Raw genomic sequence first — 57,671 nt, 5'->3', positions numbered from 1 at the left:
CCAGGCGTACAGCTCGCCGTTGATCGGCGAGAACGAGTCGCCCCACAGCCACCACTCGTCGCGGGTGTGGGACTTCACCACGATCGGCGCCTCGATGCCGCCGCTGATCACCCCGGAGGTGTAGGTGGTGAAGCCGCCGGGATCCAACGTCGACGACCGCGCCCCGTAGAGCCTGCCGTCGACGAAGCTCTTGTAGTACAGGTAATGCGTCCCGCCGTGACTGTGCATGGTGCCGTCCAGCACGTCGAAGCCGGGATCGAAGAACAGCTCCGGCGCGCTGACGGTGTGGAAGTCGGTGGTGTGGTTCACGTACAGCGCGTCACGGCCGTGGTGACGCGCGGAGTACAGGATGCCGTACCGCCCGCGGGCGGCGTCGAAGAACGACTCCGGAGCCCAGGTGTGCGTGGGCATGGAGTGCATGCGCAGCCGTCGATAGCCGGTGAACGACCGCAGATCGGCGGAGTCCCAGACATGGATGTACTGGTTCTGTCGAGTGAAGTCGGTCCCGAGCAGATCGGTGGCCACGACGACGAAGCCGCCCGTGTGTCTGCGCAGGATGTGCGGATCACGCAGACCGCCGGTGCCCGAGGCGGGGGTGGCGACGGGCTCGCCCTGGTTGAGCGGAATCCAGGTGAGGCCGTCCAGACTGACGGCCAGGTGCAGCGCGTAGCGGTCGGCCAGCCGGGACGGGGACTCGGTGAAGTAGCCCATCACGTAGGCCTCGTCGTCGACCGCCGCCAGGGCGGTGTGGCGGCTCGTGCCCGCCAGGACGACGGCGGACAGGCCGAGAGCGAGGACGGTGCGGCGGTGCGGCATCGCGGGGCTCCGGAGGTGTCGGGTGTGACGGCCCGCGAGGCGCGTGCACCGCGGGCCGTCCTGGTCGGGAGTGTGGTGTGGTCAGAAGGTCGACTCGCCGGACGGCGCGGGCAGCGTCGTCCCCAGGCGCACGGGGACGCCGAAGTCCGGAGTGCCGTCGGCGTTCCAGGTGAACCGCTGTGCGCGGGTGGAGCGGTTCATGTCGCAGCCGCCGCTCGCGGAGTCGTTGGCGTGGTAGACGATCCAGCTCTCGGTGCCGTCGGGCGAGGTGAAGAAGCCGTTGTGGCCGGGGGCGAACACGCCGTTGCCGTCGTGGCGCTGGAACACCGGGTTCGGCGACTTCGTCCAGTGCGACCGGTCGAGCGGGTCGGAACCGGTGAGGGTGAGCAGCCCGAGCTTGTAGTCCGGACCCCAGCAGGCACTGGCGGAGTAGACGATCATGGTGCGGCCGTCCTGATACAGCGGTTCGGCGCCCTCGTTGACGGGGTGCGTCTGCCGCTCCCAGGGCAGCGTCGGCTGCGAGATCGTGCGCCGCGCACCACTGATCGTCCACGGGTTGCTCAACGGGGTGATGGTCAGGCTCTGCGTGCCGTCCATCGCGCTGCCCAGCAGGTACAGTCGCCCGTCGTGGCGGAGGATGCTGGGGTCCAGTTCCCAGGTGTCGCCGAGGTCGGCCTTGAAGGAGTACGGGCCCATCGGATCGGTGCCCGCGCTCTCCAGAACGTGCAGGCGCTGAGTGGGATTGAAGTCCTCGACGTCCTGCCCGGCCACGTAGTACAGGTACCAGCGGCCGTCGATGAGGTGGAATTCCGGTGCCCACATGTTGCAGCAGCCGTTCGGGCGTCCCGACAGGTCGAACACGACCTGGTCCGCCGCACTGGCCAGCCCGGCGAGCGTGCGAGACCGGCGCATGGTGATCGTGGAGTTCCACGTCGTGGTGGCCAGATAGTAGAAGCCGTCGTGGTACTGCAACCACGGGTCGGGACCGTTGTGCTTGATCGGGTTGGCGAACGTTCCCGGCGGCGTCGCGTCCGCTTGGACGAGTCGCCACTGCTGATTCTCCCCGCCGGTGTCGGGCCACTGCACCACGCGCGCGCCGTCGTCCGTGGACCATTCCCAGACGTCGGCGGCCTTGCCGCTCACCCGGTTGATCAGGCGAACGTGTCCGTCCGGGGACTCGGCGAGCCGGAACTGCTGGCTCGGCCGATTCGCGTCGGTGTTCTGCACCAGATCCACCGCGTCGGCGGTCGAGACGAACTCCAAGACCTTGTCGCTGTGGTGGGACCGCAGCCGGTACCAGCCGCCGCCGGAGTCGAGGAACCGCCACTGCTGCCAGGCGCCGTCGTTACGGCTGTACTGAGCGATGCGCGCGCCGTCTCCGGTGGCCAGCTCGTAGACGTCCAGCGCCTTGCCGCTGTGCCGGTTGACCAGGACATACGATGCGGCAGGGTCGACGGCGACGGCCGCGGCGGCGGGCGGGGGGGCCGGGACGGCGCCGACGGCCAGGATCGAGGCGACGAAGACGATCGCGGCACGCCATCGGCCGCGTCGGCGGTGGTTGATCGGTATCACGGTCTTCTCCCTGCGATCTCGTGCACGGGCGGTCGATCCTTGCGATGGAGCGCCGAACGGCGCAGCGGGAAACGGAGCGGAACGATTCGGCGGTCGTGGTCCGCGAATCCCTGGTCGGGTGGCGAATAATCTATGGAAGACAATTCATAGCGAATCAATCGTGGTCGGACAAGCGGCCTTTCGGTGTTCGCTGTCAGTTCTGTCGAAGTGATTCGACGATCCGATCCGCGAATTGTTCGTCGCGTCGTCGAACAATGGTGTGGAAGGGGAGTGCCGCGGCTCGGCCGCTGCGGGAGGAGTCGCCCCGACGGCCTTGACCGGACGTGGCGCGGCCGGTTCGGCGGCGGGGTGACACGACGAGTCGTCGCCGCGTCGCTCGCGGCGTGGCACGGTCCGCTCGACTACTGTCTGGAGAACATGTCCAGCCTTGTCGACCTGCCCGGGGTGGTGCGCGCCGCCCGCTCTCGTCGTGTCGTGTCGTGGGGCGGGGCCGCCCGGTGAGCGGGCGGCGGGAGGAACGTCGGCAGGCAGCCGGTCTGGCGGCCCGACTGCGGCATGTGGTGGCGGGCGAGGTCGACGACGACACCCGGCGGCGCGCCGAGTACTCCACCGATGCCTCGAATTACCGGGTCGTCCCCGAGGTCGTCGTGTTCCCGGCCGCGGCCGACGACGTGCTCGCGACGCTGGAGACCGCCCGATCCTCGGGCGTCGCGGTGACGGCGCGCGGCGGCGGGACCTCCGTCGCGGGCAATGCGATCGGCCCCGGCGTCGTGCTGGACTTCTCCCGACATCTCGGCCGGATGCTCTCCCTCGACGCGGACGCGGGGACCGCGACGGTGGAGCCGGGCATGATCCTCGCCGATCTCCAGCGCGCCGCCGCTCCGCACGGCCTGCGGTTCGGACCCGACCCCTCCACCCACTCCCGCGCCACCCTGGCGGGCATGATCGGCAACAACGCCTGCGGGCCGCACGCCGTGGCCTACGGTCGCACCGCCGACAACGTGCGGTCGCTGGACGTCGTCGACGGGACGGGCCGCCGCTTCACCGCCGCGGCCGACGTCGACGCGGTCCCCGGTCTCCGCGAACTGGTCGGGTCCCGACTGGACGTGCTGCGTACCGAGCTGGGTCGCTTTCCCCGGCAGGTGTCGGGCTACTCGCTGGAACATCTGCTTCCCGAACGGGGACACAGCCTCGCGAAGGCGCTCGTCGGCACCGAGGGGACCGTGGCGATCACGCTGGCCGCCACCGTCGACCTGGTCCCGATCACGCCGGCTCGCGTCCTCGTCGTCCTCGGCTATCCGACGATGCCCGACGCGGCCGACGCCGTGCCGCGGCTGCTCGCCCACTGTCCGCTGGCCGTGGAGGGACTGGACGCCCGGCTGATCGACGTCGTTCGTCGCCATCGTGGCGCGGCGGCCGTGCCCGCGTTGCCGCGCGGCGGCGGCTGGCTGATGGTCGAGGTCGGCGGCGCCGACACCGCCGCCGCCGAGGCCTCGGTGCGCGCGCTGCTCGCCGACGCCGAGGCCGTCGACGCCGTCGTGCTGCCCGCCGGGGCGCAGGCGGCGGCCATGTGGCGGATCCGGGAGGACGGCGCGGGACTGGCGGGCCGGACCCCCGGCGGCAGACAAGCGTGGCCCGGCTGGGAGGACGCGGCGGTGCCGCCGGAGCGGCTCGGCGCCTACCTGCGGGAGTTCGAGTCCCTGATGGACTCCTACGGCGTCGAGGGCCTGCCTTACGGACATTTCGGCGACGGCTGCGTGCACGTGCGACTCGGCATCCCCCTGGAACGGGACGGGTCGGTGCTGCGTGCCTTCGTGACGGACGCGGCCAGGCTCACCGCCGCGCACGGCGGCTCCTTCTCCGGTGAACACGGGGACGGTCGGGCCCGCGGTGAGCTGCTGCCGCTGATGTACTCCCAGCGTGTCATGGACGTGTTCGCGGGATTCAAGGCGCTGCTCGACCCCGACGACGTCCTCAACCCGGGGATCGTGGTGCGCCCGCGCGCCGTCGACGCGGACCTCCGTCGGCCGAGGGCGCTGCCGCTGCTCGCCGCCGACGGCTTCGCCTTCGCCGCCGACGACGGCGATCTGACCCGCGCGGTGCACCGCTGTGTCGGAGTGGGCCGATGCCGGGCCGACGACAGCGCGGCGGGCGGGTTCATGTGTCCGTCGTTCCTGGCGACCCGCGATGAGAAGGACTCGACGCGTGGCCGGGCCAGGGTCTTGCAGGACCTGGCGCGCGGCTCGCTGATCTCGGGCGGCTGGGCCGCCGAGGAGGTCCACGAGTCGCTGGACCTGTGTCTGTCGTGCAAGGCCTGTGCGAGCGACTGCCCCGCCGAGGTGGACATGGCGCGGTACAAGTCCGAGGTGCTGCACCGCAGATATGCCGGGCGGTTGCGGCCGGCCAGTCACTACAGCCTCGGCAGGCTGCCGCTGTGGCTGTCGATCCTGCACCGGCTCGGGAGGATCGGCCCGACACTGGTCAACGCGGTGTTCGCCGCCGGGCCGCTGCGGCGTCTCCTGCTGGCGCCGGCAGGCGTCGACAGCAGACGACGGGTCCCCCGGCTTGCCGCCGTGCCCTTCCGCCGCTGGTGGCAGCGCCGGTACTCCCGCCCGACGCTGGATTTCGGCGGCGCCGCGACCGAGGCGGCCCTCGGCCGTGTCGCGGTCGAACGGCCGGCGTTGGGCGAACGGCCGCCGTTGGGCGAAGGGCCGACCGGGACGGGGTCGACCGGAGCGGAGGCGACCGGGGTGAAGTCCACCGGGCCAGGGCCGGCCGCGACGAAATCGGCCGGCGCGGGGCGCGCGACCGGTGGGCCGAGCACGCCGCGCGACGCGGAGGTGATCCCGGGTGATGCGGAGGTGATCCCGGGTGACGCCGGACTGGACGGGTCGCCCCCGGCCGCCGACGGCACCGAGGAGACGGCCAGATCGGCGGCGCGGACCGGTCGGCGTCGAGACTCCGTCGACCTGACCGAGCACGACGCCCGGCCGCCGGTGGTGCTGTGGGTCGACACCTTCACCGACGGATTCGACCCCGCGATCGCCCGGGCGGCCGTGGACGTGCTCGGCCGGGCGGGCCTGCGCGTGATCGTGCCCGCGCGGCAGGCGTGTTGCGGGCTCACCTGGATCAGCACCGGTCAGCTGCCCGCCGCCCGCCGGAGACTGCGAGAGCTGCTGTCGATCCTGGGCCCGTACGCCGCCCACGGCGTGCCTGTCGTCGGCCTGGAACCGTCTTGTCTGGCGGTGCTGCGCTCGGATCTGATCGAGCTGCTTCCCGACGATCCGCGCGCCCACCAGGTCGCCCGCGCGGCGACCAGCCTCGCCGAGCTGCTCACCGAACGCTCGACGTCGGCGACGCCGTGGCGGCCGCCGGATCTGACGGGCGTCACCGTGCTGGCACAGCCGCACTGTCATCAGCACGCCGTCTACGGCTATGAGACGGACCTCGCCTTGTTGGCGGCGGCGGGCGCGCGAACCACGCGGCTCGCGGGCTGCTGCGGGCTGGCCGGGAACTTCGGCATGGAACGCGGGCACCACGACGTGTCGGTGGCGGTCGCCGAGAACGCCCTGCTGCCCGCCCTGCGCGAGCACACCGAGGACGTGGTGTTCCTCGCGGACGGCTTCTCCTGCCGCACCCAGGCCGAGCAGCTCGCAGGCGTGCGCGGCGTCCACCTGGCGCAGCTGCTGGCACGCGGAGTCGACGACCGGGCGTGAGCATGTGTATGTCAGCCTCTAGGACGGCAGCTAGAATGTCGGTGTCGACCGCTGTGGACGGACACATTAGAGGATGCTCGTGTAGCGACTGGAAATTTTTCTACTCTGCGCTAGTGCGGCCTGTTGTCTGCGAATATTGCCGACGGTTTCCATTCTTGCTGTAGAGAGGTTGAGAGGTTGGCCGTCTTTACGTTTGATTCTTGTTCTCGTACGACGGCCCGCCTCTGGACTTGGGTTGGTATCAGGTTTCCTTTTGTTCGCTAAATGGATCAAGTGCTGGATCTTCGACGGGTGCGATTCCCGCAATTTTCGCCAAATCGGCGCCGCTTATGTACTTCTTCTTGTTTGCAACGTCGGATCCGTTGATGATGATCCCTTCGGCGGCCAATTCCTCAGAGATTTGTTCTACACTGTCGTATCCGGCAATTCTTGCGTCGTTTGAGTGGCTGCCGTCTAGGCGAAGTACTCGATGCCCGCCTTTGCATGCGATCGAGGAAAGCCATTTTCCGATGGTGTTATGGTGGACGCCCACGGCTTGTCCTATGTCGCCATAAGATGACCAACGGCCGCGTGGAATTGCTCCAAGGACCTGCTTCATCAGAGCGATCTTCTGGGTTTTATCGATGGAGATCTCGGAGTCTAGTGGTCCTGGCCAGATGGAGAGAACCCTCTGAATCATCAGTTCACTTCTGTGTTCGATCTGCTCTCTTCCCCAGCTTGAGTAGTTTGAGATCTCCTTATTCATTGCCAGGCCGCTGGCGGCGAGAATCTTCGATTTCTCTCGAAAGCTCTTATTGGACAGCTTCCCGTTGTACGCTGACAGGGTGAGGTTGCCTAGGGTGTGCAGTAGTGCCTGGTGTAGCTCGGCTGCCGAATCGTACTCGCCTAAATCTGATTCCAGCGTTCGAATCCATTCCTCGTTGAGCGTTTGTGGAAGCAGATGCTCGACGGTGAGTGGTGACCTGGTGTAGTCTACTGGCTCGGAATTCGCGAAACTTTCCTCGATGCTTTGCAGCACGAAGTTCTGTTGAGCCTTCCTGCCTTTGTAGTAGAAGGGCTCGAATTTCAATGCCTCGCGGATCTTCTCGTCGGTGGGAAATCGCCTTCGCTGTCCAGACAAGATTGGCAGAATGTTCTGCACTACGGGAAGCTTCTTCCCCAACATCTTTGCGAGGTTGTTGAAGTGGATGTTGTTCCCTGTGCTCCTTGATCCGACGAGCATTTGGCGAACCATGTAGCTTTCCAGGATCCTGAGAGATTCCGAGGCTTGTTGGGCAGTGATGAAACCCTTGTCGTGGGATATTACGACGAGGAGTGACACTGGGTGAACTGTTTTTGATCCCCATCGCTGAAGACGATCTAGAGCTTCCCGCAGCTCAGGAGTTGCGTTCTCATTCGGGTGGACGACGCGCCTTAGCATCATCGCTTTATAGTGGAGATCTGAGATCCATGCTTCAATATCGTCTTCTTCTGTAATGGCTTCAAGCAGGTTCTTTTGTGTTGCGTATGCTGATCCTAATCTGGGGTGATCAACGCCGCGGAGGATGAGGTCGAACCAAATGAGATCCACCAACTCTTGGTCGGTCAGCATTTTCTGCATGGGAAGCCATAAGTTTCCGTATACGCGGTCAGCCCTGTCTGAAAGTCTCATGAATAAATAATTGCGCAACAGGTCGCCTTGCGTAAGCTTGAGTCCTCTGTCGTTCAGTGACTCGAAGATCCGATAAGCGTTATCTCCTTCGTGTGTGCAGATCTCAACGAAGGCTAGCCGGGTTGTTATGGCTTCTTCGATTTCGCTGATTTCGAAGTACCCGGAACCCGCCAGTTCGGCTACCTTCGTTCGGAAGAAATTGTATGCGACGCCGATTCCGTCTTCGCCTCCAGTGTTGTGAATTTTGTCGACAAGGGCATTCCAGGAAGGTCGGTCTATCTGAGTTGGCACGAGCTTATAGTGAACATTCCTGTTAAACTTGCTTTTAAGGTAGAATGAATTTATGTTTCGGGCCAGCTCTTCGTCGATTTCTTCTGCATAGTCTCTTATTGCGCATAGGAGAATGCTTAGCGTTGTTAGGCGCTGCTGTCCATCGATTACGAGCCAGTGTGGCACGGACGAGGTATGCGATGGGCTTGGAGAAAGGACGATGGAACCCATGAAATGGCTTTCCGTGTCGTCTGATTCAAGGAGGCTGATTATGTCCTGCCATAATTGTTCCAGCTGCTCGATTCCCCACCTGTAAGATCGTTGATAGAGGGGTATTGTGAACTTCTTAGACCCTTGAAGAATTGCCTGAAGTGTTGCTTCGGTGGCCTTCAATGTGCTCCCTTTCTGGTGCGATTGATGAAGGATAGCAGCGCTCGAACCATGACTTGCAACTGCGAGTCATGGGAAAAGTGCTGACTGAAACTTTCATGCTGACCCTTGGGTTCGCTGAGTGTTGCATGAAGGGAGAACGGACCGGCCGGCGGATGCGGTAGGAAATTTTCTGTCCGCAGCTGTGTATCCAACAGTGTGAGAGATGAAAAGTGATATGCGCGATGCCGATCGTCGTGATCAGCACTTCCGTCTCTACTGAGCAACAGTGGCTACCTGTCTCCGCTGCTGAGATCACCCTCTCCGGCGTGTGGGCTTAGGGAGCTTTGCCTGGCGAGCGAGCCGTAGCACTTCCATCCAGCCGCTGTGTCAGACGTTCTCGATGGTGAGGGCATCGATGCCACAAGGAACCTGACGCTGGTTGGCTCGCTGGTCATTCCGGCTCTGGGCTAGCGGAGTGATGCTCGCAGTCAGGTGCATCGAGCGTCGCTTGTGGGCCCGCGCCCTGCTGCGTAGACCTGCATCGGAGCCGAGTCGGAGCCGTATAACGATCACCTGGCGTCGGCGCGACCGACGAGACGATGTCGAGGGCGAGGACGTATCAGGACCTCGTACACGGGACACGCTCCTGCACAGTGGCCGGTCGGGGTGCGAGGCACAGTGTTCCGGCTGCTGTCTTACCTGGTCAGAACTACCGGCCGGCAATGTCCGGGCCGATGGCCGCCCGATGACCTCCTGCGCGGATCGCGCCGGTCATACCGTCGCCCCACCGAATAGATCAGCAGACGGGAGACGGGAACATGGGACCGAATCGACGACGGCTCGTCGGGATCGCGGGCGCCGTGACGCTCGCCCTCGGCGTCGCCGTGGCACCGCCCGCGGCCGTGGCGCAGGACGAGCACGCGGCGACCCAGGCGGCACTCGATCTCTACCGGGAGGTGGGCGGACCGGGCGCGGCCGTCTACGCGGGCGACGTCGAATCCGCGTGGACGCTGACCTCCGGAACCGCGAAGATCGGACAGCAGCGGCCGATCACGACGACCGACCACTTCCGACACGGAAGCCAGTCGAAGACGTTCACGGCGGCGGTGGTGATGCAGCTCGTCGACGAGGGGCTGGTCGCGCTGGACACGCCGATCGAGACCTACCTGCCTGGCGTGGTGACCGACAACTACGACGGCGGGGTCATCACCACGCGCCAGCTTCTCGCGCACACCAGCGGCATGGTGCGCGACCCCCGCGACGCTCGGCCGTCCCCGGACGGCACGTTCGAACTGGCCGAACTGGTGCGCTCCGCCATGGACGAGCCGCCGCAGGACGCCCCCGGCGCCTCGGTGCGGTACTCCAACGTCGGCTACCTGGTGCTGGGTCTGCTGATCGAGGAACTGACGGGCAAGCCGGTCGGCGACGTGATCACCGAGCGGATCATCGAGCCGCTCGGGCTGGAGGGCACGTCGTTCCCGGCTCGGGGCGAGCGCGCGCTGCGGGACCCGTTCGTGCCCGGCTACCTCATCGTCCGGGTCCCGCCCCTCGTGTTCTGGACCGAGGTCACCACCTCGACCGAGCTGTCGGTGTGGGCGGCCTCCGGCGGGATGGAGTCCACACTGGAGGACTCGGTCAGGTTCTTCCAGGCTCTCCTCGCCGGGGACGTGGTCTCGGAGAGCGCGCTCGCGGAGATGCGGGACACCGTGCCCTACCTGAACGGCTACGGCATGGGACTCGGCCTCAACGACCGACAGCTCTCCTGCGGCGGCACCGCCTGGTTCAAGCACGGCGCCCTCGGCACCGGGCACACCTCGGTGACGGCGGTGACCGACGACGGTCGATTCGCCTCCCTGGTCACCAACGCCATGGTGACCACCGAGGTGGCGACGGCACGGGCCGACGCGGTCTTGGACGCGGCGCTCTGCGAATGACCGGCACGGGCAGGCGCGGACCGCGCCTGCCCCGCTTCTCGGTCCGGGAGGCAGCCTGCGCACCGTCGTGACAGCCGCGATGGTGCGCATCGCGGTGCGTGGCGGCAGGCCGGGGACACGCGGCGGGTCGACGGCACGTACCGGCGTAACCGCCGCGCACTCCTGCCACCGGCTGCCGGGCGCGGTGCCGAGGCAGAAGGTCACCGGTCCCGGCGCCAGGCGGTCCTCTCGGTGAGTGACGACCATGGCTGCATTCGGGGCCGCTGGACCACGCCGTGTCGGGCACGACGCGGTGGAGGAGTGCTCGTCTCAGGGAGTGCCGATACCAGCGGCGTGCGGCGGTCTGCGGCGGCCGCCGCACCCGTCATGATCACGGGCGGGCACATCCGACAAGCCGCGTGCGGCGCCTCGGGCGATCACGACGGCGGGGGATCGAGTGGCGGCCTGCGGCTGTCGCCTGCCTGCTTCGTCGCCGCTCCCGCTGCTCCCGCCGGGTTCGCCGCTCCCGGCTGCTCGAGCATGACCAGGTAGCCGTCGAGCATGCTCGCGCCCGCGAGCAGGTCGCGGCTGCGGGCGGTCAGCCGGTCCTGCCAGGAGCGGAGGAAGACCGCCAACGGCTCCCCGCCGCCCGCCTCGCGCAGCGAGTCGAGGAACCGGGCGACCTGAGCCGGCGGACAGCCGCCTCGGCGGAGTTGCCGCGCGATCTCCGCGTCGCGCACGCAGTCGGGGCCGTACCTGCGGTAGCCCGTCGCGCGGTCGCGTTCGGGGTGCAGGATGCCCCGGGCCTCCCAGGCACGCAGTGTCGCCGGGTGCACGCCGAGCCTGCGGGCCAGCTCGCCCACGGTCAGCGGTCGGCCGTCGATCGGCCGGGGCGGTGTGGTGGTCAGGCCGTTCAACGCGGCCGCGACCCCGGCGCGGGTGTCGCGCTCGGCGAGCAGTGCGACGTGCGCGGCGTCGATGAGGCGATAGGCGGCGTCGGCGTCGTCCCGGTGGACGGCGCGCATGATCTCCAGTGCCTGCTGATATCCGTGGCCGCCGCGCAACGCGAGGAAGGCGCGAAGAGCCTGGGCATGCCGGGGCGTGTAACGCCGGTATCCCGTCTCACCGCGTCCGGCGGCGGGGAGGGCGCCCGCTTCCTCGTAGTTGCGGATCGCCTGCGCGGACAGCCCGTGCTCCCGGGCGAGGTCGATCGGCCGCAGCCTGCACCTCCGTTCGACGCCTGCCAGGCATCGTCCCGCGGCTTTCCGGAACGAGGCCTCACTCGTTTCTTCGACGATAGCGTCAAGGCCGAGCTCATCCGCTCGAAGGAACGCTCAGGCACACCGCCGCACGGCGTGCCCACGCCCGCCCGGTCGACGACCCCGTCCGCCTCGGCCGCGCGTTCCATGAACCGCTCGCAGGCCGAGACGAGTCGCCCGACCGTCCTGGCCTCGGCGAGCCGCCCCAGGGGATCGAGACGGCGGCACCAGGGGCGGCCGTCGCGGCGAGGTCGCCCTCTCCGGCGGGAGGCACCGCCGCTCGACCGGAGCGGTGGCCTGCGGCGTCTCACCGAATGTCGAACGGCGGTGTCGTCAGCGAGATCCCCAGCTGCGCCCGTTCCCGTACCCACCGAGTCGGCCGATACCGGGGATCCCCGGTGCCGGCCGACAGCGCCTCCTGCAGGTCGAGCAGCCTGCGGGCGCCGATGCGGTCGCCCCAGCTCAGCGGGCCGTGCGGGTAACCGAGCGCCGCGGTGACCGCCGAGTCGACGTCCTCCGGAGTCGCGAGGCCGCGTTCGGCGATGGAGGCTCCGACGCCGATGATCGAGGCGAGCAGGCGCTGCGGCACCGAGCCCGCGGTGTCTCGGACCACCGACACCGCCCGCGGCGAGCCTGCCGCCCCGCCGGCCGCCAGCGCGGCGCGGGCGTCGGCGACCGCGGCCTGCGACACGGCGGGCGTGGCGGCGACCACGGCACGTCCGGTGTCGAGGGAGAGCGGGCAGACGCCGACGGTGCGATCGGCGGGCAGGCCGTGTTCGCGGACGGCGGCGGCGACGGTGGTTCCCCAGGTGGGCACCAGCAGAACGGGGCCCCGGTCGGCGGCCCCGTTCGCCGCGATGCGCGTCGGGTGCTCGCCCGCGCCGGAGGCCGTGCCCGCGGCGAGCAGCGACCGGCGCACGGCGTCCGCCGCCCACCTTTCGCCCGGTCCGGTGCCGACCACCCGCAGTGGACGGCTCCGGTCGCCGATGATCGGGGGCTCGGGGGCGGGCGGCGCGGCATCGGGGCCGTGATCGTAGAAGCCTCGGCCGGTCTTGCGGCCGAGCAGTCCCGCGGCGACCCGGTTGGGGGTGAGGAACGACGGCCGCAGTCGGTCGGAGTACCGAAAGCCCGCCCACACCGAGTCGATCACCGCCGCCGAGACGTCCAGCCCCGTCAGGTCGGTCAACTCGAACGGACCCATCCGCAGCCCGAGCACGTCCCGGGCGATGCGATCGACGTCCGGCACCCCGGCCACCGACTCCTCCACCAGGGCCAGGGCCTCGGTGATCAGACCGCGCCCGGCGTGGTTGACCAGGAAGCCGGGGGTGTCGGCGACCACGACGGCGCGGTGACCGGTGGCGCGCACCAGCTCGACGAGCAGTGCGGGGATCTCGGGCCGGGTCAGCCCGCCGGGCACGACCTCGACGATCCGCATCAGCGGCACCGGGTTGAAGAAGTGCAGACCCGCCAGCCTCGTCGGGTCCGCGAGGGTCGCGGCGAGCTGGGTGACCGGGATCGACGAGGTGTTCGTGGCGAAGACGGTCGAGGCGGGCAGGACCTCGGCCAACCGGGCGAAGACCTCGGACTTGACGTCGAGGTCCTCCCGCACCGCCTCGATGACCAGCTCCACGTCGGTGCTCGGCTCCCACGGCGACCCCAGCGGGTGCAGTCTTGCTCGCGCCGCCGCCGCCTCGGCGGCATCGAGCCTGCCCTTGTCCACGGCCCGCTCGAGCATCGCGGCGACGAAGCCCACGGCGTCGTCGACCGACTCCCGCCTCGCGTCGGCGAGCTCGACGGCGTGTCCCGCGGTGACGGCCCATTGCGCGATGCCTCGGCCCATCACGCCTGCCCCGACGATCCTGATGTGCACGGCGGCCTCGATCCTCTCCGGCGGCGATACTCCTTCGGACACTGTGACGGGCGCGCGGGCCGATGACCAGTGGTCCGACGATCCCGCGCCTGCCGCGTCGCCGCGCCGATGGGGCCGCGGTGCCGACCGCGGCGCCGGACGTCGGGCGGCATGGTCGCGCCGAGTCGCGTCCCGCGCGTCGCGCCGGTCGGTCGCGCGGATCGGCGGGCATGGCAGGGTCGACGGCGTGACGCGATCACCCGAGAGCAGGCCGCCCGCGGCACGGGTCGACATCGTTCGAGAGCGCCGATTCGACGTCGATCTCGCCGATCCCTATCGCTGGATGGAGGACGGAGGTCCGGAACTGAGTCGATGGCTCACCGAACAGACCCGGCACACCAGGAACGTCCTCGACGCCTCGCCGAATCGTGCCGCTCTGCATGCCAGGATCGGCGAGCTGACCTCGGCGGGTGTCAGCCGCACCGGATTCGCCTCCGCGGGCGGGCGGTTGTTCTTCCGCCATGCCGATTCCCGGACGAACGGGTCACTGCTCATGGTGGCCGAGGACGGCGACCTGGCGGACATCGTGCGGGGCACCACGACGTCCGAGGCGTCGACGGGCGGCCGCGTGCTGCTCGATCCCGCCGTCGCGACCGGCGACGCACACGGCAGCCTTGACTGGTACGTGCCCTCCCCGGACGGCCGGCGGGTCGCGGTCGGTCTCTCCCGGGGCGGCGCGGAGGACGGCACGCTGCGCATCGTGGAGGTGGACGGTTCCCGGCTGCTCGACGACGTCCTCCCCGGCACCCCGCACGGCGCGGTGTCCTGGCTGCCGGACGGCGAGTCGCTCGTCTACCACCGATATCGTGAGGCCCCGCCCGGCACGCCGACGGACGAACTGCGGCTGGACAGCCGATCCTGCCTGCACCGGCTCGGCACCTCCGCCGACGAGGACGTCCCGCTCCTGGCGCGCGGGCTGAACGATCGGGTGCCGCTGTCGCGACGGGACCGGCCGTTCGTCCTGGTGCAGCGGCGGTCGGACTGGGTCGTCGCCGTCGTCTCGCACAGCGCGCTGGTGGGTCCTCTCACCGAACGGCTGTCCGACTGCTCGGTGTACCTGGCGCCCCACACGGCACTCGCCGATCCCGCCACCTGCCCCTGGCGGCGGATCGCCGGCCCCGCCGACGACGTCACGGCCTTCGCGATGCACGGTGACACGCTCTATCTGGTGGGACATCGGGGCGCGCCGCGTGGTCGGGTGGTGGCGATCTCGGCCGTCGACCCCGACCACTCGTCGGTGATCGTGTCGGCGACCGACCGGGTTCTCGGCGCCGTCCACGTGGTGGGCGGACAGGTGATCACCCGAGAGCTGGTGGCCGGCGCCGATCGGCTGCGCAGGCGGCCTGTGGCGGGCGGCCCCGCCGAGGAGATCGAGCTGCCCGCGGCAGGCAGCGTGCGGGAGTTCGTCGAACTCGGCGACGCCGCCGCACTGCTGGTGCTGACATCGCAGACCAGCCCGGCGATGATGCTGCGCTACGAGGACGCCACCGGGACGGTGCGGGACATCGGCCGGTCCGCGCCGTCCGCCGTGACGTCGGCGGCTCCGCCGACGTCGCCGGAGCCGCGCGGATTCGCGGCGGCCGATCGCACGGTGGCGGATCTGTCGGTGGCGGGTCTGTCGGCGGCCGATCTCGTGGTGACCGACCTCTCGGTGCCCGCCCGCGACGGCACCGCCGTCGGGCTGCGGGTCGTGCACCGCGCGGGACTGGCGCTCGACGGCGACAATCCGACGCTGCTCACCGGGTACGGCTCGTACGGGCATGTGCTCGCGGCGGAGTTCGCCCCGGAGCTGCTCGCCTGGTACGAGCGCGGCGGCGTCTACGCCGTCGCCGGGCTCCGTGGTGGCGGCGAGCACGGGCGCGACTGGCACGAGGCCGGCCGCGGGCCGCGCAAGGAGAACACGATCACCGACTTCGTGGACTGCGCCGAACACCTCATCGCGCTCGGCTACACCCGCCCGGACCGTCTGGCGGGAGAGGGCGCCAGCGCGGGCGGCATCCCGGTCGGCGGGGCGATGGTGCGGCGGCCCGAGTTGTGGGCGGCCATGGTGCTCCGGGTACCGGTGACCAATGCGACCCGCCAGGAGTTCAGCGAGAACGGGCCGGTCAACGTTCCCGAATTCGGCAGCGTCACCACCGAGGACGGACTGCGTGACGTCCTGATCATCGACTCCTACCTGCGGGTTCGGGACGGGACTCGGTATCCGGCCGTGTTGCTGACGACCGCGCTCGATGACCCTCGGGTGGCGGTGTGGCAGCCCGCCAAGACGGCCGCTCGCCTGCAGGCCGCCACGGCCTCGGAGCGGCCGGTGCTGCTCCGCGTCGAGGCCGACACCGGACACGGCGAGGGCGTGACGAGGGACCAGCGCGTCGCGTCCACCACCGACGTGCTGACGTTCCTGTGCGATCAGCTCGGCGTTCGGCCGCGGGAGGGCGACGAATCAACCGTGCGGGCCTGAATTCGTCACGGGGACGCGCGGCCCGCCCTTCGGCTGATCATGTTCGGTGCGCTGATGGTCGAGTCTCCGGTGTGCCCGGCCCACCAGTTCGTCCGGCGACCTGAGACAGGTCGGAGACCGGAGCGGAGCCGCCTTCGTCCGGCCGCCTCGCCGCGACCGCTCCACCGTCGGGTCCGTCGCCGACCGGCGGCCGGTTCCTCCAGACGGAGCCGTGGCGGCCGGTTCCCCGTGCCGGCAGCGCGTCGCTCCTGAACCTGGTGCGGGCGCGTGCCGTCGTCGTCCGCCACCACTGTGGCGATCCGTGCCGTGGCGACCCGTCACGGCCCGTCGGCCGATCCGGCGGCCCCGAGCGGTCGGGCAGACATCGTCGGCACGTCGGTCGAGACACACCGCATCGTCCACTCTCGTCACGAGCCCGATGGCGGTCCGACACCTCTCCGATGTCCTGATTCGTTCAGGGCATCCCGGAATTCTCCTTACACCGTGCTTCGGCATCGTCGTCGAATCACCTGTCAGGTCCTTCATCGGCGAAACACGACGAATCACGATCCGGCGTGTCGAATTCGTTACGCGCGTGCGGAAACACGACTCCGCCTTCCGGCGATACATGCTGCGCGGAGCAGGCGGTGATCAAAGGTGATCGCGGGGGTCTCGTGCAGTCGGACCATATCGTCGTCGACGAGCAGCACACGGCGAGCCGGCCTGCCGTGATGGCGGACGACATCGGCCTGTCTCGGCCGCCGAGAGCCGAGCCGACGGGCGCTCGAGAACGAATGGACGAACGTGGCGCGGCGGCTGCTCGCCACCGGCGAGCGCGCGGCCGGAGTCGAAGGTCCGCCTGCCGGCTGCCCCGTGTCCTCTGCCGCCCGTCACCTGTACCCGAGGCCCGAACGGGTCCCACCCGCGGCGCACCGGCTCACGCCGTGAGCGCCTCGACGCGCTGCCCGAGCGCGCCGGAGTCGGCCTTCGCCGCCGAACCGCGCGGCGCGGCGCCAAGAGACCGTCGCGCGCACCGGGAGCCGCTCGGACGACCACGACCTGCCCGGTCCCGCCCTGGTGCGGGACGCGCCGAAGAGGACCACGCCGGTCCTGATCGAGGAGAATCCGGAAGTGAGCATGCGTTTCGCCGCGTTCGACACCGAGACCGCGAACGAGAAGCGGGGCTCGGTCTGTTCCGTCGGGCTGGTCGTGGTCGACGGGGGCAGAGTCGTCCGCCGCTATTCGACACTCTGTCGACCGCCCGCCGGGCTGGACTACTTCGCTCCCCGGAATACGGCCGTGCACGGCATCACCGAGGATCGGGTCCATGCTGCCCCGGCGTTCGCCGAGGTGCTCGCCGAACTCGTCGTGGCGGTCGGCGATCGCGTCCTCGTCGCGCACAACGCCTCATTCGACATCTCGGTGATACGGCAGGCGTGTGATCAGGAGGGCCTGGCCTATCCGGCTCTCCGATTCGGCTGTACCTGGACGTGGGCGAAGCGACTACTGGACATTCCGCGTCATCGGCTGCCCGACGTCGCACGCCATCTCGGTCTGCCGCTCGGCACACACCATGACGCGGCCGATGACGCCGAGGCCTGTGCGGGCGTCTGTCTGGAGTTGATGCGAAGGACGGGCGTCGGCTCCGTCGAGGAGCTGGCCGTCGCGGCGGGCGGGACGCTGCGTTCGCTCGGCCTGGGTCCGTGGAACCCTGTCCGGCCGTCCAGGATCGTCGAGCGCCCGGCCGCGGTCGTTCCGCCGATCGGGTGAGCAGCGGTTTCCCGGGTGACGTCGCGACGGGTGGCGGGCACGCGGGTCGCGGCTCGGCATCGCGGGCCCGTGCCTTTCGGAATCGCGCCGTCCTCGTCGCCGGGGCGGGTGGAGTGCCGTCCGGCTGTCCACGTCGGCTCGCACCGGGTCGGCGCCTGGCCGCGGCGGCAGGCGAGCCGCTGGACGCCCGCCTACCGGGCGTCGAGACCCGAGGCACGGGGCGACCGGGTCGCGTGGTGGGTGAGCGGTCGGTGTTCGCACATCGGTCCGCCGGGACGGAGTGCGACGAGTGCCGTAGCCGTGCGATCGACGGGGTCGTCCTGTGGGCGGCAGGCTCGAACGAGTGCCGTCCTCTCAGCCCGTGACCGAGTCGAGCGCCGCGTAGACGGCCTCGACCAGGGCGGCGGCGCGCGGGTCCATGCCCGGCGGACCCGGCACCAGCCGGGTGGTCGCGTAGCCGAAGGCGACTCGTCGATCGGGGTCGGCGAAGGCGACGGTCCCGCCTGCCCCGCTGTGGCCGAACGCGCGGACACCGGCGGGCGCTCCCGTCGGCGGGGACACCTCGAAGCCGCGACCGAAGACCTGTTCGACGGTCATGGCGGGACTGGACAGCACCAGATCGGCGCCGTCGGTCTCCGGCCGGAGGATGTCCTCGACGGTCGCGGGGGTGAAGACGTCCAGCAGCAGCCGATAGAGCCGGGACAGGCCGCGCCCGTCCGTGACCCCGCCGGAGGCACCCAGCTCGGCGGCCCGGTAGCGGCGGTCGGCGGCGGCCGTCACGGCGTCCTCGGGCACGGCTCCGCCGAGGGTGAAGGCGTCGAGATGGTGCGGGCCGAAGAAGGAGGACAGATCGACCGAGGCCGGGTCCGTTCCCGGCGGCAGCGGGGGCTCCTCCGCCACCACCTCGACGACTCGCGCCTCCTGCGCCTCGGGCAGTCCGATCCAGAAGTCGGCGCCCGCCGGTCGGGCCAGCTCCTCCTGGAAGAACGCGCCCAGGCTTCGGCCGTCCACTCGGCGCACCAGCTCACCGACCAGCCAGCCGAAGCTCTGCGCGTGGTAGCCGTAGGCGGTGCCCGGTTCCCAGGCGGGAGTCTGCGCGGCCAGCGCGGCGGCCACCCTGTCCCAGTCCGCCAGGTCGTCCATCGTCAGCCGCTCCCTCGGCGCGAGCACCCCCGCCTGATGACTGAGGACCCAGCGGACCAGCGTCGACTCCTTGCCCCGGACGCCGTAGGCGGGCCAGTAGTCGGCCACCCTGGCATCGAGATCGAGAAGGCCCCGCTGGACCAGCAGGTTCGCGCAGGCGGCGGTGGCTCCCTTCGCGGCCGAGAAGACGACCTCGATCGCACCCGGTGCGCCGCTGTACAGGTCCACCACGGGTTCGCCCGCCACATGGACGCACACCTGCGCGGTCTCGGAGCCTGCCTCGGACAGCGACCGCGCGAACGCCTCGGCCACGGGGTCGTAGCCGGCCGCGACGGTTCCCTCGACGGATGTCCTCATCCGACCACTCTGGCAGGCGCGACCGTTGATCGCGTCGCGACGCGGCGGGACGGACGAAGCCGAACCACCTGATGGTGCCGGTGCCGCCTCGCCCGCCCGCCGCGCCGCCTCGACGACGATGGCCACCGGGCAGGTCACGGGCGTCGAGGCCGCCGGCGAGCACCGCCCGCCGCAGGCGGCCCGCCGTGCCGAGGTGCTCGCGGCGGGCACGATCGGCGGGCGCGGGACCGGCCCGACTGTGGTCGACGATCGGAAGGGGACGGACATCGTGACGCAGGCGGAGATCATCATCGCGCCGGGACGGCAGGACATCATCATGACCCGCTTCTTCGACGCACCGCCCGAGGCGGTGTTCCGAGGGGTCACCGATCCGACGCTCGTGCCCCGCTGGTGGAGCGGCGGGCGGTTCACCACCGAGGTCGACCGGCTGGAGATCCGGCCCGGCGGGCTGTGGCGTTACGTCGTGCGCGACCCGGACAGCGCGGGAGAGTTCGTGTTCCGGGGTGTCTGTCACGACGTCGACGAGCCGAGGCGGCTCGTGCAGACCTGCGAGATGGAAGGGATGCCCTCGGCCGTTCAACTCGGCGTCTTCACCTTCGACGCCGTCGACGGCGGCACCGCCTATCGGGAGACCTCGGTGTTCGCCTCCGTCGAGCAACGCGATGCGTGGGTGCGGCCGGGCATGGCGGAGACGATGAGCGCGGGCATGGACCTCCTCGCCGAGATCGCCCGCGAACAGGGCTGAGGCATCCGCTCCCCTCGCCGAAGGGCGGTGCGGTCGTCAAGCCCGCGAGATCGTCGAAGGTCGACGCCGTGCTGCGACGAGCCGGCGCCGGAGCCGCCCGGCGGGAGAGGAGGCCGCGCGGCCCGCGCCGGGCGGCTCCGGTCGAGCCGCGATCGGAACCGCCCGATCTCTCGGCATCCGAACGCGAGGCACCGTCGAGACATGGCCTGAGGAGACGATCGTGAACGCGGTGTCCCTCGCGGACGGTGCGGCGACGGCCGTGGGGACCTTGAGACGGCCGGGTCCCGGCGAGGACCGCGCCGGGAACACCGACTCCGCCCACGTCGGACGCCCTAACCCGCCCACGGAGCGACGGGGTACCACGGAATGATCTCGCGGCGGGCGAGCAGCCGCACGTCCCAGTACAGGACGGTGAAGACGCCGACGACGATCAGCGCCACCGCGGTGATGATCGTGATGCGACGCGGATCGCTCAGCAGCCATCGCCGCAGCCGGTCACCGGTGCAGTACACCAGGATCAGGAAGAGGACGGCGATGATGAGGATGTTCCCGACGGCCTGCAGAGAGAATGCCGCCGCGCCGTAGAGCGGATTGTGACTTTCGGCGGCATCACGGAACATCTGTCGGAAAAGCGGGAACGGCCTGCCGATCTGAAAGGCACCGACGAGCGCGCCCAGGAACACCATGGGGGCGTTCGGAAACCGTCGGGACACTCGGGCGAACGGGTCTCTGACCACGCCGAGCGCGGCCAGTCCCAGATACAGCATGGTCAGGCCGATGATGCCGAAGACGACCATCGACTGGACGCTGCGCGGCGACAGACCGGGCCCGTTGGGCGCGGTGGAGAACTGCGGCATGTCGGTGCCGACCACACCGACGATCACCCCGTACACCGCTGAGACCGCGAGCATCCCGACGGCCAGCCATGCCAGTGGGCGCAGGGTGTTCGCCATGCGTGACCATCGGCTTCCCGGCGAGCCCAGCAGCGGGGCCATCGCGCCGAACGCGGCGATGTTGCAGGCGGTGAACGTGCCCGCCAGCCCCGAGACGAAGGCGAAGACGACGCCCGCCCAGATTCCCGCGATGGGCGTCTCGTCGGCGTCGTGGCCGAGGAGGGTGTCCGCGACGGTGCCGCCGATGGCCGAGTCGACGAACTCCGCCGACCACACCACGGTGAGCAGGAAACCCGCCACGGAACTCAACAGGATGATCAGCCCACGTCGGCGGGGGAAGTGTCCGTTGACGAGCGTCGAGGTCGCCGCCGTCGGCGGCGAATGTTCCTCGGAGATTCCTGACTGCGACATCATCGACTCCTTGAGAAGAATATCGGCTCGGTCGGAATCGGCGCCGTCGACGAGGCGCGCGCAGCGGCGCACCGACAGCGCGGAAGAATGTCGAATCGCTCTCCGCGATGCCCGTGTCGTTCGCTGGCGCCTTTTCCGAACCGGGGATCGGCTGATTCACGTTAACCGGGCGCGGGTGTATCGCATCGTCGATCCGCATGGTTGGGCAATCGGGAAGGAGGTGTTGCGCCGAAGGGCTCAGCGGGCACCGCTGAATCACCGCCCCGCGCGGCGTCTCGTCCTGCCGGATGTCGACCGACGAACGGGTCACCGAGCCGAGACGCCCGCCGAATGCCCGGGCCGATGGACGCGGCGGCCGGCGCCGGGCCGCCGCACGACCGGTCGTCGACGCCTCTGCTCGCTTCGCCACGGGGTGAGGGAGCTGCCCGCGCGGGAGTCGCCTCGCCGACGTCGGATCGTCCACGTCCGCCTGACTCGCACCGTTGGCGCCCGCAGGCGTGCGGATCAGCCGCGAGCCGCACACCGTTGATCGTCAACCGGACGCTCGGTGCCGAACCTCGGCGATCCACGCGGCCGGGTTCGACCGTCGATCCTGTCCACCGTCGACCACGGCGGCGCCGCGGGGTCCGCGTCGAGGTCCGCGGTCTCCCGACCCGAGTGCCACGGTGCCGGGCGGCCGACAGCAGGTGGTCGGGGCTGAGCGGCCGTGTGCGGCGCCCCGGTGCGGGGGGCGCTCCGGCCAGGCCGATCCCGGCGCGGCCGTTCGGCGGTTCCTCACCGGCTTGCCGCCGAATACGTTCGATTCCGACGAATCGGCCCGCCGTCGGGACACGGGCCGAGGGCCGCTCGCGTCGAGAAGGAGACCAGCAGTGGGTCGTACGAGAACACGACGCCAGGCCGGACTGATCGCGGCGGTGTGCGCCGGGATCATGATGGCGGCGAGCACGGCCACGGCGTGGGCCGGCTCGTCGTCGATCGCCCCCGAACCCACGAGCGGCCCGCCCGCCGAGACGTTGATCGTCGGGGGAGTCGACGCCGATCAGGTCTACTCGTTCATGGTGTCGCCCACGGCAGGCGGCAGCCCCTACTGCGGCGGAACGCTGATCGCGCCGACCTGGGTCGTCACCGCCGAACACTGCCTCGGCCCCATCGACGGTGTACGGGTCGGCTCGCTGAGCAACACCAGTGGCGGCGAGACGGCCGAGGTGATCCGCAAGATCCCGAACCCGCAGGCCGACATCGCGCTGCTCGAACTCGACCGGGCGGTCTCGGCCGCGCCGATCTCGCCCGCGACCTCGCCCGGCCCGGTGGGCACGCCCCTACGGCTGCTCGGCTGGGGAGCGACCTGCTCACCGGAGAGCTGCCCGCCGCCGCCCGTCCTTCAGCAGCTGGACACCTCCATCGTCGGCTTCCACGGGTTCTACCTGAGCATCGACAACCCGGGCGGCGACAGCGGAGCCTGTTTCGGAGACTCGGGCGGTCCCGCGATCCGTGCCGTCGGCGGCGGGTGGGAACTGGTCGGTGTGACCAGCAGCGGACCCGGCGTGTGCGGCACGGCGCCGTCCAACTACACCGACGTCGCACAGTTCCGGGACTGGATCGCGGGCCACGTCGGCGGCTGATCCACCGGACCGAGCCGTTCGGCGGGCCCTCGGGCCGGGTCGGGTCGTTCCGGGCCGGTCCGCGAGCCTGCCCGGGCCGGCCTGCCGGGGTCGGACCCGTGCCCTCGATCAGGCCCGCACCGGCGGGGAGCTCCCGACCGTGTACCGCTACGACGAATCAAGCAGGCGCCGGCCGAGGCGCGCCGCATGGACGGCCCGCCACGACGGCGTGATCAGTCGAGGAGGACGTCTCGACGCTCGCGGGCGGGCGGTCCCGCGTGGAGCGAGCCGAGGGCGACGACGTCGCCGGAGCCCGGCCGGATCGCGGTCGGCGGTGCACGAGTCGTTCAGCCGAGAGGCCGCCATGCGCCCGGTGACGAGACCGTGGTCGCCGCCGATCGCCTGCCTCTTCGGCGCCTGCCGTGTGGAGCCGGCCTGCGCGAGGTCGGCCTGCGCGGGCGAGACCTGCGCGGGCGAGACCTGCGCCGTGCCGCGCTCGCGCGCCAACGCCGCCGCGGTGGGGTGAGGCGACTGCCCCGACCTCGTCGCCGTCGGTGTGGTGTTCACCGAATCAGCGGAGTCACGCACGGCGGAGTCGGGTCGCGATGGCCGGGTGGACGGGCGGTGCCGCTGGAGCCGGTGCCTGCCCGATCCGGTGCCCGCGTAGTCGATCCTGCTCGTCGCCGAAGCTTCGTCGGCGTGATTGCATGACGCGATGCGACACGCGAACGGCGTCGACGGCTCCCGGATCGCCTTCCAGACCGAGGGCGACGGGCCCGCACTGGTCCTGCTGGCCGGGCAGGCGAACAACCACCACTGGTGGGACGGTGTTCGGGCGGATTTCCAGACCGACAGGCAGACGATCACACTCGACTACCGGGGAACCGGGGACAGCGACGCGCCCGAGCGGCGCTACAGCACCCAGGGCTTCGCCGACGACGTGGTCGCCGTGCTGGACACGCTGAACGTGGAGCAGGCCGACGTCTACGGGACCTCGATGGGCGGCAGGGTCGCCCAGTGGGTCGCCGTCCGGCACCCGCATCGGGTGCGGCGGCTGGTGTTGGGCTGCACCTCGCCAGGCGGCACGCACGGCGTCGAACGGGACGCGACCGTGCATGCCGGCCTGGCCGACCCCGACGCGGCACAGGCCCGCCGCTTCCTGCTGGAGCTGATGTACACCCCCGAGTGGCTGGCCGAGAACCCCGGCCCGTACACCGTGCTCGGCGATCCCGACATGTCGGCGCGGGCGAAGAAGCTGCACTTCACGGCCAGCGCCCGACATGACGCATGGGAAGAGCTGCCCGAGATCACCGCGCCGACGCTGGTCGTGCACGGCGACCAGGACGTCTTCAACCCGACGGCCAACGCGCCGCTGCTCGCCGAACGCATTCCGAATGCCGAACTGCGTCTGATCGAGGGCGCCCGACACGCCTACTTCGACGAGTTCCGCGCCGAGGCGAGCCCGATGGTGCTGGACTTCCTCCTGTCCTGAACGACCGACCCCCGCGCGGGGCGGGTACAGCAGGGCACCGCTCTGACGTCGCCGCCGGACGGCGCGGCGGCGCGGGGCCGCGGACTGCTCGGGGATTCGGAAACGGTCACTCGGCCGTGAGCCGCACCAGCATCTTGCCGATGTTCCCGCCGCGCAGCAGCTGGAGGAACGCGGGCACCGTGTTCTCGAAGCCGTCGACCACCGTCTCGTCGATCAGGACGGTCCCGTCCCGCAGACGCGGCACGAGGAACCGCTCGAACTCCTCGCGAGCATCGAGGTGACGGTTCACGATGAAGCCCTCGAACCGCAGGCTCTTCTCGACGACGTCGAGCAGATTTCGCGGCGCCGCGGGCGGCGTGCTCAGCGTGTTGTACTGCGCGACCGCGCCGCACGCGGCGATCCGACCGTGCTCCCGCAGGGCGCCGATCGCCGCCTCCAGCTGCTCGCCGCCGACGTTGTCGAAGTAGACGTCGATCCCGTCGGGGGCGGCCGCGCTCAACAGATCCGCCGGGCGTCCCTCGTGGTAGTCGAATGCGGCATCGAAGCGCAGTCTGCTCGTCAGATGCTCGACCTTCGCCGCCGAGCCGGCGCTGCCGATGATCCGCCGCGCGCCGAGCAGCCGCGCGATCTGTCCCGCCGCGCCGCCCACGGCACCCGCCGCCGCCGAGATGAAGAGGTCGTCCCCCGGATGGAGACGGGCGATGCGCGTGAGACCGACCCAGGCGGTGAGCCCGGTGATGTCGAGGATGCCGAGGTAGGCGCTCAGCGGGACGCCTGCGGCCGGTTCGATGCGCCGTACCTCGGCTACGGCGGGCACCGCGTGGGTGCGCCAGCCGTGTCGGTGCACGACGAGGGCACCGACGGGCAGTGACGGATCACGCGATTCGAGGACACGCCCGATGCTCTGGCCCTCCAGGCCGCCGCCTAGTTCCCAGCCGCCCCAGTCCATGAGCTGCCGCATGTAGGGGTCGACGGACAGATACAGGTTCTCGACCAGGACATGGCCGTCGACGAGATCGGGGACGGGCAGGCTCACGACCTCGAAGTCCTCCTCACGCGGCGGGCCCGCCGGGCGCGCCGCCTGACGGATGACGGTCATGACAGGGCTCATGAGTTCCTCCTAGCGATGGACACCGGTGGGGACGCTAGGTTCTCGGCGATCTCCTGGGCAGACCTCGGCGTGCGTGATTCCGCCGGTTGCATGAATCCTGTTCATGGATTCGCCTAGGATCGGGTCGTGACCACCGGCTTTCCCAACCCGAACGAGCTGGCCTTGTTGCTCGCGGTCGAACGCGGCGGCAGCTTCACCGCCGCGGCCGAGGAACTGGGGCTCACCCAGTCCGCCGTCTCCCATGCCGTCCGGACCGTCGAGCGCAAGATCGGCGCGGTCCTCTTCGAACGCGGACGGGCAGGTGCCCGGGCCACCGCAGCGGGCGAGCGCGCCTTGGTGCATGCACGCCACATCCTGCGACAACACGAAGTGCTGCGGGCCGAGGCACGAGGCGCGGCGGCGGGGACGACGAGCGGACCGCTGCGCATCGCCGCGTTCCGCAGCGCGGCCGTCCACCTGCTGCCCGCCGCTCTGGAACGGCTCACCACGGGCAACCCTCGGCTGAGCCCGCAGGTCTCGATCGTTCCGGAGCTGGGCCGAGGCACGATGGGCGAGGTGATCGACGGCCGAGCCGACATCGCCGTCGCCACCCTGGCCGAGGACGCGACGCCCGCGCCGGGCCTGTTGGTGGGGGAGCTGCTCCGCGAGCCTTACCTGCTGGTGTACCCGGCCGGGCACCCCGCGCCGCGCACCCTGCCGCTGATTGACTGGGCGGAGAACTGCTCCGCGTACACCCGTGACTGGTGGTCTCGGCAGGACTGGCTGCCGCCTGCCACCATGACCGCCGCGGATGACGGGGTGGTGCTGTCCATGGTGGCTCAAGGCCTCGGCATGGCGATCCTGCCGGAACTCAGCCTCACCACCATTCCCGCAGGCGTCACCGTCGAACCGCTCGACGATCACCCGCCTACCCGGCGGCTGGTGCACCTGACCACACGGGCGGGTGCACAGTCCGTCGGCGTCCGACAGCTCGTGCACGCCCTCCGCGCGACGCAGTCCGCCGCCTCTCGAGGTGAGAAGCGGTGACGACGCCCGCGCACGGCGGCGCTCGACACACCGCCTGCGGCGATCGACCCTGCCCGCGCTGATGGCGGGGCGGGTCCGTGCGCCTGCTCCGGCGATCGCCGGTCGCTCGTCATGCCGGCCGCCGTCCCGTCTGTCATGGTCGTGATCAACCCGGCCGAGTCCGCCTGGACGACGGTCGGACGGCTGACGACGAAGACCGAAGGGACGCCCCGATGACCATTCCCGAGCTGACCGCCGCCTCCGGTGCGTCGCTGCCTGCCGTCGGCTTCGGCACCTATCGATTGAACGGGGCGGCGGGCGTCGACACGATCACCGGTGCGATCCGATTGGGCTACCGCCTCATCGACTCGGCCGTGAACTACGAGAACGAGGGCGCCGTCGGTGCGGCGGCGCGTCGATCCGGCGTGCCCCGAGACGAGCTCGTCATCACCTCCAAACTGCCGGGACGGCACCACGCCGAAGAGAAGGCCAAGGCCATGATCGAGGAGAGCGTGCTGCGCACCGGTCTCGACCACCTCGACCTCTATCTGATCCACTGGCCCAACCCTCGCGAGGACCGCTATGTGGAGGCCTGGGGTGCCCTCGTCGACGCTCGGCGGCGCGGACTGGTACGACACATCGGCGTCAGCAACTTCCTGCCCGAGCACGTCGAACGCCTCGTGGCGGAGACCGGAGTCAAGCCGGTCGTCAACCAGATCGAACTGCACCCCTACTTCCCTCAGCAGGACGCGCTGGCCTACCACCACGCACAGGGCATCGTCACCGAGGCGTGGACGCCGCTCGGCCGAGGCAACGACCTGCTTGATCACCCGACCATCACCGGTATCGCCGAAGCACACGGGGCGAGCCCGGCTCAGGTGGTGCTCGCCTGGCATGTCGCCGTCGGAGCGATCCCGCTGCCGAAGGCGGCGTCGCCACATCGTCAACGCGAGAATCTCGAGCTCGACGGGATCGGCCTCACCGAGGACGAGGTCCGCACGATCACGGGGCTGGGCCGCCCCGACGGCAGGGCGGCGGACCAGGACCCGGCCGTCTATCAGGAGTTCTGAGCCCGCCCGGCGCTCGTCGTGCGGTCCCGGCCGGGAAGCCGGCCATGGCGAGGACCGGCCGACCCCGGCGTTCTGATGGCCTCCGGGCCGAATGACGCCCGGACGGTGGACGCGACGGCACCGCGAGGTTCCGACCTCCATCCGGCCGGGCATCCCGACGACACCGGGCAGACCGAGGACACGGTGCCATCCGAGGCGGTTCGCCTGTCCGCCGCCGGAGCACCGCCGACCACGCAGAAGGGAACCGAAGATGCCGACCATCGCCGACCGGATCGTCGAGATCATGCACGAGTCCGGGGTCACACGGGTCTACGGACTCGCGGGCGATTCGCTGAACGGGCTCACCGACGCGATCAGACGGTCGGGGAACCTCTCCTGGCGGTCCGTTGCGCATGAGGAGGCGGCGGCCTTCGCCGCCGCGGGCGAGGCGGCCGTCACCGGAGAGCTGGCGGTGTGCGCGGGCAGTTGCGGACCGGGCAACCTGCACCTGATCAACGGGCTCTTCGACGCCAACCGGAGCCGTGTGCCGGTGCTCGCGATCGCGGCGCAGATCCCGGCGGCCGAGATCGGCAGCAACTACTTCCAGGAGACCCACCCGCAGGAGCTGTTCCGCGAATGCAGCGTCTACACCGAACTGGTCAGCACGGTGGATCAGCTTCCTCGCCTGCTGGAGATCGCCATGCGGACGGCGGTGGAGCGCAAGGGCGTGGCCGTGCTGGCGATACCCGGCGAGATCTTCCTCCGGAACTCTCCCGAGCGGCGTCGTTCGACGCCCGTTCGCGCCGTCCCGAGGATCACGCGACCGACCGATCACGAGCTGCGTGCCGCCGCCGACGTGCTGAACGCCGCCCGCAAGATCACCATCCTGGCGGGCGCGGGAGTGCAGGGCGCCCACCCGGAGCTGCTGGCGATCGCGAAGCGGCTCCAGGCCCCGATCGTGCACGCTCTGCGTGGCAAGGAGTTCATCGAGTACGACAACCCCTACGACGTCGGCATGACCGGCCTGCTCGGTTTCAGCTCCGGCTACAAGGCCATGGAGAACTGCGATGCCCTGCTCATGCTCGGCACCGACTTCCCCTATCAGCAGTTCTTCCCGCCCAAGGCCAAGATCGTGCAGGTCGACATCCGGGGCGAACAGCTGGGCAGGCGGACTCCGATCGACGTCGGCCTCGTCGGGAACATCCGAGACACGGTGGACGGCCTGCTGCCGATGCTCACCGACTCGCACGGCTCGCGGCATCTGAACTCCTCGCTGGCCGACTACGCGAAGGCCCGCCGAGAACTCGACGCGCTCGCCGACAACGACCGCAACCGCACCCCGATCCATCCGCAGTACGTCGCGCGGCTCGTCAGCGAACTCGCCGCTCATGACGCCGTGCTGATCCCGGACGTCGGGTCTCCGGTGGTGTGGGCATCGCGCTATCTGCGGATGAACGGCTCGCGCAGGCTCATCGGCTCGTTCGCGCACGGGACCATGGCGGCCGCGGTGCCCCTGGCGATCGGCGTGCAGTCGGCGTTCCCGCGCAGGCAGGTCGTCGCCCTGGCCGGGGACGGCGGGCTGGCCATGCTGCTGGGCGAGCTGCTGACGATCCGCAGGCACCGGCTGCCTGTGAAGATCGTGTTGTTCAACAACTCCTCGCTCAACTTCGTCGAGCTGGAGATGAAGGCGGCCGGACTGGTGAACTTCGCCACCGAGCTGGACGACACGGACTTCGCCGCGCTGGCCACGTCGCTCGGCATCCACGGACAGCGCGTCGAACAGCCCGACGACGTCGCCGACGCACTGCGCGACGCCTTCACCCATGACGGGCCCGCGTTGGTCGACGTCGTCACCGCCCGACAGGAGATCTCCGTTCCGCCCGCCATCACGGCGGCGCAGGTCAAGGGATTCACGTTGTACGCCCTGCGGACGATCATGTCGGGCCGCGGGGACGAGCTCGTCGACCTGGCGGACACGAACGTGTTCCGGCGGCTGTTCGACTGACACGGCGGCTCGGCATCGGCCCGGCGTCCCCGTCGTCCGGCCCGGCGGCCACGGCCACGGCCCGGGCCGTGCATGGTCGCTCGAGGCCGGCCGGGCGCCGCTTGCGGCGAGGACACGCCGAGACCGAGGCTGAGGCCGGCGGGCCGAACGGGCGTCGAAGCGTGGTCGCGTCCGACGCCGGCGAAGGGCCTGGACGATGAAGAGGACGACGGTGGCGGTGCACGCGGCGACCGAGTAGCTGACCATGACTCGACTATCGAACATGTGTTCTATTCCGGCAAGATATCGATCGGGTGGACTGCGCCGGACCCACTCGTGCCGGGGCGGAGCCGTCGGGCGCGGGCGTCGTGCTCTGGGGAGGCATCGCCGAGAATGCGGTGCGCCGTCGCCCGATCTCGTTGCCCGCCCCGATCGCGCTGCGTTGGCCCCTCCTGCGTTGGCCCCCTCCGGCCCTGATCGTCCGCGGCCCCTCCATCGCCACGGTGTCCGATGGCCGACGGGTCCGGTCACCACGGTGTCCGATGACCACGGTGTCCGGTCGCCACGGTGTCCGACCACGGCGAAGCGCGGTCGAGCGGTCGACGCCCTGTGCGTCGGCGACCGTATCGGCGGCGGCTCGCGGGGATGGCCGCCGGAGGCGATCGCGCGATGGCCGCGGGTCCCCGTCGGCGGTGCGGCGCGCTTCGGACGTGACGGGTTCGCGCGGTGTCCGAGTCGGGGCGGCTCGACGCTCCCGCCGCGTGGACGCCGCCGAAGGACGTTCGAGTCCGCGCCCGGCGGGGCCGGCCCTCCTGCCGGGCAGGGGCTCCCGTCGATCTCGCCCGGTGGGTACGCGCCGTCCGGCCCGTTCACGAGTGCGCCGCCCCATCCGCGGCCGATCGATCGACGGGGCCGCGCCGACAGGCGTGTCATGCGGACCGCCTTCCGGTTCCGCGGCTCCGTGTCGGGCCTCGGGCGGCAGATCGGCAGCCGGCTGCCGTCTCACACCAGGTCGGGCACGCCCCACGCCGACCGCACCCGTTCCGGCGTGAGCACCGTCGGAGGCGGTCCCTCCGCGACCAGGCGCCCGTCGTGCAGCAGCAGGCAGTGGTCGGCGCGCCGGGCGGTGGCGAGGTCGTGGGTGACCCGCAGCACCGTCATCCCGTCGCGACGCGCGTCCTCCAGCGCCTCCTCGATGCGAGTCTGCGCCGCGAGATCGAGTCCGGTGCCCGGTTCGTCCAAGAGGAGCAGCTCGGTCTGCTGGGCCAGGCCCTGCGCGACGAGCGCGCGCTGCCGCTGGCCGCCGGAGAGCGCGCTGAGCTGCCGATCGGCGAGGTCTTCGATGCCCAGCCGGGTCAGGCAGTCCTCGACGATCGCGTGATCCCGCGCCGTCAGCCCGCGCCACGGGCCGCGGTGTGCCCAGCGTCCCATCTCGACCGTGCCACGCACGGTGATCGGCAGGGCGTCGGAGACGTCACTGCGCTGCACCACGTAGGCGGGACGACGTGATCCGGCTCGCCGCACTGTCCCGGCCGTCGACGCCAGCGTGCCGGCTATCACGTTGAGTAGTGATGACTTTCCGGCGCCGTTGGCGCCGACCACGGCTGTGACCTGTGATCGAGGGATGTGGGCGGTGACATCGACGAGGATGCGGTGCCGTCCGTAGCTCGCGTCGACGTTGCGGAGGGTGACCTCAGACACTGAATCGAACAACCTTCCCGCCAGTTCGACAATGAGAATCGTTGTCACTATAGAGTCCCCGGCGTGGACTGGTTACTGCTCCCGTTCGAGGTGTCCTTCGTGCAGCGTGCGCTGGCGGCGGGCATCCTCGTGTCGCTGATCTGCGCCCTGGTCGGCACCTGGGTGGTGCTGCGCGGCATGGCCTTCCTCGGCGACGCGATGTCCCACGGGATGCTGCCCGGCGTCGCGATCTCATCGCTGCTCGGCGGTAACCTGCTCGTCGGCGCCGCCCTCAGCGCGGGCGTCATGGCCCTCGGCGTCACGGCGCTCAGCAGATCTCGCAGGCTCTCCCAGGACACCACCATCGGGCTGCTGTTCGTGGGGATGCTCGCGACCGGCGTCATCATCGTCTCGCACTCGCAGTCCTTCGCGGTGGATCTCACCGCCTTCCTCTTCGGCGACGTCCTCGGCGTGCGCGCCGGCGATCTCCTGGGCCTCGGCATCGCACTGGCGATCACGATCGTCGCCTCGTGGCTGGGATACCGCTCCTTCGTCGCGCTCGCCTTCGACCGCCGCAAGGCGCACACCCTCGGCCTGCGTCCCGACCTCGCCGACGGGCTGCTGCTCGCCCTGGTGACGCTCGCGATCGTCGCGTCGTTCCACGTGGTCGGGACGCTGCTCGTCTTCGGCCTGCTCATCGCGCCCGCCGCGACCGCCACGCTCTGGGCCGGCCGCATCCCGATGATCATGCTCGGCGCCGCGCTGCTCGGCAGCGCCTCGACGGCGATCGGCCTGCTCGTCTCGTGGCATCTCGCGACCGCGGCGGGCGCGAGCATCGCCGCCGTCGCCGTCGCGTTCTTCTTCCTCTCGGCGCTCGTCCGCGGCCTTGTGCGCCTCGTGCGTCGGGACGCCCCATCGTCCACCGTCCACCACGACGAGGAGATCGAGTACGCATCGTGAAATCCAGAGACAACCCCGTCATGGTCCGGGCCGCCGTCGTGATCGCGTCAGCAGTCGTGATCACGGCCTGCGGCGCACCCGCCGACGACGTCGCCACCGACGACGGAGGCACCGACACCGCGCAGGAGATGCCGCACGGCTATGTCGAAGGGGCCGAGGAGACCGCCGAGGCCCAGTCCCGACTGATCGTCGCCGACGAGGAGACCGGAGCCGTCCGTGTCGTCGACCTCATCACCGAGGAGACCGTCGACGTCGGCCGCGTCGACGGGGTCCACGGCATCCTCGGCGACGGCCGCTTCGGCTACCTCGCGGGCGACGACTCGGTGCACGTCGTGGACAGCGGCTCCTGGATGGTCGACCACGGCGACCATGTGCACTACTACCGTGCCGAGGCGCGCGCCGTCGGGCCGATCACCGGTTCGGAGCCGACCAACGTCTCCAGTGATCAGGTCGTCGCGGCGGTCTCCTTCGCCGACGGCACCGCCGAACTGCTCGACCGTGCCCGGCTCGACGAGGGCACCATCGACCGGCACGAGCCGATCAGCCGTGAGTCCCATCCCGCCGCGGCGGTGGCCTACCGAGAACACCTCCTGGTCTCGGCGGCCGAGCCCGGCGCGGGCAGCGCCGACGGCGTCGAGGTCCGCGGCCGCGACGGCGCCCTCGTCTCGCGGATCGAGGAGCCCTGCCCCGATCTGCTCGGCCAGGCGACCACCCGTCGTGGCGTGGTCTTCGGCTGCGCGGACGGCGCGCTGCTGGTGACCGAGGACGGCGACGTCTTCGAAGGCGAGAAGATCCCGTATCCGGGAGAGGTCCCGGCGGACGAGCGGGCGGTGGAGTTCCACCACCGGCCGCTCAGCACCACGCTCGTGAGCGCGGCCGGGGACGAGGGAGTGTGGGTCCTCGATATCACGGAGCGGGAGTGGCGGCTGCTTCCGACCGGCCCTGTCGTCGCGGTGAACGCGGTCGGCGAGGGCGCCCCGGTGCTGACGCTCACCGATGACGGCGTCCTCCACGCGCTCGACGCGGTGACCGGTGAGGAGACCGCCCGGTCGGCACTGCTGCCCGCCGAGTCCGCCGCGGGAGAGCCCGCTCCGGTGATCCAGGTCGACACCACACGGGCCTACGTCAACGACCCGCCCGCGGGGGAGATCCACGAGATCGACTACGGCGACGACCTCCGGCTCGCCAGGACCTTCGCCGTCGACGGTCGGGCCGATCACATGGTGGAGACCGGACGATGACGCGAATCCCCGTCATCCGCGCCCGGCGACGTGGCCTGCGCACGGCGCTCGCGGCCGGCGCCGCCGCGATCCTCCTGCTCGCCTCGGCGTGCGCGGAGCCGGACGGTCCGCAGGCGTCGATCGTGGTGACCACGAACATCCTCGGCGACGTCACCAAGAACGTCGTCGGCGACGAGGTCGGCGTGACGGTGCTGATGGAGCCGGACGCCGACCCGCACTCGTTCGGAATCTCCGCACGCCAGGCCGCCGAGATCGAAGGTGCCGGACTGATCGTCTACAACGGTCTCGGGCTGGAGGAGGGCGTCCTGCGCAACATCGCGGCCGCCGAGGAGGCGGACGTCCCGACGCTGGCCGTCGGCGAGCGGGTCGATCCGATGGACTACACCTCCGACGACTCGGCGGGCGCCCCCGATCCGCATTTCTGGACCGATCCGCGCCGTGTCGCCGACGCGGTCGACCTGATCGCCGCCGAGGTGATCGCCCACGTCGACGGCGTGGACGAGGGTGCCGTCCGGCAGAACGCCGAACGGTACCGCGCCGAGATCGACGAGCTCGACACCGAGATGAGCGCGGCCTTCGAGCGTATTCCGGCGGAGAACCGTCGACTGGTGACGAATCACCACGTGTTCGGCTATCTGGCCGACCGCTTCGACTTCGAGGTCGTCGGCGCGGTGATTCCCAGCGGAACGACGCTGGCCTCGCCGAGCGCCTCGGATCTGCAGTCGCTCGCCGACACCGTTCGCGCCGCCGGAGTTCCCGCGATCTTCGCGGACTCCTCCCAACCGGACCGGCTCGCCCAGGTTTTGGCTGATCAGGCCGGGATCGACGTCGCGGTCGTCCCGTTGTTCTCGGAGTCCCTCAGCGCTGAGGGCGAGGGCGCGGCCACCTACCTGGAGATGATGCGCAGCAATACCGACGACATCACCGCAGGCCTGCTCGGCGAGTACTGAGGCGCGCGTCTCGCCCCCGAACGTCACTGATCACCCGCGATCGTCGGAGCGCAGTCGGCCTCCGACGATCAATCGAGAAGAACAGAAGGTACCGCCCATGGCGAACTCGCCATTCCTGTCCCGTCGGGGCGTCGCGATGTCGGCCGCCGCCGTCGCCGCCCTCACGCTGAGCGCCTGCGGCACCGCCGACTCGGACACGGCCGCTTCGGGCGCCGCGTCCGAGTCGACCGCCGCGTCGGCCGAGCTGCCGCCCGCCACGGTGACCGACCCGATCGCCGCCACCTACGACGGCGGGATCTACGTGCTCGACGGGCAGACGCTCGACCTCGCCGAGGACATCCCGCTCGACGGCTTCAACCGTCTCAATCCCGCGGGCGACGACCGGCATCTGCTCGTGTCGACCTCCACCGGCTTCCGCGTCCTGGACGCGGCGGCGCCCGCCCTGACCGAGCTGGAGTTCCCGGCGGAGAAGGCGGGACACGTCGTGCGACACGACGGGAAGACCGTCCTGTTCGCCGACGGCACCGGCGAAGTGACGATCTTCGACTCGAACGCGCTGGGCGTCGAGCTGCCGGAGACCGAGCAGTACACGACGCCGGAGGCACACCACGGCGTGGCCGTCGAACTGTCCGACGGGTCCCTCGTCACGACGATCGGCAACGAGGACGAGCGGCCGGGCATGGTGGTGCTCGACGCCGACGGCGCCGAGATCGCCCGCAACGAGGACTGCCCCGGTGTGCACGGCGAGGCGGCCGCGCAGGACGAGGCCGTGGTCATCGGCTGCGAGACCGGGGTGCTCATCTATCGGGACGGCGCCATCACCAAGGTCGACAGCCCCACCGAGTACGGGCGGATCGGCAACCAGGCGGGTTCGGAGATCTCGCCGATCACCCTGGGCGACTACAAGCAGGACGCCGAGGCCGAGCTGGAGCGGCCCACCCAGGTGTCCCTGATCGACACCGAGGCCGCGACGATCACGCTCGTCGACCTCGACACCAGCTACACCTTCCGCTCGCTGGCCAGGGGCCCGGCGGGTGAGGCACTGGTGCTGGGCACCGACGGTCGGATCCACGTGATCGACCCGGAGACCGCCGAGGTCACCGAGACCATCCCGGTCATCGACTCCTGGGAGGAGCCGTTGGAGTGGCAGGAGCCGCGGCCTGCGATCTTCGTCCGTGATGACGTCGCCTATGTCAGCGACCCGAGCGGCAACGAGATCCACGCCGTCGACCTGGCGACCGGGACGACGACCGCCACCGCGTCCCTGGACGCCGCGCCGAACGAGCTGAGCGGCGTGTCGGGCTGATCGGCCTGCCGACCGCATGATCGGGGCCCGCATCACCGCGGTGGTGCGGGCCCCGTGCCGTCGCAGGCAGCCGGCCTCGCACGGCGGCGCGGGAGTCTCGATGCGGCCGTCGGTGCCGCCGCGAGCGGTGTCGTGCCGAGCGGTGTCGTCGCGAAGGGCGTCGCCGTGGAACAGTGTCGCCGCGGAGGGTGTCGCCGTGAACGGCGCGGCCGGGTCGAGAGAGCGGGCACGCCCGCGTCACGTCGGCGTTAAGCCCGCAGCGCGCCCCGCGTGGTCCGCGGAGGCCATCGCCGTCCTCTTGGGACACCGGCCGTGACCCCGCCGGGTGGGGACGTCGACGGCCGGGCGAAAACCGGTGGGCATCCCGAATACGAGCGGGTTAAGGTCCGGCCATGACGAGTAGAATCGAGGCGCTCTCGATCGATGCGACCGATCCGAAGGCGCTGGCCGACTTCTGGTGTCGCGTCCTCGGCTGGGAGGTCGCGGAGGATGTCGAGGGAGGAGTGGGCATCGCGCCCCCCGGCGAGACCGAGTCGCGAATCGCCATCTTTCCGCCCGCGGGTACCAAGACCCAGAAGAACCGGTTGCACCTGGACCTGCGTGCTGACGGGGTCTCCGCCGAGGTCGAGCTCGCGCGCCTGCTGGACCTGGGAGCCCGACGGGTGGACGTGGGACAGGGTCCGGACGTCACCTGGACCGTGCTCGCCGACCCGGAGGGCAACGAGTTCTGCCTGCTGGGAACCGGCTGACGGGCGGCTCGGCGCCGAGATCAGCATGGCGGGCCGGTAGACGGCGTGGAACCGCGATCCACGAGGTCACGGGTCGACATGCCGGCGGCCTCGGCCGCGATGGCGTTGCTCAAGGAATCGTCGTCGGTGTCGGAGGAGAAGCGGACCTCGTGTCCCGATGCCGCCAGTGGCGGGCCGTCACGTCCGCCTGCACCAGCTCCATCGCGAAGCGGAGATGCGGGCGGGCGTTCACGTACGGGATGGCGGTCGTGAGATGGCGACGGGACATCGGTCCCTCCCCCGCGCATCGTGCCGCTGGTGCGGTCCACTCTATCGGCCGGACCGACCGGGGACGACCGGATATCGAGAAGGCGGAATCCGTCGTCTCCGCCCGTGGAACACGCCTCGGGCGCCCCGGCGGCGGCGCGCGCACCGGGCCGCCGTCGACGTCGACTCAGACCCCCGACTCCTGTGTCCACAGCTCGGCGCGTCGAGACACGGCGTTCGCGCGGATCCGGCTCACCGCCTCGGCAGCGGGCAGGGCGTCGACCCGCCGCCCGTCCCGCAGGCGCAGCGACACCAGTCCGGCCTCGGCCTCCCTGGCTCCGAGCACGGCTTGGTACGGCACCAGCCGGTCGGCGCGGACACGGGCCCCGAGACTGCCGCGCGAGGGATCGGCGATCCGAGCACGCAGCCCCGCCTCGGTGCAGCGTCGGACCACGGCCTCGGCGTGCGGCAGCTCCGCGTCCGAGATGGGCAGGACGACGACCTGGGTGGGCGCCAGCCAGGTCGGGAACGCGCCGCCGTGCAGCTCGATGAGCTGGGCGACCACCCGCTCGATGCTGCCGAGGACGCTGCGGTGGATCATGACGGGTCGATGGCGCGCGCCGTCGGGGCCGGTATAACGCAGATCGAACCGCCGCGGCTGGTGGAGGTCGACCTGCACGGTGGACAGGGTGGCCTCCCGACCCGCGCCGTCGACGACCTGGACGTCGATCTTCGGGCCGTAGAACGCCGCCTCGCCCTCGGCGGCCTCGTAGTCGAGCCCGGCGGCGTCCAGCACCTCGGTGAGCATGGCTGACGCCCGCTGCCACAGCCGGGGGTCGGCGACGTACTTGGCCCCCGGGCCGGGCAGCGAGAGCCGGTAGCGGGCAGGTCGGATACCGAGGTCCCGCCCGGCCCTGATGATCATCGCCAGGGCCGCCTGTGCCTCCTCGGCGACCTGGTCGGGGGCGCAGAAGACATGCGCGTCGTTCAGCTGGATGGCTCGCACCCGGGTCAGTCCGCCGAGCACTCCGGACAGCTCGGCGCGGTACATGCCGCCCAGCTCGGCGATCCGCACCGGCAGCTCCCGGTGGCTGCGCGCTCGGGAACGGTAGATCAGCGCATGATGCGGACACAGACTCGGGCGCAGCACCAGCTGGTCGTCGCCGAGGTTCATCGGCGGGAACATGTCCTCGCGGTAGTGCGACCAGTGCCCGGAGATCTCGTACAGCTCGCGTTTGCCCAGCACCGGCGAGTAGACGTGCTGATATCCCGCGCGCCGCTCCGCGTCGCGGACGTACTCCTCCAGCTCGTGCCGGACGACCGCCCCGTCGGGCAGCCAGTAGGGCAGTCCCGCACCGATCAGGGGGTCGGTGTCGAACAGGCGCAGTTCCCGTCCGAGCCTGCGGTGATCATGCATCGTGGTCTCCTCAACTCAGGCGAGGCGGATGACCACAGCGCGAAGCCCCGGGGCACCCACCCCGGGGCTTCGCGATCAAGTCGATGAACTCAGCGCGCCGGGACGGTCTCCGGCGTCGTCGTCAGACCAGCGCGCTTCACGACGGCCACGCTAGCAGAGTCGGCGCGGCGGCGACCGGGTGATCGCGGGCGGAGGACCGTCGGCTCGGCGCTCGTCGGGCGTATCCGGGTGCCGCAGGGCCGCTCCCCTCGTCGACGGGTGCGTCGTCGTGCCGATCACGGGCTGCCCGGCGGCGCCGCCGGGCCGGGTGGTCGGGATGTCCCCGCCGTGTCGCCGTGCCGCCGAGCGCGGTGGGCGCCGAGTCGCGAGCGGCCGCGGCGCACGCGCCATCGCTTGCCTTGACGCCAACGTCAAGCCTTACCGTCGCTCTCATGAGAATCGGCGAACTGGCCAGGCGGGCCGGAACGACGACACGTGCGCTGCGCTTCTACGAGTCGCAGGGCCTGCTGGCCGCGCCGCGGGCGGCCAACGGCTACCGGGAGTACGGCGAGGAGGACGCGCGCCTGCTCGACGAGATCCTCACCCTCCAGGCCGTCGGACTCAGCCTGGACGAGACCAGACCGTTCGTCGCGTGCCTGCGTGCCGGTCACGAGGCCGGAGACGCCTGCGCCGATTCGATCGAGGTGTATCAACGCAAGCTCGCCGAGGTGGACGCCTGCCTGGAGCGGCTCGAAGCGGTGCGGTCGGGACTGCTGACCAAGCTGGACGCCGCGCTGGCCCGGCAGCCCGATCCCTGCCGGGTCACCGATCCGTGCCAGGTCGATCCCTCGGCATTCCACCCAGCCGAGACGAAGGAGACGTGATGTCGTCGACAGAACTGAGCGGAACCGTGTCGATGGTGACCGACGCGACGTTCGAGACCGAGGTCCTTCGACAGGACAAGCCCGTCCTGGTGGACTTCTGGGCCACCTGGTGCCCGCCGTGTCGCATGATCGCCCCGATACTGGCCGATATCGCCCGAGAACGTGCCGACTCGCTCGTCATCCGCAAGATCGACCACGACGAGAACCCCGTGATGGGGCGCACCTACCAGGTGATGTCGTTGCCGACGCTGCTGCTCTTCGTCGACGGGGCGCCCGTGCGGGCCTTCGTCGGGGCGCGGCCCAAGGCGAGGCTGCTCGCCGAGCTGGACGCCGCGTTGCGCGGCTGAGCCGCCGACGGCACGCGCTCTCGGCCGCGACGGGGACGGCCCGATCACCGGAGCGGCGTCGGAGACCCGACCGGTGCCTGGTTCGACTCCGTGCTCGGCCGGGCCGTGTTCGGCAGCGGGTCGGCGGCGCGGCGTCGTTTCGACAAGTCCGTGTCGCGCCGGACGTCGTGGTGGCAGGCGATCGGCTCCCGGACCGCGAGGGCACGGAGACCCGCCCGGTGGTGCAGGGCGAGACTCGTCTGGTCCTCCGAGAGGAACGAAGATCCGCGAGGTCCGCAGGCCGCCCTCCTCGGCCGCGGCCGCCTGACGGCTCGGCGGTGCCCGACCACCGCCTGGCCCCCGGTGGTGCGCGGCGACGCACCCGGAGGCCTCGGCGACTCCCGCGTGACGCTGCCGGGAGGAGAACGGGCCGGCCGTCGCCAGGTCCACCATGACGCCGTCGCGCGCGGCGGCCCGGCGACGGGCCGCCCGCCACGGCGGGACTCGTCTCGTCGCCGCGACCGCACACGGAGGGCGGTGCGTGCCGCCGTCGGGGCGCACCGCCCGTCCTGGCCCGGCCGGGGCGTCGCCGCGAACGGGAGCCGGTCCGACTCCGGCGGCTCCCGTCGCCCGCGTCGGTTCAGCTCGCCGCCCGTTCCGGCTGTCCGGTCTCCTCGTAGCCCTCGCTGCCGATCGTCCCGACGTGACGCAGGACGGTGGCGGAGACGATCGCCAAGGCCAGGATCGCCGCGCCCGCGACGAGCGCGGCGGTGTTCATCCCGGCGGTGAACGCGGCGGCGGCCCCCTGCAACGCCTCCTCGGGCAGGGCTCCCGCCACCGAGACGGCCCCCGCCAGACTGTCGCCCGCCGTCGCCGCCACCCCGGCGGGCAGGTCTGAGGGAAGCTGGTCGGCGACCCGGTCGCGGTAGACCACGGCGGTCAGGCTGCCCAGGATCGCGACGCCCGCCGCCACGCCGAGTTCCTGCACCGTCTCCGACATCGCGGCGGCCGACCCGGACTTGGCCGGTGGGGCGGACCCCACCACGAGATCGGTGCCCAGCGCGGCGATGGCGCCCAGCCCGAGGTACACCAGCGCGAATCCCGTCACCACCAGCCCGCGGCTCCCGGCGGCCTCCACCTGCGTCAACAGCAGGTATCCCACGGTGGCGGCAGCCAGCGTCGCGGCGACGATGAGCCCCGGCCGGATTCGGCGCGCGAGCAGCGGTGCGGCGATCGCCGCCACGAACATCGCGAGCGCGGGCGGGCCCATCCACAGTCCGGCCTCGAAGGGGCTGAGGCCGTCGACGAACTGGAGATACTGCGTCACCAGGTACATCACGCCGCCGACGCCCATCAGGCCGACGAGCAGGACGCTCAGCGCGGCGCCGACTCCTCGGCTGGTGAACAGGGTCAGGTCCAACAGCGGGTCCGCCAGAGTGCGCTGCCGTCGGACGAACAGCACGCCGAAGCCGATGCCGATCGCGGGGACGACGACCGTGACGAGATCGAACCCGTCGGCGGCGGCGTGCTTGACGCCGTAGACCACGGGCAGGATCGCGGCCAGCGAGAGCGCGCCGCTGAGCAGGTCGAATCGGCCTGCCCGCGGATCGCGGTACTCCGGCAGCAGCAGTGGGCCCGACACCAGCAGCACGACGATGATCGGCACGGCCACCAGGAAGGCCGATCCCCACCAGAAGTGGTCCAGCAGGATGCCGCCGACCACCGGGCCCGCCGCCATGCCCAGCGCGAACATGGTCGCCCAGACGCCGATCGCCACCGCACGCTGCCGCGCGTCGAGGAACATGGTGCTGATCAGCGACAGCGTGGAGGGCATCAGCGTGGCTCCGGCGACGCCCAACGCCGCCCGTGCCGCGATGAGCATCAACGGGCCGGTGGCATACGCGGCGAGGATCGAGACGAGCCCGAAGGCGACGGCCCCGATCATCAGCAGTCTGCGCCTGCCGATCCGGTCGCCCAGGGTCCCCATGCTGATCAGGAAGCCGGCGATGAGGAAGCCGTAGGAGTCCATGATCCACAGCGTCTCGGTGCCGTCGGGACGCAGATCGGCGGCCAGCGCGGGCAGTGCCAGGTACAGCACCGTGACGTCCAGGCCGAGCAGCATGGTGGGCAGCGCCAGGATCGCGAGCCCCGCCCACTGTCTCGGGCCTGCTCGGTGCGCGATCGGGGTGCTCATGAGGCTCCATTCACCATGGGCGGTCGTCCGCCCTCGGACAGGTCGCCCGCAGCCTGTCGGCAGGCACGCACGAGCCGCTGACGGTTCGCTGTGGCTACGCTGACGGGCATGCGGTTCGGGGTGCTGGGCCCGGTGGCCGTCTGGGATGCCGACGGGCGGGCGGTCAGGGTCGGCGAGGCGAAGGTCCGCGCCCTGCTGGCGAACCTGTTGGTGCATCGGGGCGGTCCGGTGTCGGTCGATCGCCTCATCGAGGACCTCTGGGCGGGTGCGCCGCCCGACCGGCCGCGCAACGCGCTCCAGACGAAGGTCTCCGTGCTCCGGCGGGCCGTGGGCAGAACGGGCGTCGTCCTCGAGTCGGCGGGCTACCGGCTGGCCGCCGCCGACGAGACCGTGGACGCGGCCGACTTCGAACGGCTGCTCGACCGTGCTCGCCGCGCCGAGGACGTCGGGCGGCGGGCGGCGCTGCTCGGCGAGGCGGCGGCGCTGTGGCGGGGGGAGCCCTACGCGGACGTCGCCGACGCCCCGTTCGCTCGGCCGGAGATCACCCGGCTGACCGAGCTGCGGCTGACGATGCTGGAGGACCTGGCCGAGGCACGGCTGGAGCTCGGTGAACACGACGTGCTCGTGGCGGAACTGGCCGAGACGCTCGCGAGGCACCCGTTGCGGGAACGGCTGCGGACGGCGCAGATGCTGGCCCTGTATCGAGCGGGCCGCCAGAACGACGCGATGGCCGGCTACCACGAGCTGCGGCGGCTGCTTGCCGAGGAGCTGGGGACGACACCCGCGCCGAGGACGGTCGCGATCTACGAGGCGATGCTGCGGCAGGAGCCGCGCCTGGCGCCGCCCGTGACGACGCCGAGGGCGTCGGGCCGCGTCACCCTGCCGCCTCCGGCGACGCCGCTCATCGGCCGGGACGCGGCGGTCCGCACGGTGCGAGACCGATTGAGCGCCGCCTCCGGGCCGCGGATCATGACGTTGACCGGACCCGGCGGAGTGGGCAAGACCCGGCTGGCCCTGGCCGCCGCGGCCGGACTCGGGGACTCGTTCCCCGACGGGGTCTGCCGGGTCGAGTTGGCGGGGTTGGGCTGCCGCAGCACGGTGGACGACGTCGCCGACCGGATACTGGCCGCCCTCGGGCTCTGTGACACGGTGGCCGCCGAGGCGTGCCCGGCCGATCTGGTGGACTGGCTCTGCCGGGCGACGGCGACCAGGCGGGTGCTGCTGCTGTTGGACAACTGCGAGCATCTGATCGACCCGGTCACCGAACTCGTCGGCCTGCTGTCCGCCGCCGCACCCGAGGCACGGGTGCTGGTGACCAGTCAGGAGACACTGGACCTTCCCGGTGAGGTGGTCCTGGCGGTGCCGCCGCTGGATCTGCCCTCGGACGAGGAGACGCCCGATCCGGCGACGGCCGTCCGCGCCAGCGCGATCGAGCTGTTCGTGGCCCGTGCCGCCGACGCGGTCCCCGGCTTCGAGCTGAACTCCGAGAATCTGGCGGCCGTGACGACGATCTGCCGGCGGCTCGACGGCATCCCGCTGGCCCTGGAACTGCTCGCACCACGGTTGCGGGTGCTCGCACCGGAACAGCTGGTCGGATGTCTGGATGATCGATTCGGCCTGCCCGAGGGCTCGGGTCGAGGCCGGTCGACACGGCAGGCGACGTTGCGGGGGATGATCGACTGGAGCTGGGAGCTGCTGACCGAGGCGGAGCAGATCGTGCTTCGACGGCTGTCCGTGCTGGCCGACGGCGGCACGCTGGAGATCGCCCAGGTCGTGTGTGCCGCCGAGGACGGGCCGGGCGACCGGGTGCTGGACCTGCTGTCACGTCTGGTGCACCGATCGCTGGTCGTCCGGGAGGGCGATCGGTTCCGGTTGTTGGAGACGGTGGGTGCCTACGCCGCCGACCGTCTCGCCGAGGCGCGGGAGCAGGAGACCGTGGCGGCGCGGTTCGTGCGTGCTCACGTGGAACTGGCCGAGGCGGCCGATCGCGGCCTCCGGGGTCCCGATCAGCGGCGCGGGCTCGATCGGCTCGACGTCGAGACGCTGAACCTCCGCAGGGCGTTGGAGACGGCCTGTCGCAGTGGTGCGGCGGATGAGGCGCTGCGGCTGGTCAACGCGCTGGCCTGGTACTGGGTTCTGCGCGGCAGGCTGTCGGAGGCGCGCCGTTCGTTCCGCGACGCCCTCTCCGTCGGCGGCGGGGACGCGGCTCACGCGGCGACGGCGCGGGCCTGGCTCACCGGTGTCGAGCTGCGGATGTCCAGGCCGGGGTCGGAGACCATCGGGAGAAGGCGCGCCGGGCCGCCTCGGGCCGGGGGGCTCTTCCACGGTGTGGCCGCCGTCGCTGCGGCCGAGTGCCCGCCGTCCGACTGGCCGGGGTCCGCCGAGTCCGGGTCCGCCGAGCTCGGGGACGCCGAGCTCGGGGACGCCGCGGCCGCCGTCGCGGATCCCGCGCTGCGGGCCCGGCTGCGATGGTTCCTCGGAGCGGCGCTGCCTGCCGACGGTCGTGACCAGCGAGGGCGTCGGCTGTTGACACTGAGCCTCGACGGTGCCCGCGCCCAGCGGGACCGCTGGACCGAGGCCGCCGTACTGGTCGAGCGCGCCGCTGATCGACGGACCGAGGACGGTGCGGCGTGCGCGCGGTCCGATGCGGAGCGGGCCGCCGCGCTCTTCGAGGACCTCGGCGACCGCTGGGGCCTGCTGCGGGCGCTCCGGACCCTCGCGTCCGTCGCGGAGGAGGGCGGAGACCGCGCTCGGTCGACTCGGCTGCACCACGCGGCCGTGCGCATGGCCGAGGAGCTGGGACTGTGGACCGAGGTCGTCGACACCTGGTCCCGGCTGGCGGAGGCCTGCCTCGCGGGCGGGGACACGGCTCAGGCGGGCCGGTTCTACCGGCGGGCCCTGCGCGTGGCGGTGGAGCGCTGTCATCCCCGCGGCCGGGCGGAGGCGGAGATCGGCCTGGCTCGACTCGCCCGCCACGAGGGCGACCGGGACGCGGTCCGGGAGCATCTGCGCCGGGCCGTCGCCGACGCGCGGTCCCCGGAACTGCGCGCCGAGATCGCCGCCGTCGCAGGGGATGCCGGGGCGACGGAACCTCTCGGGCTCGGCTGCCATGTGGAGGACGCCCTCGCCGACCTTCCGACTGCCGCCTCGCTCGCCGCCGATCAGACACGGCCCGTCGCGATCGGGGCCGGCTCGGGTAGTCCACTCGGCAGGTGACCCGGTGACTCCGGGCCGTGGGAGGCGTCCGGGCGGCACCGCGTCGGGTTCGTCCTGTCCCGCCCTCGCGAACACCCGCGCCCGCGACTCACCCGCTCGTCCGGTGGTCCGATGCGCCGGGGGAGGCGCCCGGATGTCGAGTGGTCCACCTCACGTCGTCGACGGTTGACCTTCACATAGATGTGACTGTTCGAGCATTTCCGCCGTACGAGAGGAACCAGCCGCTCACCGGAAGGACTCCACGGTGGAGAACACGCTCTTCGACTACAGCCCGATCACCGAGAGACCCCCGATCATCTGGCCCGACGGCGCGAAGGTCGCCTGCTATGTGGGTCTCAACGTCGAACACTATCTGCTCGACCGGCCGTCCACGAGCATCTTCGCGGGCACCGCCGGGCTGACTCCCGATCCCCTCAACTACGGCTGGCGCGACTACGGCCCCAGAGTGGGCGTCTGGCGCACGATCGAGAGCCTGGACCGGCATGGCATCCGCGCCAGCGTGCTGCTCAACTCCGACGTCTGCGCGCGGTATCCGCAGATCATCACCGCTGGACGGGACCGAGGCTGGGCGTGGCTGGCTCATGGCCGGAACAACTCGCTGCTGCAGGCCGACATGAGCCGCGAGGAGGAACGCGCCCAGCTGACGGAGATCGTCGACACCATCACCGAGGCGACCGGCACGAGACCACGCGGCTGGATGGGACCCGCGCTGACGGAGACCTTCGAGACACCGGCCCTTCTCGCCGAGCTCGGCCTGGGATACGTGCTCGACTGGTGCAACGACGATCAGCCCTACCGGCTCAACGTCGGCGACCTGCTCAGCGTGCCGTACTCCGTCGAACTCAACGACGTCATGCTGTTCAGCAGGAACACCAGCGGGGCGGAGTTCGTGCAGATCGTCAAGGACCAGTACGAGCAGCTCCGTGCCGATTCGCGGCACAGCGGCCGGGTCATGGCGTTGGCGCTGCATCCCTTCGTCATCAACCAGCCGTTCCGGCACCGGTACCTGGACGAGGCGTTGGGGTGGCTTGCCGATCAGTCGGACATCTGGCTGACCACGAGCGACGAGATCGCCGAGCATTATCGACGGGGCGAAGGCGGGTCCGCGTGATGACGGGCGGCGACGGCCGGGCGGCGAGTCCGCCCAGGCCAGGGGGCAGACCCGGAAGGACCTGAGGTCGGAGCCTGCCGTGCGGCCGCCGCCGTGAGGCCGGGACTCCGGCCCGCTCGACGTCGAGACGCCGATCCGCGGTGGCGGCCGTCGGACGAGGTCGTCACGGGCGACGGGGCGGGCGAGCCGACGCCGCCGATCGGCCGCGACGACGAGCCGCCCCGTCGAGATCCTCGGCCCTGCGCTCGACTCAGCCGGAATGCCGCCCCGCCAGCACCGCCAGACCCAGCGGCGTGACGCGGTGCAGCACCGCACCGCCTCGGCGGCTGCTGGTGATCATGCCTGCCTTGCGGAGCGCGGTGGCGTGTCGCGACGCCGTTCCCAGCGAGACACTCGCCGCCGCGGCGAGCATGCTGGTGGTGTGCGGTGATCGCAGCAACCGCAGGCAGCGCGCCCTGGTGCGGCCGAACAGCACCTCCAGTCGATCGTCGTCCGGCGGAGTGCTCCCGATCGGACCCGGCCACCCGACCGGGTAGACCAGCGCCGCGGTCCGCTCCGGGCCCGTGGCCAGGGTGGGAACCGCGCCACAGAAGTAGGACGGCACGAGCGTCAACCCGGCCCCGCCGAGCCGGACCGTGCGGTCCCGGCTGCTCCGTAGCTCCAACACGGTGCCGTCCCAGCGGATCACCCCCGGGAGGCCGGCCAGCAGGTCGCCCACGCCTCTGTCGACCATCGTCCGCCCCCGTGCCAGCCGGTCGGCGCTCACCAGGTCGGCGACCGTGGTCCAGTGCGGCCGAACCACCAGCTCGTAGGCGCGTTGGGCGATGGTCGTCCACTGCCGCGGGCGGTCTTCCCCGGAGGCGGCGAGCCTGGCGACCCAGGCGGGCAGCGGGCAGGCCGTCGCCGCGGCAGGCCCCGACGACGCCTCGGCGAGGAAGGCACAGCCCGTCCTCAGCCGGTCGGCGCTCATGGTCTGCACGGCGGTGTCCTGTTCGGGGCACATGAGGTTCCACGCCATAGCCAGCGTCCGCTGTGCGACGGACTGTGCCGCCGACCGGGTACGCACACCGTGGTGCCACTGGGCATATCTCGGATCGACGCCGTGCGTGGGTCGCAGTCGGCGAACGCCGAAGGTCAGCTCCCACATCGGGTCCGCCGCCGCGGCCAGGCGGATGTTGAGCAGATCCGCACGCTCGAACTCCAGGCGCACTGTCATGGTGTCGCACCCCCCACTCGAAACGCCGGACAGTGTAACGAAGGCATCACTCTCAGTGTTCGGATTGGCCGAATGGGATCGATTTCTCGCCGAGGAGCTGCGGGACTCGCCGATCGGCGGGCCGCGCGGCAGCGGCCCGGCGGTCCGTGCCCGCCCAGACCCGTGCCCGGGCGACCTCCGGGTGTCAGGTGTCCTGGATCAGCCGGTGGCGACAGCGGCGGCGACACCCCGTTGGCGGCCGGTGTCGGGCCGCGGAGCGAGTCATGGCCGCCGGACGGGAGCCCGGCGATGGTGCCGACGCCGTGGCATCGCGTCCTTCCGGCCATGACTGGGCCCGAGGTACAAGCGTGGTCGGGACGGCCGGGCTCGGTACGCGGCGGAACGAGCACGTGTGTGATGACTCCGTCGCCGCCGCGCCGCCGGTCACGCGGGCGGGCGGCGCTCTCGGCCCGGCCACTCGGCCCCGGGACGCCGGGCGGCCCGCCTCACGCCGCCGTCCGCCGATACCGCCGGGTCGACAGCGGCACGAAGACCAGCAGGATGATGCCCACCCAGATCAGCGTGTACACCGCCGGATGCTGAAGCGGCCACGCATCGGAGGCCGGGACGGCGGAGTTGGTGTTGCCGAACAGTTCGCGGACGGCCAACGTCAGCGCCGAGACCGGATTCCACTCCGCGACGTGCCGCAGACCGGCGGGGAAGGTCTCCAAGGGCACGAAGGCGTTGGAGACGAAGGTCAGCGGCATGATGACGATGAACGAGGCGTTGTTGATCACCTCCACGCTGGGCACCAACAGGCCGACGTAGGCCATCACCCAGCTGAAGGCATAGGAGAAGAGCAGCAGCAGGAGGAACGCGGCGACGGCCTCCAGGATGGAGCCCCTGATCCGCCAGCCCACCAGCAGGCCGGTGACGGCCATGATCAGCACGGAGAGGACGTTGTAGATCACGTCCGACGCGGTGCGGCCCACCAGCACCGCCGAATGCGACATGGGCAGCGACCGGAAGCGGTCGATGATGCCCTTCTGCATGTCCTCGGCGAGGCCCGCTCCGGTGAAGGTGGAGCCGAACACCACCGTCTGGGCGAAGATGCCGCCGATCAGGAACTCCCGATAGTCGACGCCGCTGCCGGGATCGATGGCCCCGCCGAAGACGAAGGCGAACAGCAGGACGAACATGATCGGCGAGACCAGGACGGTGACCAGGACCTCCGGCACCCGCTTGATCTTGATCGTGTTGCGCTTGGCGATGACCCAGCCGTCGCGCAGCGCGCGCGGAACCATGCTCATCGGGACGCCTCCGTATCGGCCGACGAGTCGTCGGACGGCTGCTCCGCCGGCGCGTATCCGGTGAGCGCGAGGAACACGTCGTCCAGGGTGGGCCGCCGCAGTCCGATGTCCACCACGTCGACCTGTTCTCGGTCCAGGCACCGGAGCGCGGCCATCAACGACTGGGAGCCGCCGTCGACGGGGGCCGTCAGCTCTCGGCCGTCCTCGCTGCGCAGCACCTGCGCGGACGCGACCTCGGTCAGACACGCCATGGCCGTGTCGCCCTGCGTCACATCGGCCAGCGAGAGCTCGATCCGCTCGCCGCCGATCTGTCGTTTCAGCTGCCCCGAGGTTCCCCTGGCGATGGCCCTGCCGTGATCGATCACCACGATGCTGTCGGCGAGCTGATCGGCCTCGTCGAGATACTGGGTGGTCAGCAGCAGCGTCGTGCCACCCGCGACGAGTTCGCGGATGACGTCCCACATCTGGAGGCGACTGCGGGGATCCAACCCGGAGGTCGGTTCGTCCAGCACGAGGACCGGCGGGGACGCCACCAGCGCGCCCGCGAGGTCCAGCCTGCGTCGCATTCCGCCGGAGTAGGTCTTGGACGGACGGCCGCCCGCCTCGGTCAGACCGAAGCGTTCCAGCAGCTCCCGCGCGCGGACGCGGGCGGCCCGCCTCCCCATCCCGTACAACCTGGCCACCATCTCCAGGTTCTCGAAGCCGGTGAGATGCTCGTCGACCGCCGCGTACTGGCCGGACAGGCCGATGCGTCGTCGGACGCCCTGCGGGTCGGCGCGGACGTCGACGCCCGCCACCTGTGCCTGTCCGCCGTCCGGCCGCAGCAGCGTGGTGATGATGCGTACCGCCGTGGTCTTGCCCGCCCCGTTGGGGCCGAGCAGCCCGAGCACCGTCCCGGACGAGACGACGAGATCGAGCCCGTCCAGGGCGCGGACGCTGCCGTACACCTTCACCAGGCCCTCGGCTCGAATCGCCTCGGTCATGCCTGCCTCCGCTTCCCCGCACGTGGCGGGCACGGTGGGACCCGTTGCGCCGGACTCGCGTCCTGGCGCGACTGCGACCAGCCCAACCTGCGGCCTCGCAGGGCGAAGGGCAACTCTGACCGCTGCGGACGGTCTCCGCCGTGCCTGGCGGCGGCTCCCCGCGTGCCCCCGCTCCGCGCCGCCGGGCGGACTCGGGAGGACCTTCCTCGACGGCCGTCTCCTCGAGGACGCGGGCCGCCCCCGCGCCGCGCCGATCGCGGGGGCGCCGCGCTCCGCCGTGCCGGCTCGCCCGGCACCGCCGCCCACGCTTCGCGGCGCCCGAGCGGCCCGCCCAGCGGGGTCGCCGCCGCGGCAGGGCGGGAGCGTCGAGGACGGAACCCGGCCCTGGTCGATTCCCCAGGAGACGGCCTCCTCGCGGCTCTCGGACCCGCCTGGCTGACCCGGCCCGCGTGCCCGACCTGGCCCACGTGGTCCGGCGGCGGCGGTCAGCCCGCGGAGTCGGCCCCGTCGGGGTCGGCGCGTCCGAAGCAGCCGAGAAGCCGACCTGCGGTCGGGCGTGTCGGGGCGTCGCCCCGTGACGCGGGACCCACCGGCCAAGCGGGCCCGCGCCGCCGGGTCAGTACTGGTCCGGCACCCGCGACCAGGCCTGCCGGGCCGCGGCGCGGCCGAAGTCGCGGACGTAGACCGCGGCTCGGAGCCAGGCCAGCGGGAACTCGTCGCCGTCCTCGCGCACCACCCGGCCGAAGGCGTCCCGCTGCCGGTCGCGCGAGGCGTGGGCGAGGGCGGTGAGCAGCGTGGCGGCCGTGCCGAGGCCGGTGCGGCGCAACGCGGCGGCCGCCCGGTCGGCGGAGGCGACGGCGCCGACGGGACGACCGCCCAGCGTCACGCGATGCAGCAGCGTCTCCAGCGCGTGGATCGGCCGCGGCGTCCGATCGTCGCCTGCGTGCCGGGGCGGCAGTCGCACGGCTCGTCCGGTGGTGACATGGGAGGACTGGAGCCGGTCCAGGCCCAGATCGACGTGATGGGCGTAGGCGGCGGGCAGCGTCAGCTCGCCCGGCGCCCCGTGCACGGCGAGCGCGGTCGCCGTACCCGCCCGATCGGGCAGCAGTCGGGCGACGACACGCAGCCGCAGCCCTGCGGAGGCGCTCAGCACCCGGAGGTTCTCCCGCGCCCGGTCTCCCTCGCCGACGAGGTCGACCTGGGCGGCCGGGCCGTCGGGATCGGCCACGGAGACGCGCAGGGCGCCCCCTGCGGCGCCCAGCGTCACGCAGTCCAGGAACAGCAGGTCGGCGCCTGCCGGTCGATGTGTCTCCGGCCGTGTCGTGGCGTGGAAGGCACGGGCCGTCTGCTCGGACACCGGGCGGTCCCACAGCCCGGCCAGCGGCGCCTCGGTCCACGCCGCGCCCGCCGAGGCGACCGCCCGCACGGCCCGGCCCGCCCCCAGCCGATGGTCGGGTGAGGCCGTGCCGCCCGACAACAGCAGTCCGGCCCGGCCCAGCTCGCGCTGTGACAGGCCCGATTCCCCGATCGCCACCGGCCCGCCCGCCGCGGCGACGACTCGTTCGACGCCGCCGGGCAGGATCGCCGGGACCGTCCACAGCACCCCGTCCGCCTCGACCAGGTGGGTGACGACGCCCGCATACCCGGAGGCGGCCACCACCGCCTCGGTGCACAGGCCGAACAGCCGCAGCGTGCCGACCGGGCGATAGTCGCGGCGGGCCGTGCCGCGCAGCTCGGACATCGCCCCGTCGCCGGTCTCGGACCGCAGGTCGTGACACACCAGCAGCAGGTCCAGCAGATCGGCGGTGAGCCGAGTGCGCTCGAAGACGGAGTCGCCTGCCCGGGCCGCTGCCAGCGCCGTGGCGATGCGCAGGCCCGTGGCGGCGATCCGATGCAGGCCCGCGAGTCGGGCGCCGTGCACCGCACGCAGCAGCTCCGCCCGGATCACGGTGCCGCTGCCGGTGGCACCCGCCCGCAGTACCGCGGCACCGGCCGACCAGACGGCCGCCACGGCCGCCCGTTCCTGCTCGCCGAGCCGCGGTGCGGCCGCCGACGTCGGCTGATCCGTCTCCGAGCCCGGAGCGCCTGCCCTCGATGTCGGCGTCGGCGGGCCCTGTGTCGGCGGAATTCTCGGTGCGCCCTTCGCACCGGGCACCGCCGGGCCGCTCGGCGCCGCGGTGCCGACGGATTCCGTCGGGTCCGCGGCACTGCCCGCGTCGACGGCGATCTCGGCGATCTCGGCCGCCGCGACGGCGATCCCGCGATGCAGACACCGGGGAGCGAGCAGACAACCGCACGTCAGATCGTCCGCCGTCGCGAGCACCCCGCCGCACAGCGTCCAGACCAGCGCGGTGTCCTCGTCCAGTTCGGCGCGAGCGGTGTCCCCGTCGCGGGTGACCGTCCAGTCCGCGGCGCGCCGCGTCGAAGCGTCGACGCGCCTGCGCAGCCGAGGGGGCAGGGCGTCGAGCACGTCCGCGGGCACCGAGGGTGCGACGGGCGGCACGTCGGTCATCCGCGCACCTTCTCTCCGACCCAGCGGGCCAGCTCACCGGGGCTCAGCGCGGCGACGTCCATTCCCGCACCGACGAGCGCCCCGGCGATCGACGCCGAGTAACGGGCGACGCCGCTGTCGTCCAGGCTCGCGCAGCCCAGCACCGTGACCCCGGCCGCGACGAGTTCGCTGACCTCGCCGACCAGCGACGCGACGGGGCCGCCCTCCTCGAAGTCACTGATCACGACCACCATCGTCCGTTCCGGCACCGTCACGACGGAACGTGCGTGCCGCAGGGCCCCGGCGATGTGCGTTCCGCCGCCGACCCGCACCTCCAACAACAGCGAGAGCGGATCGGCCACCCGGTCGGTGAGATCGACGACCTCCGTGGAGAACGCCAGGAAGTGCGTCGACAGCGACGGCACACCCGCGAACACCGAGGCGATGAGCGCCGACCACACCGTGGAGGACTCCATGGAGCCCGACACGTCGACGACGAGCACCAGCCGCCAGTCGGACCGCGCGCGACCACGGGTGCGGAACACCGGCCGCTCCGGCAGCACCAGCACCCGACCCGTGTCGTCCCGTCGCGCGGTGGCGAGGTTGGCGCGCAGGGTGCGCGGCAGGTCCAGCCTGCCGCCCGGCCGCCGCGTGGGCGTCGGAAGCGTGATGCCGGTCAGCGCGGGCCGGACGCGGTCCGCCAGCTGTGCCGTCAACTCGCGCACCAGCCGAGCGACCAGGGGACGCAGCCGGGCGAGCGTGTCCTCGGACAGCCCGCCCGCCAGGGAGAGCACCGAGCGCAGCAGCTCCACCGAGGGCCGCACCGAATCGGGGTCGATCTCCAACGCGGCCTCCAGCCTGCCGCCCGCCACCGCGGCCGCCAGGACCTCCTCGCGGACCCGGTCGCCGAACAGCTCGGCGAGTTCGGCGGACCACTCCCGCACGTCCGGGAACGGCGTCGAGCGGTCGGCGCCGAGATCGCCCCGCAAGGCGCCCTCGCCCCGGTCGAGTCCGTACAGCTCGTCCAGGGCGGCGGCGTAGCGGGTCGCACCCGCGGGTCGCTCGCCCCGTGCGCCGAGCACGAGCCGCCATCGCATCGCGGCGGACAGATCGCGCTGTCCCTCGACGGCCGCGGCACGCGGGTCGTCCCGACGTTCGCGGCCCGCCGCGGCGGCCGGGGCGAGGTGCTGCTCGGCCGCGTGGTCCGGCTCGGCGCGGGAGCAGACCCCGGCCGCGACGATCTCGGCAGCGACGCCGTCGGGGCCTCCGCTCCCGGTGCCGGCCCCGGTGTCCGCATCGAGGCCGGTGCCCGTCGCGTCGACGTTCGCCACGCGCGGGGCATGCTCCCCGCCCGCGACACCCGCCCCGTGACCGAGACCGTGGGCGGCCAGGCCCTCGGCGCCCGCGCGGTCGGCGGCCAGCCACGCCGCCAGCAGCTCCGGATCAGGCGCACCCGCCGCGTCGAGCCGATCGCCGGTCCGTTCCTCGACGATCGCCAGGACGCGCGAGCGCGCCGCGGGTCCGATCGAGGTGAACGCGCCCCGCAGCGCGGGAAGTCGATCCAGGAACCGTCGATCCGAGAGGGCCTCCACCCTGTCGAGCAGCGGAGTCAGCGCCTCCGGCGTCTCCACCAGCGAGCCTGCGGCCGCGAGCACGCCGACGAGCCCACGCCGAAGCACCTCCCGGCGGTCACCGCTGGTGGCGTCGTCGATCCACCACGCGATCCGCTCGCCGAGGCTCACCGCCGTGTCGAGTCCGAGCACGACGCGGACCGCCGCCGCGGCCCCCGCGATCATCGGTGCCCCGTCGTCGACCAGCTTCCGCAGGATCGCGGCGGTCCGGAGCCCGACGCCGCGCGACTCCTGTCGCAGGCCCAGCTCCACCAGCGCGCGGGCGTCGGCCGGATCGTCGGAACCGGCCAGCCCGTCGAGCAGGCCGACGGCGGCGTCCTCCAGCTCCCGCGCGAGCAGCGGATGACCGAGAAGGACGTCGCCGGGCACACCGGGGAGATGACCGGCACGCAGCCGGTCGAACAGCTCCAACGCCGTCAGCACCTCGCGCAGCGTCGCGGCGGCGGGCAGCACGGTCGCGGCCGCTGCCAACAGCTCGTCGACGACGTCGGGCAACGCGCAGTCCGCGGCGTCGGCGAGGTCGGCGAGCAGGTCCCCCGGGGTGGGACCGCCCTGCCGTTCGTGGGTCGCGCGCCGTGCCCGCAGCCTGCCGCGTGCGGCCAGCGGCAGCGTCGCGCCCCACAACCCGGCCACCGGCAGCGTCGCCGCCGTGGACGGAGTCCACGCCGCCCGCCAACGGGTGCTCAGCGCCGCACCACCGCCGAGTCCGTCGGTCTCGGTCTCCTCGGCGTAGGGCACGCCGAGGACACGGAGCCGCCGCAGCGCGATCTCCCGTTCGCCGTCGAGCGGCGATCGCAGCGGGTCCAGCCGCAGCGTCACCGGGTCCCGTGAGTCCGGGCCGGGCAGGCGAAGCTCGGTCAGCAGGGCCTCCACGGCGGGAGCCAGCCCCGAGCGGGGCGTTCCGGGAGCGAGCAGCCCGGTGCGCTGCCCGATCAGGACGTCTTCGGCGGCGCGGGCCACGACGCGGCCCCGCCCCAGCGGCTCGGCGTGGGTGAGCACGGACTGCACCGCCTCCACGACCTCGCTCCGGCCCGGTGCGGGCAGCCCACGCAGCCGGGCGAGATCGATCGCCAGACGCAGGGCCTCGCGCGCCTCGCCGGGGCCCGCCGGATGACCGAGTTCCCTGATCCGACCGCAGATCCTCGTGATCATCGAGGCCGCGGCGGCCTCCACGGCGACCGGATCGCCCGCCGCCGCCAGCACGGCCTGCTGCCACTCCGGATCGCGGATGCCCGCCGGATAGCCGGAGCGCTCGTCCAACAGCGTGAAGCCGTAGGGCACCAGCGAGGTGACGACCGGGGGGCCCGAGCGGACCGGGTCGGCCGGTTCGGGTGCGTCGCGCCGGACGTCGCGCAGCAGCGCGGCGGCGTGGAACGAGCCGACGACGACGACACAGCGACGTCCGTCCGCCGCCGCGATCGTCCGCCGCATCCACGCCTCCCGAGACAGATCGCCGGGGTCGATTCCGACGTCGAGATCCGCCGCCGCGTCCGTGGGGACCGACGGCGCCCGACGACTTGCCGGGCCCTCGGCGTGGTGCGGACCGCTCCCGGACTCCGACTCGGACTCGGCTGCGGATTCGGACTCCACCGGTTCCACCTGCCGTCCGGTCGCGTCCCGACGCAGTGCCCAGCCGACGAGCAGCGCCGCGCGCCGGACGGCCTCCGCGCTCTGCCCCGGAGCGGCCGCCTCCACCAGACGGTCCCACAGGTCGTCGCCGTCCCGGCCGGTGGCCGCTCGCCGCAGCGCGTCGGCCAACGGCGTCCCCGCGCGGTTTCCCGGCTCGCGATCCCGGTCGGGCCGCCGGGCCAACGGCAGATCACACGGCCGCACCTCCACGCCGTGGCGGAACGCCCACCGGATCGCGGCCAGCTCGGGAGAGAAGTCCGCGAAGGGGTAGAACGCGACCTCACCGCCGTCGCGAGCCGCGCCGGACAGGGCTACCGGCGCCGTGAGGTCGGGGTCGGCCAGATGCGGGAGCCACTCCCCGAACTCCTCGGGCAGCTCGACCAGCACCACCTCGGGGTCGGCGGCGGCCAGCAGCGCGGGCATCGCGGCGGCGAGGGCGGGGGAGTGATGCCGCACTCCGATCAGATGAGGCTCGCGGTGGTCGGCCAACCGGCGGGCCACCGCGATGTCGACGTCATCCATCGAGACCGTCGCGCAGCTCCCAGAGCCGCCGCCAGGTGTGTGCCCCGGACTCCGCGCGCCTGCGGACCGGGCCGTCCCAGTAGCCGAGCAGCCGGGCCGCATCCGCCGGGTCGTCCTTGCGGACCACGCCGAGCAGATGGCCGGGCACCAGCGACAACGGATCGCGGTCGCCGGGGAAGTAGGCCTGAGCCAGGCCCAGCGCGGCCGCGACCGACACGGCCTCCGCCGTGCTCATCACCGTGGACGGCCGTTCCACCGCCCAGCCCTCCTCTGACACGCCCGCCCGCAGATCTCGGAACGCCGTGACCAGCACCCGCAGCACCTCGTCGTCGATCTCGAACGGCGCGTGCACCCGGTCCAGGACGGTCCGGGCCTGCCGCCGCACCAACGCGGTCTCGGTCTCCAGATCGCCGATCGGGCCGACGGTCTCGAAGTTGAAGCGCCGCTTCAGCGCGGCCGACATCTCCGACACGCCCCGATCCCGCAGGTTCGCGGTGGCGATCATGGTGAATCCCGGTGCGGCGTGGACGGTCGCGCCCTCGGTGCCCGACAGCTCCGGCACCGCGATCCGCCGATCCGAGAGGATCGACACGAGCGCGTCCTGCACCTCCGGCAGGCAGCGGGTGACCTCCTCGACGCGCACCACGCCGCCGGTGCGCATCGCGGTCAGCACGGGAGAGGGGACCAGCGCCTTCGGCGTGGGGCCCTCGGCCAGCAGCAGCGCGTAGTTCCAGCCGTATCGGAGCTGGTCCTCGGTGGTGCCCGCCGTGCCCTGGACCACCAGTTCGCTGCCGCCGGACACCGCGGCGGCCAGCAGCTCCGACAGCATGGACTTGGCGGTCCCCGGCTCGCCGACGAGCAGCAGGCCGCGTTCCCCGGCGAGCGTCACCACGGCGCGTTCCACCAGGGCGCGCTCGCCGACGAACTTGGCCCGGATCACCATCCGGCGGGGCACGCCGTCGACCGACGCGCCCTTCGGGAGGGCGACGGTCTCGTCGCCGCTGCCCATCACGAACAGCACGACGGCGCGGGGCGTGAGCCGCCATCCCGGCGGCCGGGGGCCGTCGTCCCAGCCCGCGAGGAAGGCCAGCTCCTCACGGTAGGCGTCCTCGGCGGGCTCGACCTGTCTGTGCGTGGTGGCGGTCACCGACGTCCTCCGGTCTTCAGTTCCTCATAGGCGGGCGCGTCGCCGTCGCACACCCGACGCCAGGCGCGGGCGAACAGCTCGGCGGCGGACTCGCGGGGCGCGATCACCAGCTCGGGCGTGGTGGTGAAGCCGAACATCGGCGCCTTCCACGCCTCCAACGGCAGGTGCGGGGCCTTCAGCGCCAGCCAGCCGCCGGGCAGGAACAGCGACCGGCCCGCCCTGGCCCGTTTCGCGCTCACGACCAGGTCGGTCTCGGTCAGCGCCGCGCGTGCCCTGCGCAGTCGGGCGGGTTTCCAGCCGGTCCATCGCGCGACATGGGCGTCGGTGGGGTCCGGCAGCGCGAGCAGCTGCAGATACAGCGTGGCGGCGTCCTGGTCGACGCCGAACCGGTCGGCGACCTCGGCCACCAGGGTGGGCACGGACACCGTCGGGTCCTGGAACCAGGCCGCCGGATCGGTGTCCTCGGCAGCGATCGCCGCGCACGCCGAGGTGAGCCCCTCCTCGGCGAGCAGCTTCAGAGCGGCGAGCAACGTCTGGTCATAGCCGCGTTCGAGGACCGCGGCCAGCAGCGCCTGATCCTGCGGGCCGACGAGACCGGGCCGCACGATCAGACGCGCCCACTTGTCGTGATCGCTCACCAACGTCAGCCACCCTCGATGCTCCGCCGCCGTCCCCGCCGGCGGCGGGTCGACGCCGAGCAGGGCACCCAGCTCGGCGGCCGGCACCGAACCGCTGAGCTGCACGGCGAAGCCGGGGTGGCGCACGCGGTCGCGAGCGGCGGCCAGGGACTCCGGAAGACGCGCCCGCAGCGGTGACACGGCAGGCAGCCGGTGGGCCAGCCACAGCAGCACCTGCGGTATCGCCAGGAGAGCGCTCCGGTCGAAGCCACCGCTGTCGCGTGCCGTCAATCGCGTGCCGTCGAGCCGCATGTCGGAGTCGACGGTGAGCCAGCTGGTGTTCGGCGTGGCGACGCCCGTGACGAAGACGCTCGCGCGGCGGACGGGCAGCCGTGTCGAGGCGTCGAGCAG

General features: G+C 71.6%; 39 protein-coding genes (2 of these 39 only partly in view). 20 read left to right on the top strand and 19 right to left on the bottom strand.

The window, feature by feature from the left end; genetic code table 11:
• Window positions 1-816, bottom strand: the 5' portion of a protein-coding gene (locus AHOG_RS17945; RefSeq protein ID WP_093942389.1) for a glycoside hydrolase family 43 protein. Its footprint begins 552 nt before the window's first position; only the first 816 of its 1,368 coding nucleotides appear in the window; it begins with the start codon at window positions 814-816; its stop codon lies off the left edge, out of view.
• Between the two features lie 81 nt (window positions 817-897).
• Window positions 898-2,388, bottom strand: a complete 1,491-nt coding sequence (locus AHOG_RS17940; protein ID WP_245856295.1) for a family 43 glycosylhydrolase — start codon at window positions 2,386-2,388, stop codon at window positions 898-900.
• A 348-nt stretch (window positions 2,389-2,736) separates the two neighbouring features.
• Here AHOG_RS17940 and AHOG_RS28715 point away from each other — a divergent pair, with 348 nt between their 5' ends.
• Both AHOG_RS28715 and AHOG_RS30025 read left to right on the top strand, forming a co-directional pair.
• Window positions 2,737-2,889, top strand: a complete 153-nt coding sequence (locus AHOG_RS28715; RefSeq protein ID WP_157736895.1) for a hypothetical protein — start codon at window positions 2,737-2,739, stop codon at window positions 2,887-2,889.
• Entirely contained in the window at window positions 2,886-6,104 is a 3,219-nt protein-coding gene (locus tag AHOG_RS30025) for an FAD-binding and (Fe-S)-binding domain-containing protein (RefSeq protein ID WP_093944563.1), read from the top strand. Before AHOG_RS28715 ends, AHOG_RS30025 begins: the two co-directional genes overlap by 4 nt.
• Before the next feature lie 241 nt (window positions 6,105-6,345).
• On the opposite strand, the gene AHOG_RS17930 is transcribed toward AHOG_RS30025, so the two are convergent.
• Window positions 6,346-8,418 (bottom strand): GmrSD restriction endonuclease domain-containing protein, encoded by a 2,073-nt coding sequence (locus AHOG_RS17930; RefSeq protein ID WP_093942388.1) that lies wholly within the window; start codon window positions 8,416-8,418, stop codon window positions 6,346-6,348.
• Window positions 8,419-9,215: 797 nt separating this feature from the next.
• On the opposite strand from AHOG_RS17930, the gene AHOG_RS17925 reads away from it, so the two are divergent.
• Entirely contained in the window at window positions 9,216-10,331 is a 1,116-nt protein-coding gene (locus tag AHOG_RS17925; RefSeq protein WP_093942387.1) for a serine hydrolase domain-containing protein, read from the top strand.
• Between the two features lie 416 nt (window positions 10,332-10,747).
• On the opposite strand, the gene AHOG_RS17920 is transcribed toward AHOG_RS17925, so the two are convergent.
• Both AHOG_RS17920 and AHOG_RS17915 read right to left on the bottom strand, forming a co-directional pair.
• Window positions 10,748-11,530, bottom strand: a complete 783-nt coding sequence (locus AHOG_RS17920; protein ID WP_093942386.1) for a MerR family transcriptional regulator — start codon at window positions 11,528-11,530, stop codon at window positions 10,748-10,750.
• A 346-nt stretch (window positions 11,531-11,876) separates the two neighbouring features.
• Window positions 11,877-13,409, bottom strand: a complete 1,533-nt coding sequence (locus AHOG_RS17915) for a 3-hydroxyacyl-CoA dehydrogenase NAD-binding domain-containing protein (RefSeq protein WP_245857009.1) — start codon at window positions 13,407-13,409, stop codon at window positions 11,877-11,879.
• A gap of 256 nt (window positions 13,410-13,665) precedes the next feature.
• Here AHOG_RS17915 and AHOG_RS17910 point away from each other — a divergent pair, with 256 nt between their 5' ends.
• Window positions 13,666-15,936, top strand: a complete 2,271-nt coding sequence (locus AHOG_RS17910; RefSeq protein ID WP_169725876.1) for a prolyl oligopeptidase family serine peptidase — start codon at window positions 13,666-13,668, stop codon at window positions 15,934-15,936.
• A 1,116-nt stretch (window positions 15,937-17,052) separates the two neighbouring features.
• The gene (locus tag AHOG_RS17905) at window positions 17,053-17,685 is read left to right on the top strand and encodes an exonuclease domain-containing protein (RefSeq protein ID WP_093944561.1); all 633 of its coding nucleotides are present in this window, start codon (window positions 17,053-17,055) and stop codon (window positions 17,683-17,685) included.
• A 354-nt stretch (window positions 17,686-18,039) separates the two neighbouring features.
• Here AHOG_RS17905 and AHOG_RS17895 read toward each other — a convergent pair whose 3' ends face one another.
• Window positions 18,040-19,185 (bottom strand): serine hydrolase domain-containing protein, encoded by a 1,146-nt coding sequence (locus AHOG_RS17895; protein ID WP_157736893.1) that lies wholly within the window; start codon window positions 19,183-19,185, stop codon window positions 18,040-18,042.
• Window positions 19,186-19,303: 118 nt separating this feature from the next.
• Here AHOG_RS17895 and AHOG_RS17890 point away from each other — a divergent pair, with 118 nt between their 5' ends.
• On the top strand, window positions 19,304-19,930 hold the full coding sequence (locus AHOG_RS17890) for an SRPBCC domain-containing protein (RefSeq protein ID WP_245856294.1): 627 nt from the start codon (window positions 19,304-19,306) through the stop codon (window positions 19,928-19,930).
• Between the two features lie 332 nt (window positions 19,931-20,262).
• Here the strand turns inward: AHOG_RS17890 and AHOG_RS17885 are convergent, their stop codons facing one another.
• Window positions 20,263-21,237, bottom strand: coding sequence for a hypothetical protein (locus tag AHOG_RS17885; protein WP_245856293.1), 975 nt, complete (start codon window positions 21,235-21,237; stop codon window positions 20,263-20,265).
• Between the two features lie 866 nt (window positions 21,238-22,103).
• Between AHOG_RS17885 and AHOG_RS17880 the strand changes: the two genes are divergently transcribed.
• Entirely contained in the window at window positions 22,104-22,856 is a 753-nt protein-coding gene (locus tag AHOG_RS17880; protein WP_245856292.1) for a S1 family peptidase, read from the top strand.
• A 694-nt stretch (window positions 22,857-23,550) separates the two neighbouring features.
• The gene (locus AHOG_RS17870) at window positions 23,551-24,327 is read left to right on the top strand and encodes an alpha/beta fold hydrolase (protein WP_093944558.1); all 777 of its coding nucleotides are present in this window, start codon (window positions 23,551-23,553) and stop codon (window positions 24,325-24,327) included.
• Between the two features lie 106 nt (window positions 24,328-24,433).
• On the opposite strand, the gene AHOG_RS17865 is transcribed toward AHOG_RS17870, so the two are convergent.
• A complete protein-coding gene (locus AHOG_RS17865) occupies window positions 24,434-25,438 on the bottom strand; it encodes an NADP-dependent oxidoreductase (RefSeq protein WP_093942380.1) in 1,005 nt (334 codons plus the stop codon).
• 126 nt (window positions 25,439-25,564) lie between these two features.
• Here AHOG_RS17865 and AHOG_RS17860 point away from each other — a divergent pair, with 126 nt between their 5' ends.
• The 3 genes from AHOG_RS17860 (at window position 25,565) to poxB (ending at window position 29,497) form a co-directional block, all read left to right on the top strand.
• Window positions 25,565-26,464, top strand: coding sequence for a LysR family transcriptional regulator (locus AHOG_RS17860; RefSeq protein ID WP_093942379.1), 900 nt, complete (start codon window positions 25,565-25,567; stop codon window positions 26,462-26,464).
• A 212-nt stretch (window positions 26,465-26,676) separates the two neighbouring features.
• The gene (locus AHOG_RS17855) at window positions 26,677-27,513 is read left to right on the top strand and encodes an aldo/keto reductase (protein WP_093942378.1); all 837 of its coding nucleotides are present in this window, start codon (window positions 26,677-26,679) and stop codon (window positions 27,511-27,513) included.
• 250 nt (window positions 27,514-27,763) lie between these two features.
• Complete coding sequence (poxB, locus tag AHOG_RS17850) at window positions 27,764-29,497, top strand: ubiquinone-dependent pyruvate dehydrogenase (RefSeq protein WP_093942377.1); 1,734 nt, start codon at window positions 27,764-27,766, stop codon at window positions 29,495-29,497.
• Between the two features lie 981 nt (window positions 29,498-30,478).
• On the opposite strand, the gene aztA is transcribed toward poxB, so the two are convergent.
• Complete coding sequence (gene aztA / locus AHOG_RS17845) at window positions 30,479-31,177, bottom strand: zinc ABC transporter ATP-binding protein AztA (RefSeq protein WP_245856291.1); 699 nt, start codon at window positions 31,175-31,177, stop codon at window positions 30,479-30,481.
• A gap of 63 nt (window positions 31,178-31,240) precedes the next feature.
• Between aztA and aztB the strand changes: the two genes are divergently transcribed.
• The 5 genes from aztB to AHOG_RS17820 all read left to right on the top strand — a co-directional run bounded on the left by aztB (window position 31,241) and on the right by AHOG_RS17820 (window position 36,362).
• Window positions 31,241-32,116 carry a zinc ABC transporter permease AztB gene (gene aztB, locus AHOG_RS17840; RefSeq protein ID WP_093942376.1) on the top strand — a complete coding sequence of 292 codons (876 nt, stop codon included), beginning with the start codon at window positions 31,241-31,243 and terminating at the stop codon, window positions 32,114-32,116.
• On the top strand, window positions 32,113-33,357 hold the full coding sequence (locus AHOG_RS17835) for a hypothetical protein (protein ID WP_245856290.1): 1,245 nt from the start codon (window positions 32,113-32,115) through the stop codon (window positions 33,355-33,357). Before aztB ends, AHOG_RS17835 begins: the two co-directional genes overlap by 4 nt.
• Entirely contained in the window at window positions 33,354-34,307 is a 954-nt protein-coding gene (aztC, locus tag AHOG_RS17830) for a zinc ABC transporter substrate-binding protein AztC (RefSeq protein WP_093942374.1), read from the top strand. The genes AHOG_RS17835 and aztC overlap by 4 nt, the downstream gene beginning before the upstream one ends.
• 97 nt (window positions 34,308-34,404) lie before the next feature.
• Window positions 34,405-35,613, top strand: coding sequence for a zinc metallochaperone AztD (aztD, locus tag AHOG_RS17825; RefSeq protein ID WP_093942373.1), 1,209 nt, complete (start codon window positions 34,405-34,407; stop codon window positions 35,611-35,613).
• 392 nt (window positions 35,614-36,005) lie between these two features.
• A complete protein-coding gene (locus tag AHOG_RS17820; RefSeq protein WP_093942372.1) occupies window positions 36,006-36,362 on the top strand; it encodes a VOC family protein in 357 nt (118 codons plus the stop codon).
• 109 nt (window positions 36,363-36,471) lie between these two features.
• On the opposite strand, the gene AHOG_RS30020 is transcribed toward AHOG_RS17820, so the two are convergent.
• Together AHOG_RS30020 and thrS are read right to left on the bottom strand one after the other, a co-directional pair.
• Window positions 36,472-36,630: a class I tRNA ligase family protein gene (locus AHOG_RS30020; protein ID WP_245856289.1), complete on the bottom strand. Its 159-nt coding sequence runs from the start codon at window positions 36,628-36,630 to the stop codon at window positions 36,472-36,474.
• A 165-nt stretch (window positions 36,631-36,795) separates the two neighbouring features.
• Window positions 36,796-38,025 (bottom strand): threonine--tRNA ligase, encoded by a 1,230-nt coding sequence (gene thrS / locus AHOG_RS17810; RefSeq protein WP_093942371.1) that lies wholly within the window; start codon window positions 38,023-38,025, stop codon window positions 36,796-36,798.
• 431 nt (window positions 38,026-38,456) lie between these two features.
• On the opposite strand from thrS, the gene AHOG_RS17805 reads away from it, so the two are divergent.
• Window positions 38,457-38,888: a MerR family transcriptional regulator gene (locus tag AHOG_RS17805; protein WP_093942370.1), complete on the top strand. Its 432-nt coding sequence runs from the start codon at window positions 38,457-38,459 to the stop codon at window positions 38,886-38,888.
• Window positions 38,888-39,235: a thioredoxin gene (gene trxA / locus AHOG_RS17800; RefSeq protein WP_093942369.1), complete on the top strand. Its 348-nt coding sequence runs from the start codon at window positions 38,888-38,890 to the stop codon at window positions 39,233-39,235. The genes AHOG_RS17805 and trxA overlap by 1 nt, the downstream gene beginning before the upstream one ends.
• A 619-nt stretch (window positions 39,236-39,854) precedes the next feature.
• Here the strand turns inward: trxA and AHOG_RS17795 are convergent.
• Window positions 39,855-41,408 carry an MFS transporter gene (locus AHOG_RS17795; protein WP_093942368.1) on the bottom strand — a complete coding sequence of 518 codons (1,554 nt, stop codon included), beginning with the start codon at window positions 41,406-41,408 and terminating at the stop codon, window positions 39,855-39,857.
• A gap of 108 nt (window positions 41,409-41,516) precedes the next feature.
• Here AHOG_RS17795 and AHOG_RS17790 point away from each other — a divergent pair, with 108 nt between their 5' ends.
• Window positions 41,517-44,624 carry an ATP-binding protein gene (locus AHOG_RS17790; protein WP_093942367.1) on the top strand — a complete coding sequence of 1,036 codons (3,108 nt, stop codon included), beginning with the start codon at window positions 41,517-41,519 and terminating at the stop codon, window positions 44,622-44,624.
• A gap of 244 nt (window positions 44,625-44,868) precedes the next feature.
• On the top strand, window positions 44,869-45,735 hold the full coding sequence (locus AHOG_RS17785) for a polysaccharide deacetylase family protein (RefSeq protein ID WP_093942366.1): 867 nt from the start codon (window positions 44,869-44,871) through the stop codon (window positions 45,733-45,735).
• Window positions 45,736-45,985: 250 nt separating this feature from the next.
• On the opposite strand, the gene AHOG_RS17780 is transcribed toward AHOG_RS17785, so the two are convergent.
• From AHOG_RS17780 to AHOG_RS17745, 7 genes are all read right to left on the bottom strand, one after another.
• Window positions 45,986-46,951 (bottom strand): ArsR/SmtB family transcription factor, encoded by a 966-nt coding sequence (locus AHOG_RS17780; RefSeq protein ID WP_157736892.1) that lies wholly within the window; start codon window positions 46,949-46,951, stop codon window positions 45,986-45,988.
• Between the two features lie 485 nt (window positions 46,952-47,436).
• Window positions 47,437-48,240, bottom strand: coding sequence for an ABC transporter permease (locus AHOG_RS17770; RefSeq protein WP_093942363.1), 804 nt, complete (start codon window positions 48,238-48,240; stop codon window positions 47,437-47,439).
• Window positions 48,237-49,223: an ATP-binding cassette domain-containing protein gene (locus AHOG_RS17765; protein WP_093942362.1), complete on the bottom strand. Its 987-nt coding sequence runs from the start codon at window positions 49,221-49,223 to the stop codon at window positions 48,237-48,239. The genes AHOG_RS17770 and AHOG_RS17765 overlap by 4 nt, the downstream gene beginning before the upstream one ends.
• Before the next feature lie 616 nt (window positions 49,224-49,839).
• Window positions 49,840-51,735 (bottom strand): hypothetical protein, encoded by a 1,896-nt coding sequence (locus AHOG_RS17760; RefSeq protein WP_093942361.1) that lies wholly within the window; start codon window positions 51,733-51,735, stop codon window positions 49,840-49,842.
• Window positions 51,732-55,496, bottom strand: coding sequence for a DUF5682 family protein (locus AHOG_RS17755; RefSeq protein ID WP_245856288.1), 3,765 nt, complete (start codon window positions 55,494-55,496; stop codon window positions 51,732-51,734). The genes AHOG_RS17760 and AHOG_RS17755 overlap by 4 nt, the downstream gene beginning before the upstream one ends.
• A complete protein-coding gene (locus AHOG_RS17750) occupies window positions 55,489-56,643 on the bottom strand; it encodes an ATP-binding protein (protein ID WP_093942360.1) in 1,155 nt (384 codons plus the stop codon). Before AHOG_RS17750 ends, AHOG_RS17755 begins: the two co-directional genes overlap by 8 nt.
• Window positions 56,640-57,671: the 3' end of a hypothetical protein gene (locus AHOG_RS17745; protein ID WP_093942359.1), read on the bottom strand. The gene runs 3,846 nt beyond the window's last position; only the last 1,032 of its 4,878 coding nucleotides appear in the window; its start codon lies off the right edge, out of view — the gene reads right to left on this strand; its stop codon occupies window positions 56,640-56,642. Before AHOG_RS17745 ends, AHOG_RS17750 begins: the two co-directional genes overlap by 4 nt.

The sequence above is a fragment of the Actinoalloteichus hoggarensis genome (genome assembly GCF_002234535.1).
GTDB classification, from domain to species: Bacteria; Actinomycetota; Actinomycetes; order Mycobacteriales; family Pseudonocardiaceae; genus Actinoalloteichus_A; species Actinoalloteichus_A hoggarensis.
This window is presented reverse-complemented; position numbering and strand designations above follow the sequence as displayed.

Bases quoted from the DNA above. Each gene is read 5' to 3' on its own strand.
- AHOG_RS17765 (WP_093942362.1), bottom strand. From the start codon at position 49,223: ATGACCGAGGCGATTCGAGCCGAGGGCCTGGTGAAGGTGTACGGCAGC.
- AHOG_RS17760 (WP_093942361.1), bottom strand. From the start codon at position 51,735: ATGACCGACGTGCCGCCCGTCGCACCCTCGGTGCCCGCGGACGTGCTC.
- AHOG_RS17795 (WP_093942368.1), bottom strand. From the start codon at position 41,408: ATGAGCACCCCGATCGCGCACCGAGCAGGCCCGAGACAGTGGGCGGGG.
- AHOG_RS17770 (WP_093942363.1), bottom strand. From the start codon at position 48,240: ATGAGCATGGTTCCGCGCGCGCTGCGCGACGGCTGGGTCATCGCCAAG.
- AHOG_RS30020 (WP_245856289.1), bottom strand. From the start codon at position 36,630: ATGTCCCGTCGCCATCTCACGACCGCCATCCCGTACGTGAACGCCCGC.
- AHOG_RS17790 (WP_093942367.1), top strand. From the start codon at position 41,517: ATGCGGTTCGGGGTGCTGGGCCCGGTGGCCGTCTGGGATGCCGACGGG.
- trxA (WP_093942369.1), top strand. From the start codon at position 38,888: ATGTCGTCGACAGAACTGAGCGGAACCGTGTCGATGGTGACCGACGCG.
- AHOG_RS17905 (WP_093944561.1), top strand. From the start codon at position 17,053: ATGCGTTTCGCCGCGTTCGACACCGAGACCGCGAACGAGAAGCGGGGC.
- AHOG_RS17870 (WP_093944558.1), top strand. From the start codon at position 23,551: ATGCGACACGCGAACGGCGTCGACGGCTCCCGGATCGCCTTCCAGACC.
- aztC (WP_093942374.1), top strand. From the start codon at position 33,354: ATGACGCGAATCCCCGTCATCCGCGCCCGGCGACGTGGCCTGCGCACG.
- AHOG_RS17820 (WP_093942372.1), top strand. From the start codon at position 36,006: ATGACGAGTAGAATCGAGGCGCTCTCGATCGATGCGACCGATCCGAAG.
- AHOG_RS17915 (WP_245857009.1), bottom strand. From the start codon at position 13,409: ATGGGCCGAGGCATCGCGCAATGGGCCGTCACCGCGGGACACGCCGTC.
- AHOG_RS17780 (WP_157736892.1), bottom strand. From the start codon at position 46,951: ATGACAGTGCGCCTGGAGTTCGAGCGTGCGGATCTGCTCAACATCCGC.
- AHOG_RS17885 (WP_245856293.1), bottom strand. From the start codon at position 21,237: ATGATGTCGCAGTCAGGAATCTCCGAGGAACATTCGCCGCCGACGGCG.
- AHOG_RS17855 (WP_093942378.1), top strand. From the start codon at position 26,677: ATGACCATTCCCGAGCTGACCGCCGCCTCCGGTGCGTCGCTGCCTGCC.
- AHOG_RS17755 (WP_245856288.1), bottom strand. From the start codon at position 55,496: ATGGATGACGTCGACATCGCGGTGGCCCGCCGGTTGGCCGACCACCGC.
- AHOG_RS17890 (WP_245856294.1), top strand. From the start codon at position 19,304: ATGGCCACCGGGCAGGTCACGGGCGTCGAGGCCGCCGGCGAGCACCGC.
- AHOG_RS17865 (WP_093942380.1), bottom strand. From the start codon at position 25,438: ATGAGCCCTGTCATGACCGTCATCCGTCAGGCGGCGCGCCCGGCGGGC.
- AHOG_RS17805 (WP_093942370.1), top strand. From the start codon at position 38,457: ATGAGAATCGGCGAACTGGCCAGGCGGGCCGGAACGACGACACGTGCG.
- AHOG_RS17895 (WP_157736893.1), bottom strand. From the start codon at position 19,185: ATGAGGACATCCGTCGAGGGAACCGTCGCGGCCGGCTACGACCCCGTG.
- poxB (WP_093942377.1), top strand. From the start codon at position 27,764: ATGCCGACCATCGCCGACCGGATCGTCGAGATCATGCACGAGTCCGGG.
- thrS (WP_093942371.1), bottom strand. From the start codon at position 38,025: ATGCATGATCACCGCAGGCTCGGACGGGAACTGCGCCTGTTCGACACC.
- AHOG_RS17925 (WP_093942387.1), top strand. From the start codon at position 9,216: ATGGGACCGAATCGACGACGGCTCGTCGGGATCGCGGGCGCCGTGACG.
- aztD (WP_093942373.1), top strand. From the start codon at position 34,405: ATGGCGAACTCGCCATTCCTGTCCCGTCGGGGCGTCGCGATGTCGGCC.